47 protein-coding genes are annotated in these 53,188 nt (G+C 65.7%); 11 read left to right on the top strand and 36 right to left on the bottom strand.

All coding sequences use genetic code 11. The features are described 5' to 3' along the window. Positions 1-30: 30 nt before the first annotated feature. Together IP83_RS00570 and aroB are read left to right on the top strand one after the other, a co-directional pair. A complete protein-coding gene (locus IP83_RS00570; protein ID WP_082364384.1) occupies positions 31-576 on the top strand; it encodes a shikimate kinase in 546 nt (181 codons plus the stop codon). Continuing rightward, entirely contained in the window at positions 567-1,676 is a 1,110-nt protein-coding gene (aroB, locus tag IP83_RS00565; RefSeq protein WP_054120254.1) for a 3-dehydroquinate synthase, read from the top strand. Before IP83_RS00570 ends, aroB begins: the two co-directional genes overlap by 10 nt. Before the next feature lie 241 nt (positions 1,677-1,917). On the opposite strand, the gene IP83_RS00560 is transcribed toward aroB, so the two are convergent. From IP83_RS00560 to IP83_RS00500, 13 genes are all read right to left on the bottom strand, one after another. Continuing rightward, the gene (locus IP83_RS00560) at positions 1,918-2,289 is read right to left on the bottom strand and encodes a tRNA-binding protein (RefSeq protein ID WP_054120253.1); all 372 of its coding nucleotides are present in this window, start codon (positions 2,287-2,289) and stop codon (positions 1,918-1,920) included. Next, positions 2,290-3,072 (bottom strand): enoyl-CoA hydratase-related protein, encoded by a 783-nt coding sequence (locus IP83_RS00555; protein WP_054120252.1) that lies wholly within the window; start codon positions 3,070-3,072, stop codon positions 2,290-2,292. Positions 3,073-3,165: 93 nt separating this feature from the next. Continuing rightward, on the bottom strand, positions 3,166-4,134 hold the full coding sequence (locus tag IP83_RS00550; RefSeq protein WP_054120251.1) for a glucokinase: 969 nt from the start codon (positions 4,132-4,134) through the stop codon (positions 3,166-3,168). Between the two features lie 128 nt (positions 4,135-4,262). Continuing rightward, positions 4,263-6,083: a phosphogluconate dehydratase gene (gene edd, locus IP83_RS00545; RefSeq protein WP_054120250.1), complete on the bottom strand. Its 1,821-nt coding sequence runs from the start codon at positions 6,081-6,083 to the stop codon at positions 4,263-4,265. Beyond that, the gene (locus IP83_RS00540) at positions 6,083-6,694 is read right to left on the bottom strand and encodes a 6-phosphogluconolactonase (protein ID WP_054120249.1); all 612 of its coding nucleotides are present in this window, start codon (positions 6,692-6,694) and stop codon (positions 6,083-6,085) included. The genes edd and IP83_RS00540 overlap by 1 nt, the downstream gene beginning before the upstream one ends. Beyond that, positions 6,687-8,135, bottom strand: a complete 1,449-nt coding sequence (zwf, locus tag IP83_RS00535) for a glucose-6-phosphate dehydrogenase (protein ID WP_054120248.1) — start codon at positions 8,133-8,135, stop codon at positions 6,687-6,689. The genes IP83_RS00540 and zwf overlap by 8 nt, the downstream gene beginning before the upstream one ends. Positions 8,136-8,248: 113 nt before the next feature. Then, on the bottom strand, positions 8,249-9,157 hold the full coding sequence (locus IP83_RS00530) for an alpha/beta hydrolase (RefSeq protein ID WP_054120261.1): 909 nt from the start codon (positions 9,155-9,157) through the stop codon (positions 8,249-8,251). Continuing rightward, complete coding sequence (locus IP83_RS00525) at positions 9,157-10,671, bottom strand: tryptophan halogenase family protein (protein ID WP_054120247.1); 1,515 nt, start codon at positions 10,669-10,671, stop codon at positions 9,157-9,159. The genes IP83_RS00530 and IP83_RS00525 overlap by 1 nt, the downstream gene beginning before the upstream one ends. A 4-nt stretch (positions 10,672-10,675) precedes the next feature. After that, a complete protein-coding gene (locus IP83_RS00520; protein WP_054120260.1) occupies positions 10,676-12,733 on the bottom strand; it encodes a glycoside hydrolase family 97 protein in 2,058 nt (685 codons plus the stop codon). Positions 12,734-12,750: 17 nt separating this feature from the next. After that, positions 12,751-14,379: an alpha-amylase family glycosyl hydrolase gene (locus IP83_RS00515; RefSeq protein ID WP_054120246.1), complete on the bottom strand. Its 1,629-nt coding sequence runs from the start codon at positions 14,377-14,379 to the stop codon at positions 12,751-12,753. Further along, positions 14,376-16,196 carry an alpha-amylase family glycosyl hydrolase gene (locus tag IP83_RS00510; RefSeq protein ID WP_197274232.1) on the bottom strand — a complete coding sequence of 607 codons (1,821 nt, stop codon included), beginning with the start codon at positions 16,194-16,196 and terminating at the stop codon, positions 14,376-14,378. Before IP83_RS00510 ends, IP83_RS00515 begins: the two co-directional genes overlap by 4 nt. A 23-nt stretch (positions 16,197-16,219) precedes the next feature. After that, the gene (locus IP83_RS00505; RefSeq protein ID WP_054120244.1) at positions 16,220-17,770 is read right to left on the bottom strand and encodes a tryptophan halogenase family protein; all 1,551 of its coding nucleotides are present in this window, start codon (positions 17,768-17,770) and stop codon (positions 16,220-16,222) included. Positions 17,771-17,963: 193 nt separating this feature from the next. Further along, the gene (locus IP83_RS00500) at positions 17,964-20,768 is read right to left on the bottom strand and encodes a TonB-dependent receptor (RefSeq protein ID WP_054120243.1); all 2,805 of its coding nucleotides are present in this window, start codon (positions 20,766-20,768) and stop codon (positions 17,964-17,966) included. A 309-nt stretch (positions 20,769-21,077) separates the two neighbouring features. On the opposite strand from IP83_RS00500, the gene IP83_RS00495 reads away from it, so the two are divergent. Then, positions 21,078-22,112 (top strand): LacI family DNA-binding transcriptional regulator, encoded by a 1,035-nt coding sequence (locus IP83_RS00495; protein ID WP_054120242.1) that lies wholly within the window; start codon positions 21,078-21,080, stop codon positions 22,110-22,112. Positions 22,113-22,253: 141 nt separating this feature from the next. Then, positions 22,254-23,726: an MFS transporter gene (locus IP83_RS00490; protein ID WP_054120241.1), complete on the top strand. Its 1,473-nt coding sequence runs from the start codon at positions 22,254-22,256 to the stop codon at positions 23,724-23,726. Here IP83_RS00490 and IP83_RS00485 read toward each other — a convergent pair. From IP83_RS00485 to IP83_RS00400, 18 genes are all read right to left on the bottom strand, one after another. Next, positions 23,723-24,559, bottom strand: a complete 837-nt coding sequence (locus IP83_RS00485) for an SDR family NAD(P)-dependent oxidoreductase (RefSeq protein ID WP_082364380.1) — start codon at positions 24,557-24,559, stop codon at positions 23,723-23,725. The two genes, IP83_RS00490 and IP83_RS00485, sit on opposite strands and share 4 nt — an antisense overlap. Positions 24,560-24,581: 22 nt before the next feature. Then, positions 24,582-25,217, bottom strand: coding sequence for a hypothetical protein (locus tag IP83_RS00480; RefSeq protein ID WP_054120240.1), 636 nt, complete (start codon positions 25,215-25,217; stop codon positions 24,582-24,584). Positions 25,218-25,244: 27 nt separating this feature from the next. Continuing rightward, complete coding sequence (locus IP83_RS00475) at positions 25,245-26,252, bottom strand: Zn-dependent alcohol dehydrogenase (RefSeq protein WP_054120239.1); 1,008 nt, start codon at positions 26,250-26,252, stop codon at positions 25,245-25,247. A gap of 12 nt (positions 26,253-26,264) precedes the next feature. Continuing rightward, the gene (locus IP83_RS00470; protein ID WP_054120238.1) at positions 26,265-27,023 is read right to left on the bottom strand and encodes an SDR family NAD(P)-dependent oxidoreductase; all 759 of its coding nucleotides are present in this window, start codon (positions 27,021-27,023) and stop codon (positions 26,265-26,267) included. Further along, complete coding sequence (locus IP83_RS00465; RefSeq protein ID WP_054120237.1) at positions 27,011-27,898, bottom strand: MBL fold metallo-hydrolase; 888 nt, start codon at positions 27,896-27,898, stop codon at positions 27,011-27,013. The genes IP83_RS00470 and IP83_RS00465 overlap by 13 nt, the downstream gene beginning before the upstream one ends. Next, the gene (locus IP83_RS00460) at positions 27,898-29,517 is read right to left on the bottom strand and encodes an FAD-binding oxidoreductase (RefSeq protein WP_082364379.1); all 1,620 of its coding nucleotides are present in this window, start codon (positions 29,515-29,517) and stop codon (positions 27,898-27,900) included. Before IP83_RS00460 ends, IP83_RS00465 begins: the two co-directional genes overlap by 1 nt. Further along, positions 29,514-29,831 carry a cytochrome c gene (locus IP83_RS00455; protein ID WP_054120236.1) on the bottom strand — a complete coding sequence of 106 codons (318 nt, stop codon included), beginning with the start codon at positions 29,829-29,831 and terminating at the stop codon, positions 29,514-29,516. Before IP83_RS00455 ends, IP83_RS00460 begins: the two co-directional genes overlap by 4 nt. Beyond that, entirely contained in the window at positions 29,828-30,667 is an 840-nt protein-coding gene (locus IP83_RS00450) for an SDR family NAD(P)-dependent oxidoreductase (RefSeq protein ID WP_054120235.1), read from the bottom strand. The genes IP83_RS00455 and IP83_RS00450 overlap by 4 nt, the downstream gene beginning before the upstream one ends. A gap of 32 nt (positions 30,668-30,699) precedes the next feature. After that, positions 30,700-31,770, bottom strand: a complete 1,071-nt coding sequence (locus tag IP83_RS00445) for an aromatic ring-hydroxylating dioxygenase subunit alpha (RefSeq protein WP_054120234.1) — start codon at positions 31,768-31,770, stop codon at positions 30,700-30,702. A 13-nt stretch (positions 31,771-31,783) separates the two neighbouring features. Next, on the bottom strand, positions 31,784-32,317 hold the full coding sequence (locus tag IP83_RS00440; RefSeq protein WP_054120233.1) for a 2,4'-dihydroxyacetophenone dioxygenase family protein: 534 nt from the start codon (positions 32,315-32,317) through the stop codon (positions 31,784-31,786). A 13-nt stretch (positions 32,318-32,330) separates the two neighbouring features. After that, positions 32,331-32,867, bottom strand: coding sequence for a 2,4'-dihydroxyacetophenone dioxygenase family protein (locus IP83_RS00435; protein ID WP_054120232.1), 537 nt, complete (start codon positions 32,865-32,867; stop codon positions 32,331-32,333). Between the two features lie 26 nt (positions 32,868-32,893). Next, the gene (locus tag IP83_RS00430; protein ID WP_054120231.1) at positions 32,894-33,427 is read right to left on the bottom strand and encodes a 2,4'-dihydroxyacetophenone dioxygenase family protein; all 534 of its coding nucleotides are present in this window, start codon (positions 33,425-33,427) and stop codon (positions 32,894-32,896) included. 61 nt (positions 33,428-33,488) lie between these two features. Then, complete coding sequence (locus IP83_RS00425; RefSeq protein ID WP_054120230.1) at positions 33,489-36,014, bottom strand: TonB-dependent receptor; 2,526 nt, start codon at positions 36,012-36,014, stop codon at positions 33,489-33,491. Positions 36,015-36,143: 129 nt separating this feature from the next. Then, a complete protein-coding gene (locus IP83_RS00420; protein WP_054120229.1) occupies positions 36,144-37,076 on the bottom strand; it encodes a helix-turn-helix domain-containing protein in 933 nt (310 codons plus the stop codon). A gap of 25 nt (positions 37,077-37,101) precedes the next feature. Beyond that, positions 37,102-38,328 (bottom strand): MFS transporter, encoded by a 1,227-nt coding sequence (locus tag IP83_RS00415; protein WP_054120228.1) that lies wholly within the window; start codon positions 38,326-38,328, stop codon positions 37,102-37,104. Then, positions 38,325-38,903: a VOC family protein gene (locus IP83_RS00410; RefSeq protein WP_054120227.1), complete on the bottom strand. Its 579-nt coding sequence runs from the start codon at positions 38,901-38,903 to the stop codon at positions 38,325-38,327. Before IP83_RS00410 ends, IP83_RS00415 begins: the two co-directional genes overlap by 4 nt. Before the next feature lie 57 nt (positions 38,904-38,960). Continuing rightward, entirely contained in the window at positions 38,961-39,974 is a 1,014-nt protein-coding gene (locus IP83_RS00405) for an NAD(P)-dependent alcohol dehydrogenase (RefSeq protein ID WP_054120226.1), read from the bottom strand. 110 nt (positions 39,975-40,084) lie between these two features. Continuing rightward, the gene (locus IP83_RS00400) at positions 40,085-40,912 is read right to left on the bottom strand and encodes an IclR family transcriptional regulator C-terminal domain-containing protein (RefSeq protein ID WP_054120258.1); all 828 of its coding nucleotides are present in this window, start codon (positions 40,910-40,912) and stop codon (positions 40,085-40,087) included. Between the two features lie 146 nt (positions 40,913-41,058). Here IP83_RS00400 and IP83_RS00395 point away from each other — a divergent pair, with 146 nt between their 5' ends. Genes IP83_RS00395 through IP83_RS00375 form a run of 5 tightly spaced genes read left to right on the top strand, consistent with a single transcriptional unit; the run spans position 41,059 to position 46,411 of the window. Further along, positions 41,059-42,288, top strand: a complete 1,230-nt coding sequence (locus IP83_RS00395; protein WP_054120225.1) for a Tm-1-like ATP-binding domain-containing protein — start codon at positions 41,059-41,061, stop codon at positions 42,286-42,288. 12 nt (positions 42,289-42,300) lie between these two features. Then, positions 42,301-42,750 carry a biotin/lipoyl-containing protein gene (locus IP83_RS00390; protein ID WP_054120224.1) on the top strand — a complete coding sequence of 150 codons (450 nt, stop codon included), beginning with the start codon at positions 42,301-42,303 and terminating at the stop codon, positions 42,748-42,750. Positions 42,751-42,768: 18 nt separating this feature from the next. Further along, positions 42,769-44,103, top strand: a complete 1,335-nt coding sequence (locus tag IP83_RS00385) for an acetyl/propionyl/methylcrotonyl-CoA carboxylase subunit alpha (protein WP_054120223.1) — start codon at positions 42,769-42,771, stop codon at positions 44,101-44,103. Further along, entirely contained in the window at positions 44,100-45,572 is a 1,473-nt protein-coding gene (locus tag IP83_RS00380) for a biotin carboxyl carrier protein (RefSeq protein ID WP_054120222.1), read from the top strand. The genes IP83_RS00385 and IP83_RS00380 overlap by 4 nt, the downstream gene beginning before the upstream one ends. Then, entirely contained in the window at positions 45,569-46,411 is an 843-nt protein-coding gene (locus IP83_RS00375; protein ID WP_054120221.1) for an HAD-IIA family hydrolase, read from the top strand. The genes IP83_RS00380 and IP83_RS00375 overlap by 4 nt, the downstream gene beginning before the upstream one ends. Here IP83_RS00375 and IP83_RS00370 read toward each other — a convergent pair. From IP83_RS00370 to IP83_RS00360, 3 genes are all read right to left on the bottom strand, one after another. Further along, the gene (locus tag IP83_RS00370) at positions 46,408-46,677 is read right to left on the bottom strand and encodes an HNH endonuclease (RefSeq protein ID WP_054120220.1); all 270 of its coding nucleotides are present in this window, start codon (positions 46,675-46,677) and stop codon (positions 46,408-46,410) included. The genes IP83_RS00375 and IP83_RS00370 overlap by 4 nt on opposite strands. Before the next feature lie 2 nt (positions 46,678-46,679). Next, positions 46,680-47,597, bottom strand: coding sequence for a DMT family transporter (locus IP83_RS00365; protein ID WP_231624851.1), 918 nt, complete (start codon positions 47,595-47,597; stop codon positions 46,680-46,682). A gap of 68 nt (positions 47,598-47,665) precedes the next feature. After that, positions 47,666-48,049: a GtrA family protein gene (locus tag IP83_RS00360; RefSeq protein ID WP_197274230.1), complete on the bottom strand. Its 384-nt coding sequence runs from the start codon at positions 48,047-48,049 to the stop codon at positions 47,666-47,668. A 122-nt stretch (positions 48,050-48,171) separates the two neighbouring features. Here IP83_RS00360 and IP83_RS00355 point away from each other — a divergent pair, with 122 nt between their 5' ends. Next, on the top strand, positions 48,172-49,665 hold the full coding sequence (locus IP83_RS00355; protein WP_197274229.1) for a hypothetical protein: 1,494 nt from the start codon (positions 48,172-48,174) through the stop codon (positions 49,663-49,665). Here the strand turns inward: IP83_RS00355 and IP83_RS00350 are convergent. Together IP83_RS00350 and IP83_RS00345 are read right to left on the bottom strand one after the other, a co-directional pair. Next, the gene (locus IP83_RS00350; RefSeq protein ID WP_197274228.1) at positions 49,662-50,369 is read right to left on the bottom strand and encodes a bifunctional 2-polyprenyl-6-hydroxyphenol methylase/3-demethylubiquinol 3-O-methyltransferase UbiG; all 708 of its coding nucleotides are present in this window, start codon (positions 50,367-50,369) and stop codon (positions 49,662-49,664) included. The two genes, IP83_RS00355 and IP83_RS00350, sit on opposite strands and share 4 nt — an antisense overlap. Further along, positions 50,366-51,385 (bottom strand): glycosyltransferase family 2 protein, encoded by a 1,020-nt coding sequence (locus tag IP83_RS00345; protein WP_054120217.1) that lies wholly within the window; start codon positions 51,383-51,385, stop codon positions 50,366-50,368. The genes IP83_RS00350 and IP83_RS00345 overlap by 4 nt, the downstream gene beginning before the upstream one ends. Positions 51,386-51,606: 221 nt before the next feature. Between IP83_RS00345 and IP83_RS00340 the strand changes: the two genes are divergently transcribed. Next, entirely contained in the window at positions 51,607-53,124 is a 1,518-nt protein-coding gene (locus tag IP83_RS00340; protein WP_171955372.1) for a CpaF family protein, read from the top strand. Positions 53,125-53,188 lie beyond the last annotated feature (64 nt).

Genomic DNA, 53,188 nt, shown 5'->3' with positions numbered 1-53,188 from the left:
CACGACGAACCCGCCTCTCCGAATGCCGCAATCCAGCGGCTGGCGGCCCGCATCGATCGCCCGATCGTGCTGGTCGGGATGATGGGCGTGGGCAAGACGACCGTGGGCCGCCGCCTTGCCGCGATGCTGAACGTGCCGTTCTGCGATGCCGACGAGGAGATCGAGCGGGCGGCGCAAATGTCGATCCCCGAGATCTTCGCGCAGTTCGGCGAGCCCTATTTCCGCAGCGGCGAGCGCCGGGTGATCGCGCGGCTGGTCGGCGAGGACGGCGCGCACGAACGGCGCGTGCTGGCGACCGGCGGCGGCGCCTTCGTCGATCCCGAGACCCGCGCCCTGATCCTCAGCCGCGCCATCGCGGTGTGGCTCGACAGCGATGTCGATACGCTGGTCGCGCGCGTCGGGCGCAAGGGCAATCGTCCGCTGCTCAAGAACGGCAACCCGCGCGAGATCCTGACCAAGCTCAAGGCCGAGCGCGGACCGGCTTATGCCGAGGCGCCGATCCACGTGAAGAGCGGCAACCAGCCTCATCAGGCGACCGCGATGACCATCCTGAAGGCAATCGACGCATGGCTGTGATCCCCGTCAACATCGCCGGTGCGCCTTACGAGGTGCGGATCGAAACCGGACTGCTGGCTGCTGCCGGCCAGCACTGCCGCCCGTTCATCCGGGGCGGCAAGGTCGCGGTGGTCACCGACGAGCGCGTCGCTGCAGCGTGGCGTGAGACGGTCAAGGCTTCGCTAGCTGCCGAGGGCATCGCCAGCGCGTGGCTGGTCCTTCCGGCGGGCGAGACAACCAAGAGCTGGGAATACCTCGCCCGGACCGTGGACTGGCTGCTCGAGCAAGGCGTCGAGCGCAAGGACAGCGTGATCGCGCTGGGCGGCGGGGTGATCGGCGATCTGACGGGCTTTGCCGCCTCGATGGTCAAGCGCGGCTGCGGCTTCATTCAGATGCCGACGACCTTGCTCGCGCAAGTCGATTCGAGCGTCGGCGGCAAGACCGCGATCAACACCGGTGCAGGCAAGAACCTCGTCGGTGCATTCCATCAGCCGGTGCTGGTACTCGCCGACCCGCTGGCGCTCGATACGCTCCCGCCGCGCGAAACCCGCGCGGGCTATGCCGAAGTCGTCAAGTACGGCCTGATCGACGATGCCGCCTTCTTCGACTGGTGCGAGACGCACGGCACCGCGCTGCTCGCTGGTGACCCGGCGGCGCGCGAGCATGCGATTGCCACGAGCGTTGCGGCCAAGGCGCGGATCGTCGCGGCGGACGAGAAGGAAACGCTGGGGCTGCGCGCGCTGCTCAACCTTGGCCATACCTTCGGCCATGCGCTCGAGGCCGAGACCGGTTTTTCGGACCGCCTGCTCCACGGCGAAGGCGTCGCGCTCGGCATGGTGTTGGCCGCGCGCTACTCGGTGCGGCGCGGGCTGATGCATGGTCAGGACGCGGAGCGCGTCGCGGCCCATATCGACGCGGCGGGCCTCCCCGCTTCGCTCCCGGCGCTCGGCATGGACTGTGATGGCGGCAAGCTCACCGCGCACATGCTGCACGACAAGAAAATGGACGCAGGCACCCTGCCCTTCCTGCTGATGCACGGGATCGGGCAGACGTTCCTGGCCAAGGACGTCGATCTGGCGGATGTCGCTGCGTTTCTCGATGCGGAACTGGCGCAGGGCTGACGAGGCCGGGCCTCGCAAAAAGGCGACAAAGGCGACAGTGTGTCGCTTTTGCGAATACCCCTCAAGTCCTTGAATTTGCGATGCTATCGTCGTGAAAAGCGACAAGTTGACGCATTTGCGCAAAAACGCGCTGACGTGCTGCGGAGAATGTCAAAGAGCGCAGCCGACCTGAGCTGCGGCTTGCTTCGCCATGCCACAAACCCGCGATGTAGGAAAATCGCTGCAGGCACCTCCTGCGCGGTCAGAACAGCCGCGCGCCGTTGGGGACTTTGCCGTCCGGCGCGAAGAGGACCACGCGGCCCTCTTCATCGGGGAACCCCACCGTCAGCACCTCGGACATGAACTTGCCGATCTGGCGCGGCGGGAAGTTCACCACCGCCGCAACTTGCCGCCCGATGAGTTCCTCCGGCGTGTAGAGCGCGGCGATCTGGGCGCTCGAGCGCTTGACGCCGATCCCCGGCCCGAAGTCGATGCCGAGCTTGAGGCTGGGCTTCCTCGCTTCGGGATAGGGCTCGGCGCTCACGATCGTGCCCATGCGGATATCGACCTTGAGGAAATCGTCAAAGCCGATGAGGTCTGCCGCAGGGGCCGCCGGATCGTGTTCGAGATGCATTCAAACGCCCTTGAAGTCGGCCTTGCGCTTTTCGAGGAAGGCCTGGATGCCCTCGCGGGAATCCTTGCTGTCGCCTGCCTTCCACTGGCCTTCGGCTTCGATCAATAGCGCGGCGGGCAGATCGGTTTCAAGCGCGCGGGCGACGTTCTGGCGCATCACGCCGAGCGCCACGGTCGGACCATTGGCGAGCCGCTCGGCCAGCGCCATCGCCTCGTCCGCCAGCGCCGCATCGTCGACCGCCTTGTAGATCATGCCCCATTCCTCGGCCTTCTCCGCACCGACGCGCTCGCCCAGCATCATCATCTGCAGCGCGCGCGGCTTGCCGATCAGACGCGGCAGGAGCCAGCTCGAGCCGCCATCGGGCACAAGGCCGATGTTGACGAAAGCCTGGAGGAAATAGGCGCTCTTTGCCGCGAGAACGAAATCGCCCATCAGCGCGATCGAGCAGCCGACGCCGGCAGCGGGACCATTGACGGCAGTGACGACCGGAACCGAAAGCCGAGAAAGCTTGGCGATCATCGGGTTGTAGCTTTCGGTCAGCGCCTTGTAGCTGCCCGCGCCGCCTGCGACGCTGCGCTTGCCGGTGGCGGCAAGATCAGCGCCCGAGCAGAACGCGCGGCCTTCGCCGGTGATGAGGACGCAGCGCGCGCCTTCGAGGTCATAGAGCGCGTCGCCGATCTCGACCGCCATGTTGGGGGGGCAGGCGTTGAGGCGCTCGGGCCGGTTGAGCACGATGCGGCGGACATTGCCCAGATTTTCAACGCGGATCGTTTCGTAGGACATCGCTCTTTCCCTTAATCGTGCGGTTAAGCCGATGGCTAAGCGAGCCGTGCGGGCTTGGCAAGCGGGTTCAGCCGGTCCTCATAAAAGCAACAGCTACCCCGTGTGTGCCTGCGCGAAGGCGGCGGCGGCGCCGAACAGGCCGGGCTGCGGATGGGTGATCAGCTTGACCGGGATGCCCGCCATCATGCTCTCGAACCGGCCCTTGGCGGTGAAGCGTGTCGCAAAGCCGGAGCGGACCAGCGTATCCTTGATCCTGAGGCCCAGCCCGCCCGCCATGACCAGCGCGCTTGCACCATGCGCCAGCGCGAGATCGCCCGCGACGCTGCCGAGCGAGAGGCAGAAGCGGTCGACAGCGGCGGCGGCAAGGCTGTCTTCACCGGACGTGCCGAGCGTCCAGAGTTCCTTGTCAGTCAGCGAGACGATGGCGCGGCCTTCGATGCTGGCGAGCGTTTCGTAGATATCGACGATGCCGGGGCCGGATACCACGCGCTCCGCCGAGACGCGGCGGTAGCGGCCGCGCAGGCGGGCGAGAATGGCGTCTTCGATACGGTCCAGCGGGGCATAGTCGATGTGGCCGCCTTCGGTGGGGTTGACCCGGTAGCCGCCGCCCCCGCGCCAGAAGTGCGCGACGCCAAGACCAGTGCCGGGGCCGACCACGCTGATCGTGCCTTCCTCGGGGAGCGGCGTTTCGGGGCCGCAAAGGTGCAGGAAATGCTCGTCGCCCGCCTGCGCCACGGCATGCGCGACGGCGGCGAAATCGTTGACAACGACATAGTCCGGCGCACCGAGCTTTTCGGGGATCAGCGCCGGGCGGATGATCCAGGGATTGTTGGTGAAGCGGATCAGTTCGCCGCCGACCGGGCCTGCCACGGCAATCGCGACGGCAGGCGGCAAGGTGCCCCCGGAAAGGCGAGCAAATTCCTCCCAGGCAAGCTGGAAGCTGGGATGGTCCGCCGTCTTGAGCGTCACCGCCTCGCCGAGCGAGACGACGCGGCCTGCTTCGACTTCCGCCATGGCAAAGCGGGCGTGCGTTCCGCCGATATCGACCGCGACCAGTTGCATGTGTCTGTTCCCCTGCCCCGTAATCTCTTGTCAGCCCTGTTCCGCTCACCCTGAGCTTGTCGAAGGGTGCTGGCACAACGGCCATGCATGATGCTTCGACAAGCTCAGCATGAGCGGTTTGGGGTGATTTACAACCCGCCGACTGCCAGCATCGCCGAACCGCCGCGCTCCGCCGGGTCGGCGAAGTGGCGCATCATCGCGAAGAGTTCGCGGCCCACGCCGATGGCTTCTTCCGGGGCTTCGGCCGGTGTGCGCGCGGCCCAGTCCGCAGCATCGACCAGCGCGGCAAGCTCGCCCGTCTCGGCGCAGACGCGAACCAGGTCGCCATCCTTGAGCAGCGCCAGCGCGCCGCCCTTCTTGGCTTCGGGCGAGACGTGGATCGCCGCGGGAACCTTGCCGGAGGCGCCCGACATGCGGCCATCGGTGACGAGCGCGACGCGGAAGCCCCGGTCCTGCAGCACGCCGAGCGAGGGCGTCAGCTTGTGCAGTTCGGGCATGCCGTTGGCCGCCGGACCCTGGAAGCGGACGACGACGACGACATCGCGCTCGAGCTCGCCTGCCTTGAACGCCTTGAGCACATCGTTCTGGTCCGAGAACACGCGGCACGGCGCCTCGATGGTCCAGCGCGAACGATCGACCGCGCTGACCTTGATCGTGCCGCGCCCGAGATTGCCCTGCAGCAGGCGGAGGCCGCCTTCGTTCTGGAAAGGCTCCGCCACCGGGCGCAGCATCGCCGGGTTGAGGCTTTCGCGCGGCGCGGCATCCCAGCGCAGGGCATCGCCATCGAGCACCGGCTGCTGCGCGCCTTCGAGCAGCGAGGTGCCGTAGACGGTGAGGATATCGCCATGAGCCAGCCCCGCCTCGACCAGTTCGCGGATGACGAAAGGCATGCCGCCCGCGTCCGCGAAGCCGTTCACGTCGCCCGAACCGTTGGGATAGATGCTGGCGATCAGCGGCACGGCGCGGCTGAGCTCGTCCATGTCGTCCCAATCGATCTGCACGCCGGCGGCGCGGGCGATGGCGGGGAGATGGATCACGTGGTTGGTCGAACCGCCCGTCGCGAGCAGGCCGACCACGGCATTGACGATGGCCTTCTCATCGACGCAGTGGCCGAGCGGGCGGTAGTCGTCGCCATCCCAGGTGATCTGCGACACGCGGTGGACGGCCGCGCGGGTCAGTTCCTGGCGCAGCTTGGTGCCGGGCTGGATAAAGCTGGCGCCGGGCATGTGGAGGCCCATCATTTCCATCATCATCTGGTTGGAATTGGCGGTGCCGTAGAACGTGCAGGTGCCGGCGGAATGATAGCTGGCGCTTTCGCTGGCGAGGAGTTCTTCGCGGCCCACCTTGCCCTCGGCATAGAGCTGGCGGATGCGCTGCTTTTCCTTGTTGGCGAGGCCGGTCGCCATCTGTCCGGCGGGGACGAGGATCGTCGGCAGGTGGCCGAAGCGCAAGCTGCCGATGAGGAGGCCCGGCACGATCTTGTCGCAGATGCCGAGCAGCAGCGCGGCTTCATACATGCCGTGGCTGAGGCCCACCGCCGCGCCCATCGCGATGTTGTCGCGGCTGAACAGGGAGAGCTCCATCGAGGCCTGCCCTTGCGTCACCCCGTCGCACATCGCGGGGACACCGCCCGCGACTTGCGCCGTCGCGCCGACTTCGCGGGCGAAGACCTTGATCTGCTCGGGGTAGCGGCCATAGGGCTGATGCGCCGAGAGCATGTCGTTGTAGGCGGTGATGATCCCGATATTGGTGCTCTTGCCGGTACGCAGCGCGATCTTGTCCTCGCCCGCCGCCGCGAAGCCATGGGCCAGATTTCCGCAGGAGAGCACGTCGCGGTTCACCCCGGCATCGCGGGCGCGGGCGATGAGATCGAGATAGGCGGCGCGCGTCCGGGCGCTGCGGGCGATGATGCGGTCCGTGACCTTGGCGACGACGGGATTGAGGGCCATTATTCGCTCCAGTAGATCGTGACGGGCGGCCCGTAGCCGCGCAGGATGTCCGAGACCGGATAGGCATCGGAACCGGCAAGCACGCGCTCGACAAGCGCCTTTTTGGATGGGCCGGTGATGACGAGGATAATCTCGCGCGTCGCCTTGAGTGCCCGCTTGTTGAGCGAAAGCCGGTCGAACGGTGCCTCGGGCGGGAGCGGGATCGGGGTGGTGGCGATCACGCTCGGCCCGGGACGGATCAGCGCCTGCATGTGCGGGAACAGCGAGGCGATATGGCCATCCTCGCCCATGCCCAGCCAGACGAGATCGAACGGGGCGACATCCATGCCTTCCTCGAGACGCTCGAACGCGGCACCGCAATCGCCGAGCGCCGCATGGAGCTTGCCGAAGTTGCTCGCCGGGTGATCGTCGGGCACGCGGCGGTCGTCGGTCAGTGCGATGGTCACCTCGGACCAGTCGAGCCCCTTGTCCGAGAGCAGCGCAAAGACGCGCGGCGGCGTCGAACCGCCGGTAAAGGCGAGGCGCTTGGGTCCGGGGCGCGCGACGATACGGGTGATATGCGCGGCGACCGCCGCCAGATCGCCCGGTTCGGCCCAGGTAACGTCAGTCATTCCAGCTTCTCCCGTCGCGCTCGGTCAGCGCAATGCCCGCGTTGGGACCCCAGCTGCCGGCGGCATAGGGCTTCACTTCCATCCCCGTATCCGCCCAGACACGGCGGATCGCATCGACCCAGGTCCACTGCGCCTCGACCTCGTCGCGGCGGACGAACAGGGTCTGCTCGCCCTCGATCAGATCGAGCAGCAGGCGCTCGTAGGCGATGCGGCGGCGCGCCTTGGCGAAGGCGGTGGTGAGCGAGAGATCGAGGTTGACCTCGCGCAGCACCACGCCGCCGCGATCGAGCCCCGGTTCCTTGGCCATGACCTGCAGGCGCACGTATTCCTCGGGCTGCAGGCGGATGACGAGGCGGTTGGCCGCCAGCTTGCCGCCGCGCTGCGAGAAGATGTTGTGCGGCACGCCCTTGAACTGGACGACGATCTCGCTGCGCCGCTCGGCGAGCCGCTTGCCGTGGCGGAGGTAGAACGGCACGCCCTGCCAGCGCCAGTTGTCGACATGCGCCTTGATCGCGACGTAGGTCTCGGTGTCCGAGAGCGCGCCCAGATCGTCGAGATAGCCGGCGACCGCGCTGCCGCCGACCGCGCCGGTGCGATACTGGCCGCGCACCATTTCCTCGGCCTTCACCGGGCGCAGCGCGCGCAGGACCTTGACCTTCTCGTCGCGGATCGAGGTCGCGTCGAAATCGAGCGGCGGCTCCATCGCGGTGAGCGCGACGAGCTGGAGCATATGGTTCTGCACCATGTCGCGCAAGCCGCCGGTGTCGTCGTAGAAGCCCTTGCGGCCTTCGAGGCCCACCGTCTCGCTCACGGTGATCTGCACGTGATCGATCCCTGCGCTGTTCCACAAGGGCTCGAACATCATGTTGGCAAAGCGCAGCGCAAGGAGGTTCTGGACCGTTTCCTTGCCGAGATAGTGGTCGATGCGGAAGATCTGGCGCTCGCTGAAGCCTGCCGCGACCGCGTCGTTGATGCGGCGGCTGGAGGCGAGATCGTTGCCCAGCGGCTTTTCAAGACCGATCCGCACGCCTTCGTGCGCAAGGCCGGCAAGACGCAGGCCTTCGATAGTCGGCTCGAACAGCGCGGGCGCGGTCGAGAGGAAGATCGAGAGACCGCACGAGGTGTCGCCGAGCTTCTTTGCGAGACCGGCAAAGCCTTCGGGCTTCGAGGCATCGAGCGTCTGGTACTCGAGCCGCTCGAGGAAGCTGGCGAGCTTGGTATCGTCCTTGCGGTCCGCGGGGAGGAACTCGTCAAGCGCGCCGCGGGCCATCGCGCGGAACTCCGCGTCATCGTGTACCGAACGCGCGGTGCCGACGATGCGCAAGGTGGGATCGATCAGGCCATCCTCATGCAAGGCGTAGAGCGAAGGCAGCAGCATGCGCCGCGAAAGATCACCGGTGGCGCCGAACAGGAGCAGGGCGGAACAGCTGGTGGCGGCCATGGGCGGCATACTCCTTATCCGGGCCGCTGCACGAGAGCGCCCGACGGCTCCCTAGACCCGAATGCCTTGGGGTTCATCACGCATAAGTATGCGAGTTGCGCGGGTCATGCCAGTCAGCGGCGGAAGAGCCATGCGAAGATTTCGGGCAGGCGTGCGGCCCAGGCGTTTTCCTCGTGCTCGGCGCCGGGATAGACCCGGCTCTCGAAATCGCTCCCGCGCTGCCAGCCCAGCTTGGCGAACCCGGCGTCGATGGGTTCCTGATAAGGTGCATAGAACGCATCGAGCGTGCCGGTGCCGTGGTCCATCCAGATCCGCCGCCCGCGAGGCGCACCCAGGGTCCGGTCGAAAAAGCCGGTCCAGACGGCGAGCGTCTCTGGGTTGAAGCCCTTGACGGTATCGGGGCCGATGGCCGGCCAGTGCGAGCTGATGCACGCGCCCTGGCCATAGACGTCGGGCCGCGCGGCAATCGCATAGCAGCTCATCAATCCGCCCATGCTCGAGCCGGCGATGGCGGTATCGGCGCGCCCCGGACGTGTGCGGAAGGAAGCGTCGACCCAGGTCTTGAGCGGTCCGGCCAGCCACGCCAGATAGGCGTCCGAGATCACCGGCCCATCCGCCATTTCGTCCATCTTGGCCTTGAGCGCCGGCGGTGCGGCATCATAGGCCGGGCGCGGCAGATACTGGCGGAAGCGGTCCTTGCCCGGCGCCCACACGCCGACGATGATGCGCGGCTCGATCCCCTGCTCTGCCGCGACCTTGAGCATGGCCTTGTCCGCCGCCCAGATCTTGTTGAAGTTGCTGTTCTTCAGCTCGAACAGGTTGTGCCCGTCGTGCATGTAGAGCACCGGGTAGCGCTTGCCGGATGTCTCGTAACCCGGCGGCAGCCAGATCGTGAGGCGCTGCGGCGGCAGGCCTGCGGCTTCCACCCTTTCGTATTCGATCAGCCGCCCGCCATCCTCCGCACGTGCCGGGGCAGACAGCAGGACCATCAAGGCGACCAGCACCCAAAAAAAACGCCGCATCATGCCTCCTCGAGCTGCGCCAGCAAGTCGTCGTGCGCCGGGAAGTTCAGCGCACAGCCCGCGATGAAACGATCGATCTTCGCCATGTCCGCCAGCGGCAGGTCGGGCTCGGGCGGCTGCAGGCGGGCAGCTTCGGGAAACTGGCCATACCCCGCCAGCAGGCAATGCCAGGAAAGCGGCGCGTAGTACCGGTCGATCCCGAGACGGGCGACTTCCGCATCAAGCTCGCCGCCCCGGAACCAGCAGGTCATCACCGCCTTGAGGTTGTCCGAGAGCACGTCATGCTCGGCATTCGCCCGCCAGTAATCGCCATCGCGCCGGTTCATGCGGTAATGGCAGACGATGTAATCGCGAATGCCTTCATAGCGCGCATGGATCGCCGCGTTGAACTGGTCGCGATGCGCTGGGCCGAAGCCATCCGCCAGCAGCGCCTCGATCCAGCCCGAAAGCGTGGCATGGACAATATGCAGCGCGGTCGCCTCCAGCGGCTCGATGAAGCCCTGTGCCAACCCGATGGCGAGACAATTCGCGACCCACGAACGGCGCACCTGCCCCACCCGCATCGCAAGATGGCGCGCCTCGACATCCGCATCGAGCAGGCCGAGATGGCGGCGCAGCTCGGTCTCGGCGGCGTCGGCACTGATGAAATCGCTGGAATAGACATAGCCGTTGCCGGTCCGGCCGGTCAGCGGGATGCGCCAGGCCCATCCGCAGGACAGCGCGGTCGAGACGGTCTCGCACGAGGTTGCGCCTTCGTCCCGCGCACCGGGCAGCGCGACGGCGGCATTGTTGAACAGGTTCCCGGCAAAACTTTCGAACGGCTCGCCAAGCGCTTCGCCGATCAGGCTGGCGCGAAACCCCGAGGCATCGATGAAGAAATCGCCGGCGATCTCCTCTTCGCCGCCTTCGAGCACGAGCGCCGCGATCGCACCGGAGGCGCCGCGCCGCACGCCGGCGACCCGCCTCGGGACATGCCGGACGCCGAGCTTTGTTGTCGCATGTGCGGCGAGGAACTGGCCGACCAGCGTTGCATCGAAATGGTAGCCATAGCCCAGATCGAACGGGAAGTTCTCGCCCGGCACCGGGCCGAGCCGCGCCTCGGCGAGGCGTGCGCCGAGGAAGAAGCGGTCAGGATGGGCCACCACGTCACGTCCGGTGCGCCGGGCACGGGTATGAAAATAGAAGGCCGGAGCGGTATGCCCGTCGAGCGCGGACTGGAAGGGGTGGAAGTAGCTCTCGAACCCCGGCGCATCGGACCAGCCTGCAAAGCGTATGCCGGTCTTGTAGGTGGCATGGCAGGCGGGCATCCATTCGCGCTCGGCGATGCCGAGTTCATCGAAGAAGACCTTGAGCTGCGGAGTGGAGCCCTCACCCACCCCGATGATGCCGATCTCCGGGCTCTCGACCAGCGTGACCGATATCGGATGATCCCGGCAGCGGTGCGCGATAAGCGCGGCCGCCATCCATCCGGCCGTGCCGCCGCCAAGGATGACGAAACGCCGCGCTGCCGTCATGCGCCTACTTGCCCGGATGGAGGCGGATCGCCGCGCCGCCGCCGGGCGCGAGCCAGAGCGGCAGCTTGTCGCCCTTCTTCACCGTGAGCGTGGCATAGGCGATGCGGTGGCGGGCATCGGTCTCGTAGGTCGCGCCTTCGCCATCCTTCCAGACCGTGGCGATATAGGTCTTGCCTGGATCGAGGAAATCCATCGCCAGCGTCACATCGCGCGCGGTATGACCATTCACGCCGCCGACGTACCAGTCCTCGCTGTTCCGATCCTTGCGCGCGAAGATCGCGAAATCGCCCACTTCGCCCGCGATCAGGTGGCTTTCCGACCAATCGGCTGGCACCTGCCGGATGAACTGTAGCTCCTTGGGGTGCGCGGCAAGGCTTTCGATGAAATCCGAAGCCATCTGGATCGGCGAATAGAGCGCGAGGTAGAGCCCGAGCTGCTTCGCCAGCGTGGAGGCCAGCGGCACATGGTTCGCGCCTTCAAGGCTCAGGATTCCGGGTGTGTAGTCCATGGGGCCAGACAGCATCCGGGTATAAACGAGCGTCGGCTCATGGTCCGGCCCGTTGGCGAACTGGCCCCATGCGTTGTATTCCATGCCGCGCGCGCCTTCGCGGTCGATCCAGTTGGGATAGGTCCGGCGCAGCCCGGTATCCTTGACCGGTTCGTGCTCGTTGATGGCGATCCTGTACTTCGCGGCTGTCTCGACCACCTTGAGGTGATGCGCCACCTGCCGCTGGCCGTCGTGGTACTCCATGCGTGTCTCGCCGGGCTTGTCGCCGGGCGCGATGATCCCGCCGGCATCGGCCACGTAACCGGTCTTCACCGCGTGCATGCCAAGCGACTGGTAGAGCTTCATCGCGTCTTCCAGCTGCGCTTCGTAATTGGCGATGTTGCCACCGGTCTCGTTGTGGCCGATCAGCTGCACTTTCTGTTTCGCGGCATAAGCCGTCACCGCCTTGAGATCGAAGTCGGGGGTCGGCTCGGTGAAGCTGAAATCCTGCCCGTGGCCGAACCAGTCGCCGTTCCAGCCCTTGTCCCAGCCTTCCACCAGCACGCCGCCGAAGCCGTTCTTCGCGGCGAAGTCGATGTACTGCTTGGTCCTTTCGGTGGTCGCGCCATGGCGCGGCCCCTCGGCCCAGGTCCAGTCGCCGCGGATCATGCCCCACCAGATGCCGATGTACTTCATCGGCTTGAACCAGCTGACGTCGCCGATCTTGTTGGGTTCGTTGAGGTTGAGCTCGAGGTCGTTCTCGACCAGCCCCGCCGCATTGTCAGCCACGCGGACCGTGCGCCACGGCGTATTGAACGGCAGGTCGCGGATCACCCTCGCCCCGCGCGACGACGGCGCCAGCGTCGAGCGGAAAAGCTGCCCGTCGGCGCGCTTGAACCACATGCCCGAATAGCCGACCAGCGCGGCCTCGTGAAACGCAAGGTGCGTGCCGTCATCGAGGCGCATGGTGATCGGTGTGTGCGCGGTGGAAACAGCGTCGATCGGCGTCTTCTGGTAGACCTGCTCGTAGCGGTTCCATTCGCCGCCCGGAATCCACCAGGCCGTACCCGGCTGTGCGACGCTGAACTCGGTCCACTCGTCGGCGATCTTCATCGTCTTCATCGCCGGCTGCTCGGGCAGCTCATAGCGGAAACCGAAGCCGTTATCGAACAGCCGGAAGCGCACGTTCATGCGGCGGGCGCCATAGTCGGCATTCTGTTCGAGCCGGACGAGCAGCTCGTTGTGGTGATCGCGCACGAAGCGGCGCTCGCCCCACGGCTGCTCCCAGGTGCTGTCCGCGCTGGCCGTCTCGGAGCCGGTGATGCGGAACCCGCGCACCATGGCGAGGCCGTCGGTCAGCGTGAAGCCCAGCTTGGAGGCGCCGATCAGCAGCTTGCCCTTGCGCGAGAGCGAGTAGGTCGCGCGGCCATCGTTGTCTGTGGTGACGGTGACGACCAGCGAGCCATCCGGCGACGCTGCAGTGACGACAGGGCGCCGCGGCGGTGTCTGCGCCTGCACGGACGAAGGCAACAAGGCGGCGGCGACCAATGCGCCGAGCATGGCCGTGCGGGACATTTGCAACATGATCGGGATCATTCCTCGATGAGCAGGGCGCCGAATGGCGGAAGCGAGCCGGGTGCAGCACCATTGACGGCGGACAGCACGCGGCCGGCAGGCGAAGCGGCCGCCGGCCATGGCGCGGCGAAATGGCCCATGTTGAACACGGCGGTGACGCGCGAACCGTCCGCGCTGCGGCGGATGGCCAGAACATCACCCGCCGCGTGCAGGACCGTGAAATCCCCCGCCCGCAGCGCCGCATTCTCCTTGCGCAGCGCCAGCAGCGCGCGCGTCAGGTTGAGCAGCGAAGCCGGGTCGGCGTCCTGCAGATCGACCGCGCGGGCGTGGTTGTCCGCGCCCAGCGGCAGCCAAGGCTGGCCGGTGGTGAAGCCGCCCTGCTCGCTCTGTGCCTGCCATGGCAGCGGCGTGCGCGCGCCGTCGCGCGAAAGCGTGAGCGGCCAGTTGGCAATAGCCTCGGGATCCTGGATCTGCTCGAAGGGGATCTCGACTTGCGTGAGGCCCAGTTCCTCGCCCTGATAGACGATGATATTGCCGCGCAGCGATGCGAGCAGCATCGCCTTCATCCGCGCAAACGCGGGAACATCCTCCGGCGAGCACCAGCGCGACAGCGCGCGCGGCGCGTCGTGGTTCTCGAACGCCCAGCTCGGCCAGCCCATGCCCGGTGTATCCGGCCACTTGGCCTGCGTATCCGCCACCAGCTGCGGCGTCAGGCGGTCGGCGTAGAGGAAATCGAAGCCGTAGGCGCTGTTGAGGCGGTCATCCCCGGCGGTGAATTCCTTCATCTCGGTCTCGGCCAGATCGCCGCCGACTTCAGCCACGGTGAACACCGCGCCATAGCGGTCGCACAGCGCACGCACGCGCTCGATGAAGCCGACAATGCCCGGGTGCGACTGGTTGTAGATCTTGAGCTGGTAGTCGAACGGCCGAGTCCTGCGGCGCCCGTCATAGGGCGCAGGCGGATTGTTGCGCAGCGCCGGGTCGTGCATCAGGAAGTTGAGCGCATCGATGCGGAAGCCGTCGACACCGCGGTCCAGCCAGAACTTCATCACGCCGAGCAGCGCGTCCTGAACCGCCGGGTTATGCGCATTGATCTGCGGCTGGCTGCTCAGGAAATTGTGCAGGTAATACTGGCAGCGGCGCGCGTCCCACGTCCACGCCGGGCCGCCGAAGACGGACTGCCAGTTGCTGGGGGGTGAGCCGTCTTTCTGCGGATCGGCCCAGACGTACCAGTCGGCGCGCGGGTTGTCGCGGCTCTGCCGGCTTTCCTCGAACCACGGATGCTGATCCGAGGTATGGGCATAGACCTGATCGATGGTGACCTTGAGGCCCAGCTCATGCGCGCGCTCGACCATGCGATCGAAATCGGCGAGCGTGCCGAAAATCGGATCGACGTCGCAGTAATCGGCCACGTCATAGCCGAAATCGCGCATCGGCGAGGTGAAGAACGGCGAGACCCAGATCGCATCGACACCCAGCGCCGCCACGTGATCAAGCCGCGCGGTGATGCCGGGGAGATCGCCGATGCCGTCGCCGTTCGCATCGCAGAAGCTGCGCGGATAGATCTGATAGATCGCCGCGCCGCGCCACCACGGCAATTCTTGCGCGGCAGGAGCAGGGTGGGCTTTGGCGTTCGCTTTGGTCATCTGGTAATCTGGGTCCCTGGGGAGGAAGGGAGAAGGCGGCACACCGCGCTGCCGAACACGGGGAGATCGAGCGTGACGCTGCCCGGCGCGGAAACGCGCGCCGGACACGCGCCGAACAGCGTTTCGAGCGTTTCGGCCGATGTGCCGACCACGGTGGCGGCTTGGATCGGCGCATTGGAGGTGTTGAACGCGATCAGATATTCCGCGCCGGTCGCGGGATCGAAGCGCGAAACGCTGAACAGGCCCGGCTTCTCCGCATACCCGCGCACGATCTGCCGCCCGCGCGCCAAGGCAGGATGGGCCGTGCGCAAGGCGGCAAGCGCGCGGATCATGCGGTAGAACGGGTGCGCCGGATCGAAGTGATCAGCGGCCGCCGGGCGCGCCGCATCGAGCAGCGGATTGTCGAGGTAGCTCGCCGTGTGCGACGGGAACATGTCCTCGCGCGCGTCGGTGTCGTTGCCGTCGCCGACGAAGCCCTGTTCATCGCCGTAGTAGATCACCGGCGAGCCGCGCAGCGTGAGCAGCATGACATGGGCAAGGCGCACGCGCGCTTCGAGTTCGGCCTGGCCGATCCCCGGCATATCGTGGCGGATCAGCGAGGAAAACCGGCCCATGTCGTGGTTGCCGAGGAAGGTCGGCATCGCGAGCGCGGCCTGTTCGCCGCCTTCGTAGAGCACGTCGCCGTCGAACAGTTCTGCCAGCACGTGCGTGCCCTTGCCCTGCGCCAGAACCGCGCGGACCGAGCCCTCGAAGGCGAAATCGAGCACCGCCGGATAACCGTCGCGCCGGGTGTACTGGGCGATGTAGCCGTTGCCCGGCTCCTCGCGCGCGACTTCGCCGAAGATCGTGAAGTTGGGGATGCCCCTCGCCTTGGCCGCTTCAAGCATGGGCGGGATGAACGCCTGCCAGAAGCCGGGATCGACATGCCGCGCCGTGTCGATCCGATAGCCGTCGATGCCGAAATCCTCGATCCATTGCCGGTAGATAGCAATCATGCCCTCACGGACGCGCGGATGTTCGGTGAACAGATCATCCAGACCGACGAAATCACCGAAACGGCTGCTCTCGCCGGTAAAGGTGGTGTTGCCGCGGTTGTGGTAGAACAGCGGATCGTTGAGCCACTCGGGCACCTTCACATGGCTCTCGTCCGCAGGAACGAAGGGCGTGTAGGCGAAGGCGGGATCGGTCAGCCTGGCGAAGTTGTCGGCGGATGAAGCCTCGTCGCCCGCAAAACCCGGATTGATCGCTGTGCCCGCGGTGCCGCCCTTGCGCGAGTAGGGATAGTCGGCGCGGCTGCGATAGGGAAAACCGCCGTCTGCCGCGCGCTCGCGGTACTGGATCACATCCGCCGTGTGATTGGCGATGATGTCCATGTAGACCTTCAGCCCGCGGGCGTGGGCGGCATCGACCAGCGCCTTGAAGTCCGCGTTCGTGCCGAAATGGGGATCGACGCGGGTGAAATCGGTGATCCAGTAGCCGTGATACCCGGCGCTTTCCTGCCCGGGCGCGCCTTGCACCGGCTTGTTCTTGAACACCGGGCCGACCCAGACCGCCGCCGCGCCCAGCCCCTTGATGTAGTCGAGCCGCTGGATCAGGCCCTTGAGATCGCCGCCGTGATAGAAACCCTTGGCGGCAGGATCAAACCCGGTCTTGAGCCGATCTCCCTTGAGCCCGCCGCGATCATTGGCCGGATCGCCGTTTTCGAACCGGTCCGGCAGCAGGAAATAGATGAGCTCACCCGCCGCGGGGCGCGCGCGCACCGCATCGAGCGACACCTGCGCATGGACCGGCGCGCTTGCAGCCGCCAGCGCAGCCATCACGGCAAGGCGGGCCCGGCGCTTCACGCCGCAGCACCCATCTTGAGCGGCGGAGCGGCGCAGTGGCGGGCGATAAACTCGGCATGGCCCGGATAGCGCTCGACTTCGCGGCGATAGAGCCCGTTCAGCGTCTCGAGATAGCCCTTGAGATCGGCCTCGCTGATCGTTTCCGCCAGCGCGTGGCTGCGCTCGGGGACAATCCCCTGCCCGGCCATGACCTGAAACCAGCCCACTTCGCTGAACAGCTCGTCGCCATGCCGGAAGATATGGCCGTTCGCGCGGAACAGCTCGATCCGCTCGGCCAGACTGTCCGGCAGCGCCATGTTGCGCATGGCCTGCCAGAACGGCTCGGGCCGCTGGTTCACATGATAGTGCAACACGATGAAATCGCGGATGCGCTCCATCTCGAAGGTGAATTGCCGGTTGTATTCATCGCGCGCGGCCTGCGTCTGGTCCTTGCCGGGCAGGAACTTGAGAATGCGCGAGATCGCGGACTGGATCAGGTGAATGCTGGTCGATTCCAGCGGCTCGAGAAATCCGCTCGAAAGCCCGACCGCGATCACGTTGCCCCGCCACGCCTCGGCACGGCGGCCGGTGGTGAAGCGGATGGGCCTGGGATCGGCGAGCGCGGGCGCGTCGAGATGCGCAAGGAGGCTTTCCGCCGCCGCCTCATCCGAAGTGAACGCGCTGCAATAGACCCTGCCATTGCCGGTGCGATGCTGCAGCGGAATGCGCCACTGCCAGCCTGCGTCATGCGCGGTCGCGCGGGTATAGGGAGTGAAATCCTCGACCCGGCCGCTCGGCACTGCCAGCGCGCGGTCGCAGGGGAGCCAGTTCGTCCAGTCGATATAGCCACTGCCCATGGCGCCGCCGATCAGCAGGCCGCGAAAACCGGTGCAGTCGATGAACAGATCGCCGGCGATTTCCTCGCCGGAGGTCAGCACCAGCTGCGTGATATCACCGCTGAGCGGATCCTGCCGGATTTCGGCAATCTTGCCTTCACGGCGCGTCACTCCGCGGCTTTCCGCGAACTGGCGCAAGAAGGCGGCATAGAGCCCCGCATCGAAGTGGAACGCGTGCGGCATCTCGGGAACGTTGCGGCTGGTCAGCGGTGCCCCGCGATGCATGCGGCCGGCATGTGCGGCCACATCATTGATCGCATAATCGCCATGCGGCCCGGCAAGGCCGAGACGGCGCGCACGTGACCAGTAATGATGGAACGCGCAGAGCCCGACATCGCGGCCGACATCGCCGAAGGCATGCATGTAGCGCTCGCCGGGAGCGCCCCAGCCCACGAACTCGATCGCCAGCTTGAAGGTGGCCTGCGTGGCGCGGATGAACGCGTCCTCGTCGATCCCCAGCGCCTGGTTGAACATGCGGATCTGGGGGATCGTCGCCTCGCCGACGCCGACGGTGCCGATCTCTTCGGATTCGACGAGCGTGACGGTGAAGCCGGTATCGAGGAAATGGCCCAGGGCGGATGCAGCCATCCAGCCAGCGGTCCCGCCACCAGCCACGACGATGCGCACGGGGCCCGGGGTGCTGGCGCTACCGCTGGTCTCAGTGCTGCTCATCGCAGGCTCCTCGCGTGAGGGTAGAAAGGGGATGCCGGGCGGCCAGGACCGAACGTGGCAGGCGCGGCGGTTCGGGCGCGGCTGACCGACCCGCGATCAGCCTGCCAGTGCTTGGTAGGGGTATCAGGCATCGGGCGAAGGTACCGGGCGGATGGTCTTGCAGCAAGCCATCCGCCCGAACCCCGCATAGGTATTAGAACTTGTAGCTCACGCTGACATAGTACTCGCGGCCGTAACGCTGATAGTCGATCACCTGGCGCACGTCATCGTTCTGATAGGTGATGAACGGACGATCGGTAAGGTTGCGCGCCTGGAACAGGACCGAGAGGCCTTCGAGCGTCGTACCGGGCTGGAAGTCATACCCGATCTGGGCGTCGAGGATGCCTTCCGCCTTCGCCGTGCGGTAGGTCGGGTTGGCCGACAGACCCGCGACTTCGGCGAGGAACTTCGAGCGGTAGCGATACGAAGCACGCGCCTGGATGCCGTGCTTTTCGTAGTAGATCGAAGCGTTGGCCACCCAGTCCGACAGGCCCGGCAACGTGATCGGGTTGCTGTTGTCGCCGAGACGGATCGTGCTGTCGGTATAGGATCCGCTGCCATAGAAGCCGAAGCCGTCAAGCGAAGGCGTGAGCAGCGAGAAGGGCACCGAAACAGTGAGTTCCGCACCCTTCAGCGAGCCGCGACCGTCGTTGAGCGGCTGTGAAACCACGCCGACCGTCGTCGCAAGCTGGTTGCGGATCGCGGCGGGCAACGAGGCCGCCACAGCGGCAAAGTCGAACGGCAGGTTGCGCTGCGGGTTCACGAAATCCGTAAGCCGCTTGTAGTAACCGGCCAGCGACACATAGCCGCCCTTCGGGAAGTAGTGTTCGACCGAGAGGTCCACGTTCGCGGAACGATACGGCCGCAGCTGCGCATTGCCACCGGTCGACTGGAAGAACGGCCGGGTCGGATCGCTCGAGCCGATGTTCTGGAAGTTGAAGTTCAGTTCCTGGTTCACGCGCTCCTGATCGAGACGCGGACGAACCATGCTGAGCGACGCGGCCAGCTTCACGTAAGTCGAGTTGGCGACTTCCAGCGCAAAGTTGGCGCTGGGCAGGATGCGCCAGAACTTGTCACCACCGGTTGCGGGAACCACCAGCACATCGCCGGTCGCCGAGTCGAAGCGCGAGATCGAACCCCTCGAGCTCTGATCGGTATAGACCGCCTGCACACCGATCGAGCCGGTCAGCTTCTTGCCGGCGACATCGCCGTCAAGCTTGATCATGCCGTACGCGGTCCACACCTTTTCGGTGACGGTGTTGTCACGCACCAGCGAAACCGGACGGTTGTCGAAGACCGATGCAAGCGAGTTGTTGACGAGGTAGATCGGATCGAGCGCGAGCATCTGCGGCACGCCGAGGTAGGCAAGCGGCACGGTGCCGATGACGGCTTGGTCCGGGATCGGCGCGAACTGCGGCGTACCGCTGTCCACCGAGCAGTTGCTGCCGGCGCCCTTGGGGCACAGGAAGAACGAGGTGAACGCCGAGACCTTCTTGCGGCGGCTGTAGTTGCCGCCGATCTGCCAGCCCGAGAGCACACCCGCATCGTCGATCTTGCCTTCGAGGTCGGCGCGCAGCGAGATGAGGTCGTCCTTGAACTTCGGACGGTTGAGGAAGCCCGCCTGAACCACGGCACGCGTACCGTTGTAACCCCAGCCACGCGGATCGGTGATGCCGAAGATGTTGCGGTCGGTGTAGTCGAGCGTCGGCACGATGTTGAAGGTGCCGTTGGGATTGGCCGAGATCCTCAGCGTGTCGGACGGGCCGCTCACGGCGTAGCCGGTGCCGGTGTAGGTCTCGAGCAGGTCGTCGGTGCGCTTGGCGAGGCTGTAGGCCGCGTCGACCGTCAGGTTCAGCTTGTCGTTCAGCTTGATCTGGTTGTTCCAGCCCACCGAGAAGTTGTCGGCATCGCGGAAGTTGCGGTCGTTGCGCTGGACGGCATGAACACCCGTGACGGTCGCGGACGTGACGAGGCCGCCATTGACCGTGTAGCCGGGCTGCACGGTCGCGCCCGAACCCCAGGCCGGGGCGATCGGGAATTCGATGCCGCGCAGCAGCTGGGTTTCCTTGAACTTCGAGTAGAGCACGTCGAGGGTCGAGTGGAAGTTGTCGCTCGGCTGGTACTCGAGGGTCGCCACCGCGCCGTAGCGCTGCAGCTTGTTCGACTGCACGTAGGGCTTGGCGCCGCCGAGGAACAGGTTGCCGCCCGCGCTGCCTTCGTTCGGGAAGCCCCAGGCGTTGTAGCGCTCGATCTGCGTCGGCGCGCTGGTCGCCGAAACACCGATCGCGATACCGAAGGTGTCATTGGCGAACTTGTCGACATAGGTCGCCGTGGCGCGGTAGCCGTAGCGGGTACCGTCTGGGTTGAGCTTCTGCTGCTCGTTCAGCTGGCCGCGCAGCTGCAGCGCGATGATGCGGTCCTTCTGCGCCAGCGGGCGCAGCATGCGCAGGTCGACCGTGCCGGCGATACCGGCGGCGACCAGCGACGGGGTCGGGGCCTTGTAGACGACGACGTTCTTGAAGAATTCGGCCGGGTACTGGTCGTACTCCACACCGCGGTTGTCACCCACGGTGACCTGCTCGCGGCCGTTCAGCAGGGTGGTGCCGAAGTCCGGGCCAAGGCCGCGGATCGAGAGGCGCTGGTCGCGGCCCTCGAGGCGCTGCGAGGTCACGCCGGGCAGACGGGCGAGCGAGTCCGCGATCGACACGTCGGGCAGCTTGCCGATGTCTTCGGACGACAGCGCCTCGACGATGGTCGGTGCAACGCGCTTGATCGAGGCCGAGGCGTTGAGCGAGCCGCGGTAGCCGGTCACGACCATCGGCGTATCATCGGCCGTCGTGTTAGTCGATGCCTCAGGAGCGGGTGATGCGGCGGTCTGCGCGAAGGCAGGTGCAGCAAGAGCAGCAGCGGTCAGCGCGATCGCCGAACTGCCAAATGCAAAAAGGGTGTGCTTAGCCATGGAAATCAGATCTCCCCCATGCGGCCGGATCGTGGCCTCGACGTTGTCGGAACACGGTTTTTCCGGGTTCAGTACGCGGCGTTGGGTAGAACCGGAGCGGTTGGATACGAATATGGCATACGTATACCATCGGGATTCCGCGGGCTTGGCGCCTTGAAGTGACACCGAATTGCCACGGTCGATGCATTGAGAATCCACACAAACGCCTCAGTCCTTGGGGGCAATTGCGTCCATGCATTTTCATGCGTAGGGTACCGCCCGTCTGATCGTGGGGAAAAACCACGGCGGCGCGGGAGGAGGTTGCAAGCGATGGGCCGCAGGCCGTCCAACAAGCCGACCAGTTTCGACATCGCCTATCTGGCGGGCGTTTCGCAGCCGACCGTGAGCCGTGCCTTGCGCGGCAGCAAGTCGGTCAGCCTTGCCACGCGCCAGAAGATCGAGGCGATCGCCCGCCAGCTTGGCTACACCGTCGACAAGAACGCCTCGTCCTTGCGCTCGCAGCGTTCGAATACGCTGGCGCTGCTGTTCTTCGAGGATCCGACGCCTGACGAATCCGGCATCAATCCGTTCTTTCTGGCGATGCTCGGCTCAATCACCCGGCATTGCGCCGCGCGCGGGCTGGATCTGCTGATCTCGTTCCAGCGGCTCGATGACGACTGGCACAAGCGCTACCAGGACAGCCACCGGGCCGACGGGCTGATCCTGCTCGGCTACGGCGACTACACGCTCTACGAAAGCCGCCTGCGCCAGCTGGTGCGCAGCGGCGCGCATTTCGTGCGCTGGGGCGCGGTGGAGCCCGATACGATCGGCGCGACGGTAGGCTCGGACAATTTCGGCGCAGGGCGGCTGGCCGGCGAGCATCTGCTGGCGCGCGGACGGCGGAAAATCGCGTTTCTGGGCCAGGCGGACAGCCACTATCCCGAGTTCAAGAACCGCTACGAAGGCCTTGTCCGCGCGGTCGAGACGGCGGGACTGACGCATGATCCGGAACTGGTGGTGCCTGCCATTTCCTCCGAGGAACTGGGTTATCAGGCCGCGAAGAAGCTGCTCGCCGGCGGCAAACCGTTCGATGCGATCTTTGCTGCAAGCGACCTGATCGCCATCGGCGCCATGCGCGCGCTGGGCGAGGTGGGCCTCGGCATTCCGGGCGATGTCGCGGTGGTCGGGTTCGACGATATTCCGGCCGCCAGCCTGACCTCGCCGCCGCTGACGACGGTGATGCAGGACATGCGGCATGCCGGGGTCGCGCTTGTAGAAACGGTCATGGCGCAAGTCGAGGACAAGCCCCGCCCCTCGCCCTTCCTGCCCACGCGGCTGGTCGTGCGCGGCAGCACCGGCGGCTGATCATGCGCAGCATTTTTATGCGCAGCAAATGGATGACATTCGTATGCATTGCTGCCCGCGCTGCGATGCTGGCCTAGGGTTGGCCCGAGAAAACAAGGCAAATGCCTGCGCTTTGCAGCGCATGGGGGAGCTGAAAACCGCGTGACGACCCGCCCAAAACCGCAGCAGTCCTTCTGGGGACTGTGGAACGTGAGCTTCGGCTTCTTCGGCATCCAGCTCGCGTTCGGGCTGCAGAACGCCAATGTCAGCCGGATTTTCCAGTCGCTCGGCAGCAGTGTCGACAATCTCGCATTCCTGTGGATCGCCGGGCCGGTGACAGGCCTCATCGTGCAGCCGCTGATCGGCCACTATTCGGACCGGACCTGGGGCCGGTTCGGGCGGCGGCGGCCCTACTTTGTTGCAGGCGCCGTGCTTTCCGCGCTCGCGCTGCTGGGCCTGCCGCAAGCCGGAGTCCTGCTGCTCGCCGCAGGATTCCTCTGGCTGCTCGATGCCTCGCTCAACGTCGCGATGGAGCCGTTCCGTGCCTTTGTCGGCGACATGACGCCCGACAACCAGCGCGCGCAGGGCTTTGCGCTGCAGACCTGGTTCATCGGCGCTGGTGCGGTGATCGGCAGCGTGCTGCCGGCGGTTTTCGCGCACTTCGGCATTGCCAATACGGCGCCCGAGGGCGTGGTGCCCGATTCCGTGAGGCTCAGCTTCTTCATCGGGGCGGCAGCGATGGTGCTGGCCGTGGCGTGGACAGCCCTTACCGTACGCGAGTACAGCCCCGCAGAAATGGCGGCATTCGGCGGCGAGAACCATGCCGAGCCCGGATCGCAGCCGCTCGTTTATTCCACGCGCGGACCGCTTTGGCTTGCGCTGGGTGCAGTGCTGCTTGCGGTCGTCGGCGAACTGGAACTCGACAAGCAGCTCTATGTGCTGGGCGGCGGGCTCGTGGCGTTCGGTCTTGCCCAGATCGTGCTGCGCGCGCTGCAGGCCAAGGGCGCGCTGGCCGAGATCATGAGCGACCTGGCACAGATGCCCGCGCAGATGCGGCAGCTGGCAGTGGCGCAGTTCTTCACCTGGACCGCGCTGTTCATCCTGTGGATATACACGACGCCGGTGGTGACCAAATATGCATTCGGCGCGACGGATACGACCGGTGCTGCCTACAATGCCGGGGCCGACTGGGTGGGCGTGATGTTCGCCTTCTACAACGGCGTTGCTGCACTGGCCGCGTTCCTGCTGCCGGTACTGGCGAAGCGGATCGGTAATGCGCGCACCCATGCCCTGTGCCTGCTCGGCGGCGGTGTGGGGTTCCTGCTGCTGCTCGTGCTGCGGGACCAGTGGTCGCTCCTGCTGCCGATGATCTTCGTCGGGATCGCTTGGGCTTCGATCCTGGCCATGCCCTATGTGATCCTCACCCGCGTGCTGCCGCCGCACAAGTTCGGCGTCTACATCGGTGTGTTCAACGTGTTCATCGTCGTGCCGCAGCTGATGGTCGCGACGATCATGGGCGGGGTGATCCGCAGTTTCTTCCCCACCGATCCCAAGTGGACCATGCTGGTCGGCGCTGTGGTGATGGCAGCCGCAGCATTCGCGATGCTGCGCGTGCGGGAGGACAAGCCCGTCTAGTACTGGAAGGCGGCTTCGGGCACGGCGCTCATCAGCAGTTCATGGCGCTCGCGCATTCTGTCGCGGAATTCGCCGTGGGTCATGATGTAGAGCCGGTTGGCGAGAATGCCGTCCGCGACGATCTCGCCGACTACTTCGGGATCCATCCAGTCGTCACCCGGCGGACGGTCGAGCAAGGTCGCCTCGCTCAGCGTGAAGCCGCTGCCCTGCCGCAAGTGCGCCGGGCGATTGAGCGCCGCCTCGTGGATATTGGAGCGCACGAAGGCCGGGCACAGCACCGACATCCCGACGCCCTTGCCCGCCAGTTCCTCGCGCATGTTCTCGGACAGGTTGAGCACCGCGGCCTTGCCGGCCGCATAGATCGCGAAGTTGGCCGGCATGCGCACGGCGGCGGCCAACGACGAGACGTTGACGACATGCCCGCCCCGGCCATGCGCGATCATGCGCGGCAGGAAGCTCTGCAACCCGTTGATCACCCCGCCGAGATTGACGCCCAGGCCATAGTCCCAATCGGCATAGCCCGCTTCGAGCACCGGGCCTTCCACACCGACACCGGCATTGTTGACGAGAATGTCCACGCCGCCGAGTTCGATATCCATGCGTTCTGCCACGGCGGCGAAGGCGGCGCGGTCCGTGACGTCGAGCTGAAGCGCCGCAACGCTGCTGGCAAACCCGGCCTCCCGGACTTCACGCAGCGCGTGGTCGATATGGTCGGTACGCAGATCAGCGATCACCACGAAGGCGCCGCGCTTGGCGAGGGCCTTGACCACACCGAAGCCGATCCCGCTGGCCCCGCCGGTGACGAAGGCGCGCTTGTCGTGGAAGGTGCGCATCGCCAAAAAGCCTCCCCTCGCCTCAGCCCCGATAGACCCAGTAACGCGGCCCGAAGCGCGCTTCGAGCTGGGCGAGCTTGGCCTTGTGGATGGCCTGGATCGCGGTCGGTGTGGTCGCTTCGTCGGGCGAGACTTCCTCCAGCTTCACGCTGGTCGGGTCTTCGTAGAGGTGTTCGCCGGCAAGCCGCGCCTTGTCGTCATAGGGCCAGATGAAGGCCTGCCGGCTGGAGACGTGATAGAGCGCGTCCGCCTTGGGCGCATCATAGCCCATGGCGGCAAGGTCGGCGCCCTTCGCCAGCTGGTGGAAGGTGATCTCGTCGCAGATGCCCCAGTCGTTCACGGCGAGGCGGTCGTCCGAATGCCACAGCACGGCTTGCCCGACGCTGTTGTAGAAGCCCTTCACGCCCTCCTTGCCTTCGATCACGGCGGGGTTGGCGCCCCATGTCACGCGGTAGACCGGGTGGTCCACCATCATGTCGCTGGCGGTGATATCGTCATAGAGCCCGGCGCCTTCGAGGTTCACGTGGCGCCAGAAATTGAGCAGGATTGCGCGGTGCAGCGGGTTCGTGGTCGCGTTGAACAGCGCCTCGGTCGGGTTCATGCATTCGAATACCGCGCGTTCGATGGCGTTGGTCGGGATCGTGGTGGCGAGGTTCATCGGGCTGTCCTCTCTCTGTTTATGGCTTCAGGCGCCGGGCTCGATCAGCACCTTGCATTGTTCGGTGCGGCGGCGGAGCGCTTCGAACACGGTGGGGGTCTGGGCGAGCGGAATGGTTTCGGTGATCAGCAGGCGCGGTTCGGCCGCGCCCCGGTCGAGCGCATCCAGCGCCGCCTGGTATTCGTGGGTCGTGAAGAACGCCGAGGTGATCAGGCGGACTTCCTTGGAAAGCATCGCGAAGCTGTTGAAGGTATCGGGCACGGTACACAGGCCGAGGAGCACTATGGCACCGCGTGCGCGGACCTGCTCGACGGCCTGCGCGATGAGGCCGGGCAAACCAACGCATTCGAATACAATGTCCGCCTTGCCGCCCAGCGCGCGTTCCGCAGCGCCCAGCGGATCCTCGCGGTCCGCGATGAAATCATGCGCGCCCATGGCCAGCGCGCGTTCCTGCTGCCAGGTCGCGACATCCTGCACCACGACGCGCCCAGCGCCCATGCGCCGAGCCCAGAACGCGGTCGCGAGGCCGATGGGGCCTGCGCCGAGGATCAGCACCTTGTCACCGATGCGCATGCCCGCCATCGCGACACCGTGGAGCGCCACCGCGAGCGGTTCGATGATCGCGCCATCGGCAAGGCTCGCTGATTTCGGCAGCTTCACGCACTGGTTCGGGCTGGTGAGCGCATATTCGGCATAGCCGCCGCCCTGCAGGCCAAACCTGTCGCACCACGAGACGTTGCCGGCGAGACAGGCCGGACATGTGCCGCAGCCTTTAAGCGGACTGACAGCAACCAGATCGCCCTTGACGAGGCCTTCAACGCTCTTCCCGAGTTCGACCACTTCGCCTGCAAATTCATGGCCAAGGATCGAGCCCGCGCCCTGCCCGTAGGCCGGGTCTTCGGTCATATGGAGATCGGAACCGCAGATGCCGCAGCGACCGACCTTGACCACCACTTCGCCCGCGCCTGGCACCGGATCGGCCACTGTTTCGATGACGAGTGGCTTGTGCAGGCCCTGCATGACGGCGGCGCGCATCGGTTCGGCTCCTCAGTGCGCGGTTTGGCCGCCATCGATGGCGATGGTCGCGCCGTTGATGAAGCTGGCGGCATAGGAGCACAAGTGCAGCACGGTCCCCGCGATTTCCTCCGGTTGCGCGGCGCGGCCGCTGACGTTGCCGGCGAAGAACGCGGCGCGGAAGTTCGGATCGTCGGCCCAGTGCTGCGTCATCGGGGTGACCACGAAGCCCGGTGCGATGGCGTTCACGCGGATGTTCGCTTGCGCGTACTCCACCGCCGCCGCCTTGGTGAGGCCCGAGACCGCGTGCTTCATCGCGCAATAGACGCTCATGTTCGGGTCCGCGATCAGCGCGCCGACCGAGGCGGTGTTGACGATGGCGCCGCCGCCGACTTTCAGGAAATGGCGGATTTCGGCCTGCATCGCGAAGAACACGCCCTTGAAATCGACGTCGATGGCGAGGTTCATCTCCTCCACCGTGACTTCATGGATCGGGCGCTGCGGGGGGAGAACGCCGGCGTTGTTGAACGCCGCATCCATCCGGCCGTAACGCTGGACGCAGGCGGCGACGAGCGCGTCCATCGCGGCAGCGTCGGTCACGTTGGCTTGGCAGAACGAGGCCTCACCGCCCGCCTGCTTGATGATCGCGACGGTTTCCTCGGCGCGCGGGTCGACATCGCCGATGATGACCTTGGCGCCCGCGCCTGCAAAGGCGACGCAAGCAGCCCGTCCTATGCCGGTGGCGCCGCCGGTGACGAGGACAGCCTTGTCGGCAAAGGTCATTCGGTCCATGCGGCCTGCTCCCCCTTGGCGACGCGGGTGGAATTGCCGAGCAGGAAATCGCCGAGCACGTCGACCGCGTCCGGAAAGGCCTTCTTCACGCGGGCGGCAAGGTCTGCGCTGTCCTTCGAGGCGGCGACCAGCTTGGGCCACTCGGCGATATAGCGCCGCGTGAACTCGAGACCCGAGGGATCGTCCGGCAGGCCCGGCTTGTTGTGCCCGGCAACGACGATCTCGGGCTTGAGCGCGATGAAGCTGTCATTGGCCTTGCCCCAGGCGGCGATGGCGGCGGCGTCATGCTCGCCCATCCACAGGAACATCTGGTTGTAGACGAGATCGCCCGGGAAGAGCGCCTTGATCGAAGGGGCCCAGAGCGCGGTGGCATGGACATGGTCGCCCTGCACCGGGCCGAGGACCTTGAGTTCCTTGCCCTCGAGCATGATCGTGTCGCCCTCCAGCGCGGCAGGCGCGGTGGGGTGGCGGGGCGAATTGACGCCGAGCACCGGATACCAGCGCTTCACCTTGTAGGGCAGCGAGCGCCAGATATCGGCGGCGACGACCGGGTGCGCGACGATCTTTGCATCGGGAAAGGCATCCTGCAGCACCTCCATCGCGAAGAAGTGATCGGGATGGTCGTGCGTGATGAAGATCGTGGTGAGGTGCTTGCCGCTGTCGAGCACCATCGCGACGACGCGGTGCGCATCGGCCCGGGTGAACGGCGCATCGACCAGCACCGCATCCTTCTCGCCCTTGATCAGCGCGATATTGGCAAAGAGCGAGCCGCCGCTGGTGCGAAGGCTTTCGACCGTGAGCGGCTTTTCCTGCGCATGCGCGGAGGTCGTCGCAAGCAGCGTGGCGGCCAGCGCCAGAAGCGTTTTCCTGATCATCACAGAATTCCTGACTTTCCGGGGGCGAGGATGTGGTTGGGATCGAGCGCGTGCTTGAGCTTCGCGTTGAAGGCGCGGTTCACCGTGCCGAACTGCTCGGCGACAAGGTCCATGGCGTGGACACCGGTGCGGTAGCTGGCCCAGCCTCGCTCGCCGAAGCCGGTCACGAGCTCGCGGTAGCAATCGTCGGCGCGCTTTTCCTCGGCGGGGTCCGACTTGTCGTAGAGCAGCGCGATGATGTGGTGCAGTTCGCGGCTGCCGATGGCGAAGGCGGCGGTATAGTCGAAACCGTGACGCCCAAGGATCTGCTTGGCGAGCTCGACCTGACCCTGCGTCTCGCTGCCCTTTGCCGGCGCAACGGGGGCGAACCAGGCAAGGCCGCCGCCATTGCCGCGCCAGCGGGCGAGGCCGATCTCATCGAGGTTGAGGCCGCCCTGCATCAGCGTCGCATGGTGGTGGAACCACGGGTTGTCGCCCATTTCGGCTTCGGTCAGCACTTCGCCGTCGATCGCGGCAAAGGCGGCGCGGATGATCTTCTCGCTTTCGGCGATCATCCCCTCGGTGCCGTAGAGCGCGATATAGGTGTTCCACATGCCGAGGTTATTGGCCGTGGCGGACTTGGCGACGGCCTCGTCGGTGATCGGGCCGCTGCCGTCCCACACCTCGCCGCGGCGCTTGAACATGGCGAGCTGGTAAGCGCCGCCCATCATCAGCACCACGTTGGGCACGATGTTGGCGATGCGCAGCGGGCGCATGGCTTCGACGATGCGGGCGACGTCTTCCATCTTCTTGTGGCGGACGACGAAGGGCTTGTAGACCGGTGGCTGCGGCATCAGCCACATGCCCATCTTGGTCACCACGCCGAAGTTCGACTGGGTGAACAGGCCGTCGAGGTAGGGTCCGTAGCCCCACTTGAAGGCCTGCCAGGCGGAGGGGTTCTTGGTCGAGCCCATGCCGGTGCGCAGGATCTCGCCGTCCGCGAGGACGACTTCCATGCCGCATTGGACCATGAAATGCTCGCCATAGGGCGTGTAGCCGACGCCGCGGTCGAGCGTGTTGCCAACGGGGCTGGCGATGGGACCAACCGTCGGCACATCGATCCACAGCGGGATGTTGTTCTCGACCAGATAGTCCTTGAGCTGGCGGTAGGTCACGCCCGGTTCGACCAGCGCCGTGCACAGCTCGGTATCGACCGAGAGGATGCGGTTCATGCGCTTCAAATCGAGCACCATCTGCCCGGGGGCGGCGGTGGTCGTCTGGCCATAGCCCATGTTCTTGCCGGTCGAGACGGGCCAGATCGGCTGGCGGAACTGGTTGGCGATCCTGACGATGGCCTGCACCTGCTCGACATTCTCAGGGCAGACCGCGCCGACGGGGACGTGCTTGCCATAGGGATCGGGCGTGTAGGACTTCTTCCACGGCGAGACGGCTTCGGGATCGGCGAAGACCCATTCCGCGCCGACGACCTTGCGCATCGCAGCGACAGCGCCCGCGAAATCGCGCTTCTTCACGCCGGGGGCGAGGACGGCCTTGGCCTTGGCTCCGGTACCGAGACCGACAGCGGCGGCGCCTGCAGCCGCACCGCCGAGCAGCGAGCGGCGATCGATGTTCGCGGTCATTGGCCTTTTTCCTTGGGGTCAGCGCTGCTCTTTTCGACCCATGCGGCCAGAGCCTTGAGTTCGGCGGGGGAGACTTCGGTGGGGCGGAAGGCGGGCATCGCGTTCTGGCCGTGGCGGACGATGTATTCGACCGCGCTGGCGGGGAGCGCCCTGCCGCGGATCACCGGGCCGACGTTCTTGCCGTGGCAATAGCCGCAGACGGCGCCGTAGACCTGTTCAGGACTGCGCTGGGGCTGCACTTCGCCGAGCTTCTGCGCAGCTTGGGCGGTGCCGGCGAGCGCAAGGCCCGCGGCGAGAATGGCAATTCGCTTCACTGATATTTCCCCAGCATCATGCCGCCGTCGATCACGACGTGGCTTCCGGTCATGTAGTCCGACGCATCGGAGGCAAGCAGCAGCGCCAGCGGCTTTAGCTGGTCGGTTTCCGCCACCGATCCAAGCGGCACGATGGCATCCCATGCCTTGCGCGCGACGGGGTCCTTCTTGAGCCAGCCTCCGCCGATGTTGGTGACGAACGGCCCCGGCGCGATGGCGTTGATGCGGATGCGGAACTCGGCAAGCTCCAGCCCCAGCGCGCGCACCATGTGCAGCACACCCGCCTTGGCCGGCATATAGGGCAGACCGACGATGGGTTCGGTGACGAGGCCCGCGTTGGAGGCGGTGCAGATGATCGAACCACCGCTGCGTCCATTGGCGCGGCCGGGCTGTTTCATCACGCGCACGGCGTTGCTGACGGTGTAGAACACGCCGGAGAGATTGACCGAGATCGACTTGTCCCAGCGATTGGGATCATAGGTATCGACCTGGCCATCCGGGTTGCGGTGGCCGGCAGGGTTCCAGAAACCGGCCCCGGTATCTATGCCAGCATTGGCGAAGGCGATGTCGAGCCCGCCATAGGCCTTGGCGTGGGCATCGAAGGCTGCGGCAACAGCATCGAAATCCGAAACGTCGAGCCGGTCGAACCGCGCTTCGTATCCGGCTTCCTTCAGCCGCGCCGTTTCGCGCTCGGCCCCTTCGCCGTCGATATCGGTCAGCGTGACCATCGCGCCGGCCTCGGCCATGGCCTCGGCATAGGCGAGGCCGATGCCGGATGCCGCGCCGGTGACGAGCGCGGAGCGACCCTTGATGTCGAAGCGGTCCAGAATTGCCATTGTTTGTCTTGTCCTCTCCTGCCTTTGCCGCGCTATTCGGCGGCTTCGGCCTGTCGTTCGCGGTCTATCAGGCGTTGCAGCATGCGCCGTGCGCGGACACCACCGCCGTCGCCGTTCAGGATGATTGGGCGCAATTCCCAGAAGTCGCCCCCCCTCATCAGCCGGTGGCTGTCGCGGATGAGCGGCATGTCTTCCTGCTCGAAGGCATACTCGAGCGCGCCGCGCATGCCCGCGCTGAACTCGGCATCGCCCAGCGCGAAATCGCGCGCGGTCGCCCAGAAGTAGTGCGTGGAATCGGGCGTTTCGGGCGTGAAGGCATGGAGTGAGGGGAGCAGGGTGCAGTCCTCGCGCGGCGTGCCCGGATGTCCGGCACGGAAATCGAAGTAGAGCACGGCGGGGGCGTGCCAGATGACCCAGCCATAGAAATCCTGTTTGACGCCGATGCGGCCGAGCATCCCGCCGATGCCCTCCGAAAGGTAATCGTCAAGGCGGATATATTCGGCGTGGACCGTCTCGCCATCCTGCCAGAACTTGCGTGTCCCTTCGGTGAAGGCCGCCGCCACCAACGCCGGATGGACGAAGTTGGCGTGACTGAGATCGAGGATATTGTCGCTGTAGAGCTCGTAGTGCCCTTCCGCGACAGTCGCCCCGCGCACGGCTTCCCACTTGGGATCGGCGAGCCAGCTGAAGTCCGGGATCAGCGCGGGATCAGCCTTGTCCGCGTCGCCCATCCAGATCCACAGGAGCGCGTGGCGCTCCACCAGCGGATAGACGCCGAGGCGGCTCTCCGGAAGTTGGCCGCCGGGATGCGGGTTATGGACGCAGGCCCCGCTGCCGTCGAAGCGCAGGCCATGATAGGGGCACATCAGCGCGCCATCCACCACCTTGCCCTGCCCCAGCGGCGCCCAGCGGTGCGGGCAGCGGCCCGAAACCGCACTGGCCTTGCCCTCCGCATCCCGAAACAGCGCGACAGGCTCTTCGAGGAAAACACGCTGCTGCGGGGTGTCGCCCAGATCGCTGGCCCAACCCGCCACATACCAGCAATGGCGCAAGTATGTGCCCTGCGGCTCCGGAGCAAGTTTGGGGACCCCCGCAGCGTTCATGTTAGCTCCCCCGTCAGAGATAGAGCTGCTTGTTGATCGGAATGCCGTGCTCCCGGCAGTAGGTCTCGTAGTGGTTCATGAACCACCAGACATCGAGCGTCTCGACGTGATTGCCGTGCTCGTCGAAGAACTCGTTGGCGCCCTGCATGTGGAACAGCGCCTTCATCCCGTTCGGATCGTCGGTGACAAGGGTGTGCGCCGTGCCCGGCGTCTCGGTGATGAATTCGCCCGGGCGGCACACCCAATCATATTCCAGATAGCGGAACGAGCCTTCCAGCCCGATCGCCCAGACGCGGCCGCGGTGCTTGTGCGTGCCGATCACGCCCGGGCCCTTGATCCACAGGATGTTGACATAGACGTTGTCCCGCACGTCGAACGCCAGATGCCGGATCGCGGCATTGTCGCCGAAAGGAACCCACGGGCTTTCGGCTTCGGAGGCGCCGACATAGGTGCCTTCGACACCCTTCGACTTGATCAGCGCCCCGTAAAGCTCCGGCACATCGACGATCTTGTAGGCCCCGGACGGCGGGGCGGTCATGGTTGCCATGGCTGGCGGCCTCTCAGAGATAGAGCTTGGGGTTGATCGGGATGTCGTTTTCCCGGCAGTAGGTCTCGTAGTGGTTGATGAACCACCAGACGTCCGAGGTATCGGCATAGTTGCCGTTCTCGTCGTAGAACTCGATCGGGCCCTGCATCCATCCGAACAGCTTGACGCCTGCGGGATGCTCGGTGACGAGGGTATGGCTTTCGCCCGGCACTTCGAGGATGAGCCCGCCCGGCGAGGCGACCCAGTCGTACTCGAGATAGCGCACGCTGCCTTCGAGGCAGACCATGACGATGGTGCCCCGGTGGAGGTGCGTGCCGATGGTGCCCGGCCCCTTCACCCACAGGATGTTGGAGAAGATGCCTTGCCGCACATCGAAGGCGAGGTGCTTGATCGCGGCATTGTCGCCGAACGGTACCCAGGGGCTGTCGACGTCGGTCTGTGCATCGATGTAGCGGCCGCCGGGGCTCAGCCGCGCGACGAGGTCCTTGTGGGCGAACCCGACATCGACGATTTCCTTCTTCGACGAAGGCGGTGCGGTCATCACGTTCATGGGTGCGCTCCTTTGGCGGATGCCAGTTACCTGATCAGCGTATCGACGTAGTCGGCGCCGATGCCGACGCGGTCGTAATGCTCGCGCGCGTTCTTGATGTAGTCAAACACGTCGAAGTGGCCGATCGTGTTGCCTTCCTCGTCCAGCCACATGAGCGGGCCGGAGACGACGAAGAAGACCTTCATCGGATCCTCGTGTTCATAGCAGACCAGCGTGTGGCTCTCGCCCGGCGTCTCGTAGATGAAGTCGCCTGCGGTCGCGGTCCATTCATGCTCGAGGTAAGCCCACTTGCCGCTGATCGTGTAGGCCCAGATCGGATGCGGGTGATAATGCCGGTTCACGAGGCCCGCCGACTTCGACATGAGCACATCGGCCCACATGTTCTTGGTCGGGCTGATCCAGACGGGCTTGGAGCTCACCGTCTCGCTGATCGGCACCCAGTAGCGCTCGTCGCCCTCGGCGATCTTTGGCATGTAGACTTCGGGAAGCCCGCCTTCCCGGAACACTTTCTCGACCGGCTTGATGCCTTTCCAGAATTCGGAATGGGCGGTTTCAGGCATTTTTCTCTCCCCGGGTGAGAAGGGCGGGCTCCTCACGAAGCCCGCCCTCTCGTTTTTGCGATCAGAACTTCACGCCAAGCCGCGCGTACCATTCACGCGGACGGCTGTAGGTGCCGTAGAACTGGCCACCCGCGATCTGCGCCTGACCGGTCACCAGATAGCGCGTATCGGTAAGGTTGGTCCCGCCGACGGTGATATCCCAGTGCTCGCCCGGCTCCCTGTAGGTGATCGAGCCGTTGAGGATGTCCGTCGCGGCGCGCTGCAGCAGATACGCGCGTTCGGTATCGTTCCACAGCGAAGTCGAGTGGGTGAAGTCCGCGAGGAAGATCAGCTTGCCGCCATTGGCGAACTTCGCCTCGTAGCGCGGGCTGATGTTGAACTTCCACTTCGGCGTCTTGGGCAGCTCGCCGCCGGGGAGCACACCGGCCTGAAACGGGTTGGGCGCAACCTGCGCCGGCCCGAGGACCGAGGTGTACTTGGCATCGAGGTAGCCCACCGAACCCGTAATGGTGAAGCCATCGACCGGCGCCGCGGTCATTTCGACCTCGAAGCCCTTGATCTTGGCATCACCCGCGTTCTGGATGGTCGGCGAGACGCCCTGCTGGAAGTTCAGCTGGATCCCCTTGTAGTCGGTCTGGAAGATCGCCGCGTTGATCTGGAGGCGGCGGTCGAGCAAGGTCGACTTGACACCCAGTTCATACGTGGTCGCCGTTTCCTCGCCGAAGCCCGGCGCGGTGGGCAGCGGGTTGGACAGACGCGTGGTCCAGCCACCGGTCTTGTAGCCCTTCGACCAGCTGGCATAGACCATCGTGTCGTCGTTGGGGTGGAACTGGAGGCCGATCTTCGGCGCGAAGTTGTTGAACTTCTTCTTCTGCGTGCCCGCGACGTAGTAGCGGAGCGGCTGTCCGGCATTCGGGAACCCGGCAGCAATACGGCAAGCGTCGCTGATCGGGTTGATGTTGGCACAGGCCGGCGGGCCCGCGTTGATCCCGGCAAGGAAGTTCAGGATCTTGTAGGTGAGGCCGTTGGCGTCGGACTGGAAGCCTTCGAATTCCTTGTCCTCGTGCGTGTAGCGACCACCCACGGTGATGCCGAACATGTCGTTGAACTTGTAGTCGATCTGCCCGAAGAACGCGTAGTTCTTGGTCGAGAGATCGTTCGGTCCATCGACCTGCAGCAGGCCTTCGGCGAAGGTCACGTAGTCGTGCAGGTTGCCGGCTTCCTTGAAGAAGTAGGCGCCGAGGACGTAGTTGAGCTTCTTGTCCATGGCGTTGCCGAGGAGCTGGAGCTCCTGGCTGAACTGCCACTGATCGGTGGTGAAGCTGGTGTGGAGGAAGTTGAGCGGCGACCCGTCAAGGTCAGTGCCCACGTTCCAGTGCAGCTCGCGGTAGCCGGTGATCGACTTCAGCGCGATATTGTCGCTGAGGTCGTACTGAAGCGTCAGCGAGCCGCCATAGGACTTGAGCTTCGAGTAGTTGTTGCCGTTGGCATAGCTCTTGTCGATGTCGCCGGTCAGGAACCGGTCGTCATAGGGCAGACGGTTGTTGCGCGGATCGGCATCGACATTGACGCCGTAGACGGTCGGGTTGTCGAAGATCGTGTTCAGGCCGCCGATGCCGCCGATATAGGCGAACGCGGGCGGGCCGCCACCGCAATCGGTTGACGAGGCGATGATCGCGCAGTTGTAGGTGCCGGCGAAGACCGCCGGGGTCGTCTTGATCAGCGTATTGGCGATCTGGCTCTGGTCGACGTTGGTGTAGTCGGCCGAAAGCGTTGCGGTGAACGGACCACGGTCGAACTTCAGCTTGCCGCGCAGGTTCCAGTTGTTGTCGCCGCCTTCGGTGCCATAGCCCGCGTTGTTGTAACCGGCGGCCTTGTAGTTGTTGATGCTGGTCGAGGCGAAGTTGGTCGCACCCGGGAACGGAATGCGCTTCAGGTAGCCATTGCGGTTCTTGGTCGAGAAGCTGACCGACGCACCGAGCCCATCGGTGATCGGCAGGTCGACGGTGCCGCGCGTCTGGACGAGGCTGAAGCGGCCGACGGTGACGTCGCCCTTGAAGCTGAATTCCTTGCCTGGATCATGCGTGACGATCGAGATCGCGCCGCCGATGGTGTTGCGGCCGAAGAGCGTACCCTGCGGACCCTTGAGCACTTCGATGCGCTCCACGTCCGGCAGGTCCTGGTTCGCACCGACCGAACGGGCGAGGTAGACACCGTCGAGGTAAATGCCCACGCCCGGATCGATGTTGAAGGCGAAGTCATTGGCGCCGATGCCGCGGATGTAGGCCGAAAGCACCGCGGTCGAGCCCGAGAACGGTGTACCGGCGTCCAGCGTCACGTTCGGCGCAAGGTTCGAAAGCGCCGCGACGCTCGTCACCGCGCGTTCCTGCAGTGCGCCAGCGGTGAATGCCGAGATGGCGATCGGCACGTCCTGCACGTTTTCCGCGCGCTTCTGCGCGGTCACGACGATTTCTGCAATGCCGCCTTCGGGGGCGGCTTCCGCCTGGGCCTGCGGTGCATTTTGCGCGAGGGCCGGAGTGGCCATCGCCGCGGCGAGCACGGCAAGCGATACCGTTGTTCGTCTCATGTTGCTCTCCCTTCAAGAGTGTCACTGCCCGCTTTGCTCACGGACATGCGCACACGAATTCATACTCCGCTTCAGCCCCACCGACTTGCACTGGAGCGCAAGGCGATCAGGACTGAAGCGCAATTCCGGCTATTTGCGGCGCCATTCACGGGGTGAAACGCCAAAGCGCTGGCGGAAGGCGCGCGCGAAATAGGCGCTGTCGTTGAAGCCCAGCTCGAAGGCGACTTCGGTAATGCTGGCTTCCGGCGCGGCTGCGAGCCGCTCGGCTGCGCGCGCGAGGCGGCGTTCGAGGATATAGGCGCTGGGGGTCGTGCCCATTCCGGCGAACAGGTTCTGGATCGTGCGGACCGAGGCACCGCAGGCGGCCGCGAGTCCGAGCGTGCGCAGGCCGGGATCGACCAGCTGTGCCTCGACAATCCCGAGTACCCGACGGCGCAGGGCGCTGTCCGCGGTGGGAGCGGCGGTATCCGGCCTGATCGCGCCGCGCATGGCGAGCGCGACGAGATCGTAGAAGACCTGGCTCACACCTTCCTGCCAGTCAGGATCACTGAAGCCCTGCTGGCTCTGCCGCCAGAGCGAGAGCAGGAAGTCGTGGAATACCCGCGCGCCGGGCGTCTCGCCGCTCATGCGCTGGCGCAGGGCATCGTCGATCCCCGGAAAACGCTCGGCCAGCGGCGCGCGGGGGAACTCGACCACCAGCAGTTCATGGGCGGCCAGATCGATCGCATAGGCCTCGTGCGGCGAACCGATCACGAAGTCGCCCGCGCCTAGCGTCGTTTCGGTGCCGCCCTGCCGGTGCAGGCTGGAGCCACGGCACTGGAGGTGGAGGATCAGCCGTTCGTCCGCCGTATAGCGCGGATCGCGGCCCACGAACGAGGCGGTCGAGCGCGGCCGGATCATCGAAAGATCGCCGACCTGCCACGTCCACATCTCGCCGCTGAAGTCACCACTGGCGCTCTTCACGTAGGTGCCGCTGTAGACCCGGTCGACCAGCTCATTCCAGAACGCGAGCCGTTCGGGCGGGGCAATTCCTTCGGTAGCGAACTTCTGCACTGCGGTCATGGCGGGGGTCCTTTGGCAGTGAAAGTCAGGCGGATGCGCGGCGGGCGACAACGCGCGGGGCGGATTCTACAAGGCCGAGTGCGCAGATCCCGGCAAGGATGCACAGTACCAGCATCAGCCAGAGCGCGGCGGACAGGCCGTATACGTCAGCGAGTGCGCCCGCGAGGAAGGGGCTGAGCACGCCGCCCAGCACTTCGCCGGTGCCCATGACGACGCCGGTGAGCGTCGCGGTCAGGCGCGGATCAACGGACTCGGACGGGATCGTCGCCATGAACATCGGGAACAGGCCGTTGAGCCCCCATCCAAAGAAGAAGATCGCCGCGAGCACCCACGCCGAACCGGTGTAGTAGAGCCCGCCCAGCGGCAGGATCACGCCAAGGAAGGCGAACCCGATCATCACCGGGCGGCGGCCCACCGCGTCCGAAATCGCGGGCACGACGAAGCTGCCGAGCCCCGCCGAAAGGCCGAGTGTCGCCATCAGCCAGCCCATGGTTTCGGGCGCAAAGCCGCGCACGGTGGTGAGGTAGAGCGGCATGAACGCCCAGCACACCACGAGGTAGGAAACGAGCAGCACCGAGATGATCGCGCAAAGCACCACGTTGCGGTGGCGGAAGGCTTCAGAGAGCGGAACCTTGGGCTGCGCTTCGTCATGCGCTTCGGCGGGCGGCTCGCGCAGAGTGAACCAGATCAGGACTGCGGTGATCAGGCCCGGCGCCGCCGCCAGATAGAAGCCTTCGCGCCAGCCATAGGCCGCCGCCACCGGCACGAGCAGCAGCGGCGCGAGGCCTGAGCCAAGCAGGTTCGAACCGAGGTTCTGCGCCACGCCCATGGCAAGGCCGCGCCGTTCGGGCGCCACTTCGCTGACGATCATCGCATGGCTGACCGGCATCACGCCGCCTTCCGCCGCGCCCATCAGCAGGCGCGCGCCGAGCAGCATGAAGAACGAGGACGCCATACCCGAAGCGAACGAGCACAGGCAGAACGCGATCGTCGCCACCACGACAACTGGCTTCTTCGAGCCAAGTTTGTCCGAAATCCGTCCGACCGCGAGGCCTGACAGCGCCCATGTCAGCGACAGGGCCGAACTGAACATGCCGACCTCAGTGTTCGACAAGTGCAGATCCGGCTGCACATAGGGCATCAGGAAATTGAGCGCGTTGCGGTCAAAGAACAGGATGCCGAAATTGAGGCTCAGCAGCCCGACGATCCAGGCCTGATAGCCGCCGCTGGCGCGCTTTGCGGCCCCGCTCACAGGAACGGCCTCACGGGATCGGTCTTGCCATCCCAGTCCTGCGCCGCCTGCCACTGCGCGGTGAAGAATGTGTCCATGCCTTCGGTCGCCGGGATCAGCTCGAGGAAACCCGGCCCCACCGGATCGGCATTGTCGAGATAGGCGACCGAACCGCCGGTCGGCACCGGCGCGCGGAACGCAAGGGTATGCCCGCGCTCCAGATAGCCGGGCAGCGCGGCGTCGACATCTTCGAACGCGATGCCGAAGTGGTGGAAGCCATAGCCGCGCTGCTCGATCGTCTCGCGGTAGACGGACGGGTGATCGTCCAGCGGCTGGATCAGCTCGATCTGCATGTGCCCGGCAAAGCCCATCGCAATCGCGACATCGGCCTGCGACGGTGCGCCGCGATAGACTTGCCCCTCGCCAAGGAAATGCTCGAGCAGATAGAACGGCCCCGCTCCGCAATCGCGCTGGAAATGGGTTATCGCGGCATGGATGTCGGCGACGACAAACGCGGTCTGCACCACGCCCCCGATGCGCTGTCCAAAGCCCAGCACCTGCGGCCCCCTAACCTGCGCCCCCCTAACCTGCGCCATTGCCTTCCTGTCCTCTTCCCTCATGCCCGCCGCTTTTTCCGGTCGGGCAAACAAACGCTAAAGCGTGATCACGACTTTCCCGAACAAGGCGCTCGATGATTGATAGCGATAGGCGTCGAGCGCCTGCTCGATGCCAAACGTGCGGTCGATCACCGGTTTGATGCCATGCACATCGATGAAGCCATGCAGGCGGCTCGCCATCCCGCGCGAACCGACGAAGATGCCGCGGATCGAACCGCCCTTGAACATCAGGCCGTGCGGATTGGTATTGCCCTCGCGCGTCAGTACGCCGATCAGCGCGATCTCGCCGTTGAAGCCGACGGCGGCGATGCTTTGCGCAAGCGTGCCGGCACCGCCAACCTCGACGACATGATCGACACCGCCGCCAGCGAGCTTCGCTGCCGCCGCGCCCCACTCGGGCACTTCGCGGTAGTTGATCGCTTCGTCAGCGCCGAGAGCCCTGACCCGCGCCAGCTTTTCAGCGGACGAGCTGGTCGCGATGACCTTCGCACCTGCCGCCCTGGCAATCTGCAGCGCGAGCAACGAAACGCCGCCGGTGCCGAGAACCAGCACGCTCTCGCCGGCGCGGACCGGGTGTGGGCCTTCCATCAGCGCGTTCCACGCCGTGACACCGGCGCAAGGGAGGCAGGCCGCCTCTTCGAACGACAGGCTTTCGGCCAGCAGCACGACTCCGTGTTCGGGCAGGACGACGAGGTCCTGCAGCATTCCCGCGGCGGGCGGCGCGCCGAGCGCAGGGCCGGCCGCCGGATTGGGCGGGCCATCGAGCCAGTTCTGGAAGAAGGTTCCGGCAACGCGGTCGCCCGGCTTTACCGACGTGACGCCTTCGCCGACCGCCACGACTTCGCCCGCGCCATCGGACAGGGGAACGGTATCCACTGCCACCGTGCCGCCCATGTAGAGGCCTTGCGGGATGATCTGGTCACGGAAGTTCAGCGAACACGCGCGCACCCGCACCAGCACTTCGCCGGGGCCAGCCTGCGGTTCGGGCGCATCGTGCAAAGCCATGTCGTCCAGCGACGACGCGCCTGCCCGGATCACCCACTGCCGCATGCCGATTACCTCCCCTTTGTTCTGGGGGGAGTGTCGCACAGGAAGGCGCCGATTTAATCAGCAACACAAACGGATTTCACATGGTGCAATAAGCCTCAAAGGGCGCCTGATCAGGCGGCATTTCCAGCGATAGGCGCGCTGACCGACTGCGCTGCAACCGCAAGGCCAATCGCCTGCGCCGTCTGCTGCAGCGCATCGAGGTGGCGGTGCATCACCGCTTCGTCGGTCCCGCGCTTGGCCGGCCAGGTGAGGTTGATTGTCGCAATGGGCGCGCCGTTCGCCATGATCGCCACCGCCATCGAGCGCCGCCCGTCACGCAGCACGAGCTGCTTGGAGCGGTCCGGCCAGGGGTGCAGCGGCTCACGCAGCGCATAGCCGCGCTCGCGGGTTTCCTTGAGGATCGCGCGCAGGTCTTCCTCGCTGCCGGGCGCCGCATCCTTCGGCCGCAGCCGCGCGATGATCGCCTCGCGCTCCTGCTCGTCACATGCTGCGAGATAGGCGCGGCCAGTGGCGGTATGGATGTAGGAAAGCTTGACGCCGACGGGTCCGAGAATGGCGGAATCGAGCCGGAACAGCGGGCTGTTGGTCTCCAGAATCTCCATGTGATCAAGGCGCGGAACGCCCAGCACCGACGGCCATGCCACCTTGGTCGAGAGCGCTTTCATGTAGGGCGAAGCGATCTCGGCGATATGCTCGACCGCGCTGCCGGTGCCGCGCGCTGCCGGGCCGAGATGCGGCAGATAGGCGCCATCGGCAAGGCGCTGCCAGATCAGCCCCTTGCGCCCCAAGGTCAGCAGCATGCGCAGCAATGTCGCCTTGGGCAGCTTCAGCGCCTGATGCAGTTCATGGAGGCTGACCGCGCGGCGCGCCTGCACCTCGATCAGCACGTCGAGCCCCCGCTCCAGCGCGCGGACGGTCTTCACCTTGCGTTCCAGCATCATCTCTTCCCGGTGCTTCTCTTTCGCTTGACGGCGCCAACCGGCACGCCCGCGTGTTTCACCTTATGCAACGCGCACATTGCATACCGGGATGCAAAGTCAATCGCGATGTCGCACTCTTGGAGCAGGGAGAGCGAGGGACAACCATGGCTGATACGACCAAGCCGAGCGTCATGCTCATCGTGACGCAGGACACCAAGGAAGAGGAAGCGCGCTTCGTTCGCGCCACACTGGAAGCGGCGGGTGTGCGCGTGGTGCATCTCGATCCCAGCGTGCGACGGACCGTCGGCGGGGCGGAAATCTCGCCCGAGGACGTCGCAGCGGCGGCCGGCATGACCATCGAGCAGGTCCGCGCGCTCGGCCACGAGGGCAAGTGCCAGGACGCGATGATCCGCGGTTCAATCGCAGCAGCGCACGCGTGGAACGCCAGGGACCCGATCTCCGGCATCCTCGCGGTCGGCGGCTCGATGGGTTCGGCGCTCGCCGGTGCGCTCATGCAGAGCTTCCCCTATGGCCTGCCGCGCATGATCGTCTCGACCATGGCCTCCGGTTTCACCAAGCCCTACATGGGCGTGCAGGACATCGCGATGATGAACGCGGTGACCGACATTTCCGGGCTCAACTCGATCAGCCGCGACGTATTCCGCAACGCCGCCAACGCTGTCGCGGGCATGGCCAGGGGTTATGACCCGAAGGCCGCCGCGGAGAAGCCGCTGGTCCTCATCACCACGCTCGGTACCACCGAAGCGAGCGTGAAGCGCATCCGCGAGGCGCTGGAAAGCGATGGCTGCGAGGTCATGGTGTTCCACTCATCCGGCGCGGGCGGACCGACGCTCGATGGGCTTGCTGCGGGCAAGGATGTCGCGCTCGTGCTCGATCTTTCGCAGACCGAGATCATCGACCATATCTTCGGCGGCCTTGCCGATACCGGCCCGGATCGCGGCCGCCCCGCGCTCCTTAAGGGCGTCCCGACGATCCTCGCGCCGGGCAATGCGGACTTCATCATCGGCGGCCCCATCGAGGTCTCCCGCGCGCAGTTCCCCGGGCGGCGCTATCACGAGCACAATCCGCAGCTGACGGCGGTGCGCACGACTTTCGAGGATCTCAAGAAGCTCGCCGACCATCTCGCCGCCAATGTGCGCGATGCCAAGGGGCCGGTGCGGGTGTTCACCCCGCTCCACGGCTTCTCGAACCACGACAGCCCCGCCGGGCACCTGATGGACCCGAGCGTGCCGCCGCCGTTTGCCGAATACCTGCGCGCGGTCATGCCCGCGCATGTGCCGGTCACCGCCGTCGATGCGCACTTCAACGACACTGCCTTCTCGGACGCGATCATCGCCGCCTCGCGCGAGATGCTGGCCGCGGCCAGGGCCTGAACGGAACCGATCATGAGCGACGATCTGCCGCTGACTGCCGAAGACATCGCCGAAATCGCAGCGATCATCGAGGCCTCACCCTACCGCGAACTGGATCTATCGACCCGCCGCTTCCGCCTCCGGCTCGCACGCGGTGACGGCGCGGAAACAGGCCTGACGCAGGAATGGCAATGGGCCGGCAGCGCGCCCGAAGCGGCTGCTGCGGCAGATGACGAGCACAGCGCCGACCCCGACGCCGTCGCGGCACCGCTGCCCGGCACGTTCTACCATGCCCCGCAGCCGGGGGCGCCGCCGTTCGTGGCTGTAGGCGATGAAGTTGGTCCGGAAACCGTCGTCGGTATTGTCGAGACGATGAAGCTGATGAACCCGGTTCACGCTGGCCGCGCAGGCAAGGTTGCGGAAGTCCTTGTGCCCAATGCGACGATGGTCGCCAAGGGCCAGCCCCTGATCCGGCTGTCATGAGTGGGATGGCCTGACCCCATGATCCGCCGACTGTTCATAGCCAATCGCGGCGAAATCGCGCTGCGCGTCATCCGCACGGCCAAGGCCATGGGGATCACCACGGTCCTCGGCGTCTCGAGCGCCGACGCCGCCTCGCTCCCCGCGCTCATGGCGGACGAGACCGTGCTCCTCGGCCCCGGTCCCTCCTCGCAAAGCTACCTTGCCATCGACAAGGTCGTCGCCGCGATGGTTGCCGCGAAATGCGACGCCGTACATCCCGGCTATGGTTTCCTCTCCGAGAACGCGGCGTTCGCGAAAGCCGTCGCAGAGGCAGGCATCCGCTTCGTCGGCCCCGACATCAAGACGCTGGAAGGCATGGGCGACAAGCTCGCCGCGCGCGCGCTCGCATTGGAAGCAGGCCTTCCCGTTCTCCCGGGCGGCGAGGCGGCGACGCGCGAGGCCATCCACGCACGCGCTGCGGAAACCGGCTATCCGCTCCTCCTCAAGGCCGTGGCCGGCGGCGGTGGCAAGGGCATGCGCCGCGTCGACCGCGCCGAAGACCTCGACAGTGCACTCGATATGGCGCAGGCCGAAGCGCAGGCCGCGTTCGGCAACAATGCCGTCTATGTCGAGCGCTTCGTCGCCAAGGGCCGCCATGTCGAAGTGCAACTGCTTGGCGACGGCACCCATGCCATCCACCTCGGCACGCGCGATTGCTCGATCCAGCGGCGGTTCCAGAAACTCGTCGAAGAGGCGCCTGCTCCTGCCATGCCCGAGGAAGCGCGCGCGGGAATCGAAAATGCTGCGGTCCGCCTCGCGCAGCATATCGGCTATCGCGGCGCAGGAACGGCGGAGTTCCTCGTCGATGCGACCGACTTCTCGTTCTACTTCCTTGAGCTCAATGCCCGCATCCAGGTCGAGCATCCGGTCACCGAAGCGATCACCGGCGTCGATCTGGTCGAGCAGCAATTGCTGGTCGCATCGGGCAAGGCGCTCAAGCTTGCGCAGGCGATGGTGCGCCCCGTCGGCCACGCCATCGAAGTGCGCATCAACGCCGAGGATCCGGAGGCGGATTTCCGCCCCGCTCCGGGCCGCATCGCCCGCGCCGCCTGGCCAGCTGGCCCCGGCATCCGCGTCGACACGCATATCGCGGCGGGCGGCGAAGTGCCCCCCTTCTACGATTCCCTGCTCGGCAAGCTCATCGTCCACGGCGCCACCCGCGAGGAAGCGGTCGCGCGCCTGCAGGCGGCGCTCGCGCGCATTGCTATCGAAGGCGTGCCGACCACTGCCGGGCTCCATGCCCGCATCGCCGCCGATCCGCGCTTTGCAGCTGGCGGCGTCGACACCGGATTTCTTACGGGACTTGCATCATGACGACGCTCAAGCTGGTCGATGTGACCATGCGCGATGGCAACCAGAGCCTCTGGGGCGCCACCGGGCTCAACACCGCGCATATGCTGCAGGCGGCTGCGCTGACTGAAGCGTGCGGTTTTCGCGCCATCGACTTCACCTCGTCGAGCCACATGGCGGTCGCAGTGCGCTACTTCCAGAACAACCCGTGGGAACGCCTGCGCCGCATGTCGGCCGCGATGCCGACGACGCCGCTGCAGTTCATCACCACCGGGCTGCGCTTCATCGCCTGGCAGCAGGCGGACCCGGAGTTCATGCGCCTCGTCTACCGCGCGCTACAGGCAAACGGCGTGGGCCGGTTCGTGCTGCTCGATCCGATGCACGAGGTGCCCGCGGTGATTGAAGCCGCGCGGCTGGTGAAGGAAGAGGGCGACGCGGAGGTGATGTGCGCGCTCACCTACACCCTGTCCGAATTCCACACCGACCAGTTCTACGCCGATTTCGCCCGCGCCGTCGGCCAGAGCCCGGATATCGACCTGTTCTATATCAAGGACCCGTCAGGCCTGCTCTCGGTGGACCGCGTGCGCACCTTGGTGCCCGCCGTGAAGGCCGCGATCGGCAACCGCCCGCTCGAAATCCATGCCCATACCACCATCGGTCAAGGCATGCTTTCCAGCCTCGAAGCGGCCAAGCTCGGCATTTCGGCAATCCATGTCGGCATCGGCGCGGCGGGCGATGGTTCCTCGCTGCCCGAGGCCAACCGCATGCTCGCCAATCTGGACGAAGCGGACCACATGGTCGAGATCGACCGGGCGGCGCTGGCGAAACTCACATCCTACTGGAACCGACTCGCGCTCGCGGAGAACCTGCCGTTCGGACAGCCACAGAACTTCGACGCGAGCTTCCTGCGCCACCAGATCGCGGGCGGCGTGATGACGACGACCGCGCGCCAGCTCGGCGAATTGGGCCTCTCGGACCGGCTTCCCGCCGTGATCGCCGAGACCGAGCAGGTCCGCGCCGAGCTCGGCTATCCGATCATGGTCACGCCGTTCCCGCAGATGGTCATGAGCCAGGCGCTGTTCAACGTGATCGGCGAGCGCCGCTATGCGCAGGTTTCCGATCAGGTGATCCGCTACTGTCTTGGCAAGTTCGGCAAGCCCACCTCGCCCATCGACAAGCATGTGCTTGCGGCAATCATGGACCGTCCGCGCGCGCGGGAGTTGGAGAACGAGCCCACTTTCCCGGCACTCGGCGACCTGCGCAAGCAGTTCGGCCACCACCTGCCGGATGAGGAATTCCTGCTGCGCGCGGTGATCCCGCCCGAGCAGGTCGACGCGATGCTGGCGGCAGGCCCCTCGCGCGCCACGTACACCCCCGAAGCCGCTCCGGTGATCGCGCTGCTAAGGAAGCTCGCGGCCAAGCCCACCGCGCGCGACCTTGTCATCGAACGCGGCTCGTTCCGCCTCGCCCTTCATGCCGGAGCCGGTTTGTGAGCATTTCGCCCGACTACGCCGCGCGGCTCAAGGACGCCGCCGGTTTCATCTTCGACATGGACGGTACGATTGCGCTGGGCGACGCGCAGAGCGGCGGCCACAATGCCCTGCCCCACGCCATCGCGCTGCTCGAAGCCCTGAAGGCGCGCGGAACGCCCTTCGTGGTCTTCACCAATGGCACCGCCAAACCGCCCGCCGCCTATGCCGCCTCGCTGCGCAAGGCCGGGTTTCCTGTGGAGGACGCGCAGATGCTGACGCCGTCCTCGTCGGCTGCGGACTGGCTCAAGCGCACCGGCTTCAGCAAAGTCCGCGTGCTCGGGAACCCCGGCTGCCGCGCGCCGCTCGACGATATCGGCCTCGATGTCGTCGGGCCTTCGGACGAAGCCGAGGGCGTGGAAGCGGTCTACACCGGCTGGTTTCGCGAGTTCGATTTTCCCGCGCTCGAAGCTGCCTGCGATTCCCTCTGGAAGGGCGCGAAGCTGCTCACCGCCAGCAACGTACCCTTTTTCGCCACCGCCAATGGCCGTGCCATCGGTGCCAGCTATCCGATCAACGCGATGCTGACCGCCATGACCGGCAAGCGCCCGCGCATCCTCGGCAAGCCCTCGCGCGTTGCCTTCGATACGGCGCGGCTGCTCATGTGCCTGCCTAGGAGCGCGGCAAAGCAGATGGTCGTGGTCGGCGATGACCCCGCGCTCGAAATGCGCATGGCCAACGCTGTGGGCGCACTCTCGGTCGGCATGGCGACGGGGATCATGGCCAAGGGCGCGGAGCTTCCCGAGAAGGACCGGCCGGCCGTGCTGCTCGACAGCCTGCAGCCGCTGCTGGATATTCTCTAACGGCGCTTCGCCGTCGGCGCGTGGAAATCGGGCGGCTTGCCTGAAACCCACGCGACGAACTTCGCGATCACCGGATCAGCCCGCAGCGCATGTGGATCGGCGCCGATCCGCGCCAGCTCACCATTGCTGAACTGCGCATGCAGCGTGCGGTGGCAGATGGGATGGACCGCGACCGTCTCGCGCCCGCCCCGGCTTTTGGGCACGGGGTGGTGCCATTCGACCTTGCGCGCGAGCGGCCGCTCGCAGAGCCAGCAGGCCTCCGCCATGCCTACTCGGTGCCCTGCGGCTCGTCCGTCACGCGCCCTGCCCGCCACAGGTAAAGCCCGGCGCCGACAATGATCGCTGCGCCCAGCAGCGCCGTCGCGTCAGGCGTTTCGCGGAACAGCAGCCAGCCATAGAAGCCGGCCATGATCAGCTGGAAATAGGTCATTGGCGCCACGGTCGCAGCACCTGCGCGCGAGGTTGCCATGTAGATCAAGGCATGGGCACTGCTGCCCGTCACGGCGATCATCGCGCTCTTGGCGACGACGCTCATCGGCGGTGCGCCGACGTGCAGGATCGCGATGCCGCTGAAATGGCCGATGAGGGTGAAAGCAATCAGGAACAAGGTCGCGAAGATCGCCACGTTCACTTGCATCGACAGCGCCGAGCCCTGCCCCAGCACCGCGCGGTTGCCGATGATCAGCAGCGACATGCCCATTGCTGCCAGCAGCGGGAGCACGGCGGCAGGGCCGATCACCACGAAATTCGGCCGCAGCACGGTCAGCACGCCGATGAACGCGACAATGCTGGCAATCCAGGTCTCGCGTCGCATCGGTTCGCCGATCAGCGCGGCGGCGAGCAGGGCGGTGACCATCGGGCTGGTAAAGGAAATCGCGGTCGCCTCGGCAATCGGCATGATCTGCACGGCGGTGAAGAACGTCGTAGCCGAGAACGCGACACCGAACCCGCGCGCGGCGTGCCAGCCTACCTTGGTCATGCCAAATCCGGCCCAGCCCTCGCGCCAGAGCAGGATCGCACCGAGACCCAGCGTGCCGAACACATAGCGCAGCGCCGCAATGGCGGGGCCCGGCCACATCCCGGCCATCGACTTGACCAGCGTGTCACCCGTCGAGAGGAATGCGAAACCGCCCAAGGCCAGCAGCAGTGCCGTCGCTTCGCTGCGCTTTTCTGCCAAGTATCTCAAGCCCCCGGTTGCGGCGCAGACGGTTGTGCGCGGCAGGCGGGCTTGTCAACGCAGCATTATGAGCAGTTTCAATTTGCCGGCTCGAGTTCGCGGAACACGAGGGTCTGCATGGCGAAGTAGACCCCTGCGGCGAGGAAGGGCACGAGGATCGCCTGCCCGACGAGCGGCGTGAAACCCGCCCGCGCCAGCAGTTCGAGCGCGACCGAATTGATCACGCATTGCCCGGCATAGACGCCCAGGAAGCGGGGCAACAGGCCGAGCTCGCTGCGTGCAAAGACGAGGTGGCCGATGGAGCGGAAATTGAACAGCGCACCCAGCGCCGTCATGCCCACCACAGCCCAGAACTTGGGAGCACCGGCGAGGATGAAGACGGCGAACAGCAGGTAGCCGAAGGCCGTGTTGAGCACGCCGACCAGAATGAAGCGAAGCCAGCGGGGAAGCCTTCCGAACATGAACATCACCCTTGGCCGAACACGGCAAATTATCCGTTAAAGGTTCCCCGGCTAGACTGGCAAGGCCAAAGGGGTTGCGTTAGCCAGCGGGGATGTACGGGTCGATGTCAGGCGCAATCGCCATGCCGCATACGCAGGCCGACCGGGCAGTCGGTGGCGGCACCATTCTCGCGCTGATCGCGGCGTGGCTCGCCTGTGATCAACTGCTCCTGCTTGCCTATCTTGGCCTTGGCTCGCCGGTGCTGGTCGTCCCGGGACTGGTCGGTGCAATCTGGCTCACCGTGCTGATCCGGCGCGGCGCGGCGGCGCTCGGCTCCATCCCCCTCACCCGGCTCGCGCTGTGCCTGCTCGCCGCGCTTGTCGTGCTCGTGCTCGGCGGCGAAGGGCGGCTGTTCTACGCCAATATCGACTGGCAGGTGCGCGACGCGGTGCTGCGCGACATGGCGGTCAATCGCTGGCCCTTCGCCTATGTGGTGGGCGGCACCCCGACCCTGCTGCGCGCGCCCATCGGCATGTACCTCCTCCCCGCATTGGCGTGGAAGGCCGGCGGCGCCGCGTTCGGGACAGCGGTGCTCGTCGCGCAGAACACGATCCTGATCGGCAGCCTGCTTGCGCTCGGCTCTGTGCTGTTCGAGACCGCGCGCGCTCGGGTGCTGGCCTTGCTCACATTACTTGCATTCGGCGGGCTCGACATTGTCGGCCAGGCGATCAGCCGTCTGCCGATGACGGACCACCTCGAAAGCTGGGACCCGGGCCTGCAGTTCACTTCGATGCTCACGCTCGCGTTCTGGGTACCGCAGCATGCCTTTGCCGGGTGGCTGGCGGGGCTGACGTACTTGTTGAACCGGACGGGCCGAATCCGCTTGGGCACGTTCCTCGCGCTGATCCCGCTGACGGCCTTGTGGTCACCGCTCGCGCTGATCGGTGCGCTGCCTTGGGCTGCGTCTGCCGGTCTCGCCACCCTGTTCGCGCGCCGCCTCAGTCTGGCTGACGTGCTCATCCCCGCCCTTGCCACAGCGCTGGTGCTTCCGGGCCTCGCCTTCCTCGCCGCAGCCGGGGATGACGTGGGCCTTCGCGCATATCCCGTTGTTCCGGTGCTCTACGCGCTATGCATCGTGGTGGAAGTCCTGCCGTGGGTTATCCCGGCCTTCGCACTCCACAAGTGCTCGCCGTTCGGCCTATCCGCGCCGCTCCTCGCTGCGGCGGTGCTGGTGATCGTCCCCTTCATCCAGATCGGCTGGTCGATCGACTTCATGATGCGCGCGGCGATCCCGGCACAGACCGTGCTCGGCATCGTGATGGCCGACCATCTCGTCCGCACCACCCGCTGGCTCACGCCCGGCTGGCACTGGTTCATCGCCGCGATGCTCGCCCTTGCCTCGGTCACCGGCCTGCACGAAGTCCGCCGCGCGCTAACTCTTCCAGCGGTCGGCGGCGGCACCTGCACCTTCTTCAAGGCGTGGGATCAGGAATTCGCTCACTACCCGAAGAACAGCTACCTCGCGCCCCTGCCAAAGACACCGCGCTGGCTCGTCGGCAAGGATCTGACGCTTGTACCGATCAGGGAACCGGCGCGCTGCTGGGACCGCGAATGGATCAGTCCAAGCGGCGCCTAGGCCTTGCGCGAAACCACCGCGAACAACGACAGCCCGATCGGCATGTCGACCTTGCCGAGGATATGCCGCTCCAGCCCGAACACCTTTTCCAGCGCCCCGTTCAGCAGTTTGCCCGGAATGGCATCGAGCGGCGCATGACGGCCGGTGAGCCGCTGGGCCTGTCGCTGCACCCAGGCAATCGGAAACAGCAGGCTGTTGAAATAGCCGATCCGCTCGACCTTCAGCCCCGCTTTAGCGATGCACTGCTCCAGCGAGCGCCGCGTATAGCGCCGGTGGTGATGGTGGATGACGTCATGCTCGGACCACAGCGAGGGCACCGCCGGTACCGTCAACAGCAGCTTGCCATCATCGCGCAGCAGGCCGCCAAGCCGCTGGAGGGAGGCCTCGTCCTCTTCGATATGCTCCAGCACATCGAGCAGCGCGATCAGGTCATAACTGCCATCGGGCCGCGCCACCTGATCGGGCAGCGCGCCGAAATCGATCTCCGCCACCTGCTTCGCCGCCGCCTTGGCGCGCGCGGTCGGATCATATTCGAACGCATCAAGCTTCCCGTACCGCGCCAGCAGCGCCAGATTGCCGCCCGTGCCGCACCCGGCCTCGAGCACCTTGGCACCCGCTGGCGGACGGACGAACCGTTCGATCAGGCTGGCAATGATGCGGCGACGAGCGACAAACCACCAGTGCTTGTCCTCGACTGCGCTCATGCTCTCATACGCTGTGGGGTCCACGCCTTGTCCTCATGTACTGTGGTCGAAGGACCGGGATTGCCACCGGTCCCTGCGGAATCGCTTTCGCCCTCGACGATATAGAGCGGCCGCTGGCGCACTTCCTTGGCGATGCGGCCGACATATTCGCCCAGAATGCCAATGCTGAGCAGCTGGATGCCGCCGAGCATCAGCACGCTTACCATGATCGACGCATAACCGGGCACGTCGACCCCGGTGCTGAGCGTATGGAAGATCAGAAACCCCGCATAGGCGAACGCGATCAGCGCGGTCACCCCGCCGATGTACGTCCAGATGCGCAGCGGCGCGGTTGTCGAGGCGGTGATGCCGTCGATGGCGAGGCCCCAGAGGCGGCGGAAACGCCACTTGGTCTCCCCGGCCGCCCTCGTTGCACGCGAGTAATCGACTGTCGCGACCTTGAAGCCGACCCACGCGAACAGGCCCTTGTTGAACCGCGCCGTCTCACCGAGGCTGTTGACCGCATCGACCACCGTCCGGTCTAGCAGGCGGAAATCGCCCACGTTTTCCGGGATCGGCGTTTCCGAGACCATGTTGATCGCGCGGTAGAAGCCGTTGGCCGTCAGGCGCTTGAAGCGGCCATCGGTCGAACGGTCGACCCGGCGCGCATTGACCACCTTGGCACCCGCCAGCCATTCGCGCACCAATTGCGGCAGCACTTCGGGCGGATCCTGCAGATCGACGTCCATCGGCACGACCGCATCGCCCCGCGCACGGCGCAGACCGGCCGCCAGCGCCGCTTCCTTGCCGAAATTGCGCGACAGACGCACGTAGCGGATCATCGGATCGCGCGCCGCCAGTTCCTTTAGGATTTCAGGCGTCCGGTCCGTGCTGCCATCATCCACGAACAGCAGTTCGGCCTGCGCGCCCGGCCCGATTGCCGCGAGCGCGCGCATCAGATGCGGCTGGATTGCCTCGACGAAGGTGTCGATGCTGTCCTCTTCATTGAGCACGGGGATGATGATGGAAAGGTGCATCGGATCGTCGTCTCCGCGTTCAGTTCTATGCAACTGTAGTTAATCATTGGTAACCTGCCCAGCCTTGGCCGTCGCCAAAAACGCCATAATCCGGGCAATTCGCGGCCCCGGCGCGGTGATTTAGATTTCCTGAAGGTTTCGGCGCTATTCACCACGCATCGGAAGGTCGTGCTGACCATTGTCAGTCCACACATCTCCGTCACGAGAACAGGGAAATCTGCATGAGCGCATTTGGCCGCAAGTCCGGAGTCAGCGGGGGAAGCACTGCGATGCGTCCGTCGTTCGGCGTGGCGCGTCCGATGAAGGCGGGCGAAGGTTCGGCCGCGCCGGTTCCGATGCCGATGGGCGGCGAGCAGTTCCCGCCGCTGCCGAACATGGATGTCGCCGATGCCGGCGGCAAGGACAAGAACGACGCGATGACGCGTCTGGCTGACCGCATAAACGGCATCAACGAGCCAAACTATCAGGCGGAAGGCTTTGAAGCCTCGGTCCACAAGATCAAGGAACAGGTGCTCCCGCGCCTGCTCGAACGCGTCGATCCCGAAGCGGCCGCCACGCTGACCAAGGAAGAGCTTTCCGAGGAATTCCGCCCGATCATCATGGAAGTGCTGGCCGAGCTCAAGGTCACGCTCAACCGGCGCGAACAGTTCGCGCTGGAAAAGGTGCTGATCGACGAGCTGCTCGGCTTCGGCCCGCTCGAGGAACTGCTCAACGATCCCGAAATCTCCGATATCATGGTCAATGGCCCCGAGCAGACCTACATCGAAAAGAAGGGTCGCCTCGTCATCGCGCCGATCCGGTTCCGCGATGAAAGCCACTTGTTCCAGATCGCCCAGCGCATCGTGAACCAGGTTGGCCGCCGCGTCGACCAGACCACCCCGCTCGCCGACGCCCGCCTCAAGGACGGCAGCCGCGTCAACGTCATCGTCCCGCCGCTCTCGCTGCGCGGCACCGCGATCTCGATTCGCAAGTTCTCCGAGAAGCCGATCACGCTCGACATGCTGCGCGATTTCGGTTCGATGTCGGACAAGATGTGCACCGCGCTCAAGATCGCAGGCGCCTGCCGCATGAACATCGTCATCTCGGGCGGTACGGGTTCGGGCAAGACGACCATGCTCAACGCCCTCTCGAAGATGATCGACCCGGGCGAACGCGTGCTGACCATCGAAGACGCGGCCGAACTTCGCCTCCAGCAGCCGCACTGGCTGCCGCTCGAAACCCGCCCGCCGAACCTTGAAGGCCAGGGCGCGATCACCATCGGCGACCTTGTGAAGAACGCTCTGCGTATGCGTCCTGACCGCATCATCCTGGGCGAAATTCGCGGCGCTGAGTGCTTCGACCTGCTCGCGGCGATGAACACCGGCCACGACGGCTCGATGTGTACGCTCCACGCCAACAGCCCGCGTGAATGCCTTGGCCGTATGGAAAACATGATCCTGATGGGCGACATCAAGATCCCCAAGGAAGCCATCAGCCGCCAGATCGCCGAATCGGTCGATCTCATCGTGCAGGTGAAGCGCCTGCGCGACGGTTCGCGCCGCACCACCAACATCACCGAAGTGATCGGGATGGAAGGCGATGTGATCGTGACGCAGGAACTGTTCAAGTTCGAGTATCTCGACGAGAACGAGGACGGCAAGATCATCGGCGAATTCCGCCCCTCGGGCCTGCGCCCCTACACGCTCGAAAAGGCGCGCCAGTTCGGGTTCGACCAGGCGTACCTCGAGGCCTGCCTCTGATAGTGCCTCTGATCTAATCACTTGATCGGCATGCCCCCTGCCCTATGGCGGGAGGCATGCCGAC

This window comes from Novosphingobium sp. AAP93 (assembly GCF_001296055.1).
GTDB lineage: Bacteria > Pseudomonadota > Alphaproteobacteria > Sphingomonadales > Sphingomonadaceae > Novosphingobium.
This window is presented reverse-complemented; position numbering and strand designations above follow the sequence as displayed.

Coding starts and splice junctions, on each gene's coding strand:
- IP83_RS00515 (WP_054120246.1), bottom strand. CDS start 14,379: ATGACCAAAGCGAACGCCAAAGCCCACCCTGCTCCTGCCGCGCAAGAA.
- IP83_RS00530 (WP_054120261.1), bottom strand. CDS start 9,157: ATGCGGCGTTTTTTTTGGGTGCTGGTCGCCTTGATGGTCCTGCTGTCT.
- IP83_RS00445 (WP_054120234.1), bottom strand. CDS start 31,770: ATGAACGCTGCGGGGGTCCCCAAACTTGCTCCGGAGCCGCAGGGCACA.
- IP83_RS00470 (WP_054120238.1), bottom strand. CDS start 27,023: ATGGACCGAATGACCTTTGCCGACAAGGCTGTCCTCGTCACCGGCGGC.
- IP83_RS00495 (WP_054120242.1), top strand. CDS start 21,078: ATGGGCCGCAGGCCGTCCAACAAGCCGACCAGTTTCGACATCGCCTAT.
- zwf (WP_054120248.1), bottom strand. CDS start 8,135: ATGGCCGCCACCAGCTGTTCCGCCCTGCTCCTGTTCGGCGCCACCGGT.
- IP83_RS00460 (WP_082364379.1), bottom strand. CDS start 29,517: ATGACCGCGAACATCGATCGCCGCTCGCTGCTCGGCGGTGCGGCTGCA.
- IP83_RS00510 (WP_197274232.1), bottom strand. CDS start 16,196: ATGGCTGCGCTGGCGGCTGCAAGCGCGCCGGTCCATGCGCAGGTGTCG.
- IP83_RS00400 (WP_054120258.1), bottom strand. CDS start 40,912: ATGCTGGAACGCAAGGTGAAGACCGTCCGCGCGCTGGAGCGGGGGCTC.
- IP83_RS00520 (WP_054120260.1), bottom strand. CDS start 12,733: ATGTCCCGCACGGCCATGCTCGGCGCATTGGTCGCCGCCGCCTTGTTG.
- IP83_RS00475 (WP_054120239.1), bottom strand. CDS start 26,252: ATGCGCGCCGCCGTCATGCAGGGCCTGCACAAGCCACTCGTCATCGAA.
- IP83_RS00485 (WP_082364380.1), bottom strand. CDS start 24,559: ATGCGCACCTTCCACGACAAGCGCGCCTTCGTCACCGGCGGGGCCAGC.
- IP83_RS00555 (WP_054120252.1), bottom strand. CDS start 3,072: ATGTCCTACGAAACGATCCGCGTTGAAAATCTGGGCAATGTCCGCCGC.
- IP83_RS00385 (WP_054120223.1), top strand. CDS start 42,769: ATGATCCGCCGACTGTTCATAGCCAATCGCGGCGAAATCGCGCTGCGC.
- IP83_RS00440 (WP_054120233.1), bottom strand. CDS start 32,317: ATGGCAACCATGACCGCCCCGCCGTCCGGGGCCTACAAGATCGTCGAT.
- IP83_RS00345 (WP_054120217.1), bottom strand. CDS start 51,385: ATGCACCTTTCCATCATCATCCCCGTGCTCAATGAAGAGGACAGCATC.
- IP83_RS00340 (WP_171955372.1), top strand. CDS start 51,607: ATGAGCGCATTTGGCCGCAAGTCCGGAGTCAGCGGGGGAAGCACTGCG.
- IP83_RS00500 (WP_054120243.1), bottom strand. CDS start 20,768: ATGGCTAAGCACACCCTTTTTGCATTTGGCAGTTCGGCGATCGCGCTG.
- IP83_RS00550 (WP_054120251.1), bottom strand. CDS start 4,134: ATGCAACTGGTCGCGGTCGATATCGGCGGAACGCACGCCCGCTTTGCC.
- IP83_RS00540 (WP_054120249.1), bottom strand. CDS start 6,694: ATGACTGACGTTACCTGGGCCGAACCGGGCGATCTGGCGGCGGTCGCC.
- IP83_RS00465 (WP_054120237.1), bottom strand. CDS start 27,898: ATGATCAGGAAAACGCTTCTGGCGCTGGCCGCCACGCTGCTTGCGACG.
- IP83_RS00410 (WP_054120227.1), bottom strand. CDS start 38,903: ATGGCGCAGGTTAGGGGGGCGCAGGTTAGGGGGCCGCAGGTGCTGGGC.
- IP83_RS00435 (WP_054120232.1), bottom strand. CDS start 32,867: ATGAACGTGATGACCGCACCGCCTTCGTCGAAGAAGGAAATCGTCGAT.
- IP83_RS00390 (WP_054120224.1), top strand. CDS start 42,301: ATGAGCGACGATCTGCCGCTGACTGCCGAAGACATCGCCGAAATCGCA.
- IP83_RS00450 (WP_054120235.1), bottom strand. CDS start 30,667: ATGGCAATTCTGGACCGCTTCGACATCAAGGGTCGCTCCGCGCTCGTC.
- IP83_RS00350 (WP_197274228.1), bottom strand. CDS start 50,369: ATGAGCGCAGTCGAGGACAAGCACTGGTGGTTTGTCGCTCGTCGCCGC.
- IP83_RS00420 (WP_054120229.1), bottom strand. CDS start 37,076: ATGACCGCAGTGCAGAAGTTCGCTACCGAAGGAATTGCCCCGCCCGAA.
- IP83_RS00380 (WP_054120222.1), top strand. CDS start 44,100: ATGACGACGCTCAAGCTGGTCGATGTGACCATGCGCGATGGCAACCAG.
- IP83_RS00405 (WP_054120226.1), bottom strand. CDS start 39,974: ATGCGGCAGTGGGTGATCCGGGCAGGCGCGTCGTCGCTGGACGACATG.
- edd (WP_054120250.1), bottom strand. CDS start 6,083: ATGGCCCTCAATCCCGTCGTCGCCAAGGTCACGGACCGCATCATCGCC.
- IP83_RS00430 (WP_054120231.1), bottom strand. CDS start 33,427: ATGCCTGAAACCGCCCATTCCGAATTCTGGAAAGGCATCAAGCCGGTC.
- IP83_RS00360 (WP_197274230.1), bottom strand. CDS start 48,049: ATGTTCGGAAGGCTTCCCCGCTGGCTTCGCTTCATTCTGGTCGGCGTG.
- aroB (WP_054120254.1), top strand. CDS start 567: ATGGCTGTGATCCCCGTCAACATCGCCGGTGCGCCTTACGAGGTGCGG.
- IP83_RS00355 (WP_197274229.1), top strand. CDS start 48,172: ATGCCGCATACGCAGGCCGACCGGGCAGTCGGTGGCGGCACCATTCTC.
- IP83_RS00560 (WP_054120253.1), bottom strand. CDS start 2,289: ATGCATCTCGAACACGATCCGGCGGCCCCTGCGGCAGACCTCATCGGC.
- IP83_RS00425 (WP_054120230.1), bottom strand. CDS start 36,014: ATGAGACGAACAACGGTATCGCTTGCCGTGCTCGCCGCGGCGATGGCC.
- IP83_RS00395 (WP_054120225.1), top strand. CDS start 41,059: ATGGCTGATACGACCAAGCCGAGCGTCATGCTCATCGTGACGCAGGAC.
- IP83_RS00525 (WP_054120247.1), bottom strand. CDS start 10,671: ATGACGGCAGCGCGGCGTTTCGTCATCCTTGGCGGCGGCACGGCCGGA.
- IP83_RS00505 (WP_054120244.1), bottom strand. CDS start 17,770: ATGAGCAGCACTGAGACCAGCGGTAGCGCCAGCACCCCGGGCCCCGTG.
- IP83_RS00480 (WP_054120240.1), bottom strand. CDS start 25,217: ATGAACCTCGCCACCACGATCCCGACCAACGCCATCGAACGCGCGGTA.
- IP83_RS00370 (WP_054120220.1), bottom strand. CDS start 46,677: ATGGCGGAGGCCTGCTGGCTCTGCGAGCGGCCGCTCGCGCGCAAGGTC.